Below are 52,809 nucleotides of genomic sequence, written 5' to 3' on the forward strand. Positions count from 1 at the left end.
CCAATCGAGTTCGAGACCGTCTACGCTGACCAGACCCTGGCCCTCGCGGCCTGACTCATCAAAGAAGACGTGTCAACCGTTCCTGGGGCAGTCCCGTGGGACTTGATGTCCATCCAGCAGAACTGACCGTCGACTCGCTTCTGATCGTTGGTGGTCATGGTCGAAACCTCCCGTCAGGCAGGGGGGTTGGCCTGTTTCCGGGTACCGGGCTGGAGATGATGCCTCCCTTGTGCGAACGCTGGATGGGTGTCATCCCTCTATAGGGAGGTCTGGGAGGTCTGGGAGGTGGGGCCAGAGGTCGCTCAGCCGGGCGAACTTCTGATCAGGGAGCCGTTCGAGGGCGTCAAGGACGTGGTGGGGCGCGCCGCCGTCCTCTGCGTACTGGACAAGCTCTTCCCTCGTTGCTGGACCGTAGAAGAACAGGTCAACAACGGATTCGGCCACGTCGAGCCGGGTGGTCATCGAGCTTCCTTCGTCGTGGTCCGATCGAGGTCGAGCGCGCACCACACGACCTTGCCGTCACGTCCCTGGTGAACGCCCCACCCGGTCATGGCGCGTTCGACGAGCAGCAGTCCTCGTCCTCGTGGGTTGCTTGGTACAGACCGTCGGGGCAGCGGGCGCTCAGGCGACCCGTCGCGCACTTCGAGGAGGACCGACTCGTTGCACAACCGGACGGCGAGCCATGCTGGCGGTGCGGCGTGCTCGACGGCGTTGGCAACAAGTTCTGAGGCGGCGAGCACCAGGCGTGCCCGGTCCGAGGCCACGACGTCGAACTGATCGAGCTGTTGGTGAAGCCACTGGCGCGCCGTGGCGGTCTCCCGTAGGGAGAAGCCCACGTCCATGCGCGTGATCCGGTGGGTATGCAGGCCCGAGCGCTGGGCGCAGTCGAGCCTCATGCCTCGGCTGTGTCCAGCACGAGTGGGCGCTCGGTCACCCAGCTCACGGCGCCGGAGACCTCATTCACACGGCGGGTGAGCCTGACGACATCGGCGCTAGCGACCTGATGCCGATAGACCCACGCGCTGTGCCCCCTCGACTGGAAGACCAGTTCCCCACGTTCGGCGACCACCCTCGTGGCGGTGACCTCAAAGGAGCGGTCAGACGTCTGCACGCGAAAGAGTGGCACATAGCCTCCTGGTGTCCGGGGCGGGCGGAATGCCAGCACGAATCTCTACCCTTACGTAAGTGTAAGACTAGCGGTTCGGTCGTGACCGGCCGAGTGTTGCGAGCCTCCTCCGGCGGTGCGGCGGAGTCGGCGCTGACAGTTGTGGTGTGGGCAGCGGTCAGCAGGCGTACTGGTCCACGACGAAAAATCTCACGCAGCGGTAGGGTTTGACGTCGTGTCACTGCCGAGACGTCCCAGGGGGTGCGCCTGCGGTCAGAGCACCTCGAACTCCGTCTTCAACGCTTCGTCATCCGCCGTCATCCAGGAGAAGTCGGTTCAGGTCGCCGAGGCACTGGTTCGTATCGTCGACGACCACCTCGGCGACCGCAACGCCATGCAGGACCTCGAAGCCTCGCTAACCAGGCTGGCCCGCGCCTGGACCGTGCCCCTGCGTGATTTCGTTGACCACTTCGAGCTGGTGCGTGACATGCTCGCCGAAGCTCCACGACTGCCGTCCGTGCTGCTGGAGGCATGGAACACGGCAGGGGCCGCAGCGTGCACAGGCGACTTTGGCGTGGCGTCTGCGTGCGCTGGCCGACGAAGGCTTGCTTGCCTGCGACGACGCGGAGCTCGCCGCCGACCACTTCCTGCTCCTGACCCAGGGAGCAGTCGACGCCCGCAGCGACCGTGGCGCCAACCCCCTAGATGATGCCGAGGCGGCCAGGATCATCACTGCCGGCGTCCGGCATTTCCCGGCCTCGCGCCAATCACTGACGCCACGCGCTCGTCACGGCAGAGCGTGCCCATCCATAACTTCGACGGTAGTCCCTCAAGTCGGGTCGAAGGCCAAGCTCCGGAGCTCGTGAGAAGAGCGGCACATCGGTGTGCGGTCCCCCTGTCCGGCCGGATGGTCAGGGCCGACGAAGGAGGTCGGGGGCTACCGCCCGCCGTCCTAGGGCCCACACGCACCCTTGTGAACCCGGGCTCGTCGCACTCGATCGCGGCGAGGCGCGCTGCGGGGCGCAGGTCGACGTCGTGTTGAACTGGATTAGGGTGATCTTTGCGCGTACTGGCCGTGCGGCCTAGATGGGACGAGCAGTCCCCTGTACAACTTCGGTATGACGCAGGTGGTTGTGACAGAGGTCTCGCCGAACGACGCCAGCCTTCTCTCAAAAGTCGTCGAGTTGGGAAACCGGAACCGCAACACGCTTGGTCTGATGCCCAAGGGTGCATTTCGCGAGTTTGCTCGGCGCGGCTTCCTCCTGGTCGCACACATTGATGCAGAGTTTGTTGGCTATGCGCTCTACGAAGTGGCGCGTCGACGTGTGCGGCTTACGCATCTTTGCGTCGACGATAATAGTCGCTCAAACGGAGTGGCTCGCGAGCTTGTCGACACCCTCAGCCGCAAACATCATGATCTCGCGGGGATCCTGGTTACGTGCCGAAGAGATTTTCCTGCCGATGGTTTATGGCCCGTTCTAGGTTTCCATGCTCGGCACGCGCGCCCCGGGCGCGGCAAAGATCCGACGACTCTGATTCACTGGTGGCGAGATCACGGCCTGCCTGACCTGTTTACGACCTCCGCAAATGACGAGGTCGCCGTCGTGGCGATCGACCACAACGTATTCATCGATCTCGTAATTGAGCCGGATCGTCCGGACGCTGAAGAGTCACGAGCGCTGGAGGCCGACTGGCTAGTCGGGCGCATCCGTCTGGCGGTCACTCGTGAGACGCCGAACGAGATACGAAAGAACCTCGACGCGATTGAACGGTTACGTCACTGGTCGAAACTCGAGTTGTTCACCCAGCTCCAGTACACGCCCGTTGAGCGCGATCGTGCCAAAGCCGCCTGGGATGGGGCTGTTTCTTCGCCCAGGAGGAAAGACGCTGAGGACTGTCGTCATCTGATAAGTGCCGCAGCTGGTGGCGTGAGGATCTTCGTAACGCGCGACGAAGATCTGATATCTCGATATAGGACGCATGCTGCAGATGCCCTCGGGCTTCGAATCTTGCGACCATCGGAATTAATCGTCCAACTCGACGAGGTGGCCGACGCCGCGAAATACAGACCGGTCGACCTTGAAGGAACAGAACTTAGTGTCGGCGTGTACGGCAACGAGGCGCACGGAGAACTGATGAGGTTCCTCGACCACGCGGCCGGAGAGCGAAAGAATGCCTACGCCCGTAGGCTTCGTACCGTCGCTGTCGATCAGATGGCTCATCGCCAGTGGGTTCGTGATGCTGCGGGAAACGCCCTCGCTGCATGGGCCACATACATAACACCTGACGCTCAGTCGCTGGAAGTTCCCTTGTTCCGTATCGACAGGAAAATCCCCGTGTCCGCCACCCTTGCACGGCTGCTTGTCTTGGAGATCAAGCGACAGGCGTTACGGGCCGCGCGGACCGTGGTGTGCGTCACCGACCCATATCTGCCGCCTGGCGTGCGCACAGCGCTTCTCGCAGACGGGTTTCGCCCCGCGGGCGAGACGCAAGAACTGCAGTGTGCGGTCCTGGACGCCAGATCGAAGGACGCGGCAATAAGCCTCGCGGCCACGGATTACCCTATGCGCGAACATGTGAGCGCTGCCTTGAACGCGGCGAGCACCGTGGAGCAGATTGCCTCTCTCGAAAGGTCACTGTGGCCAGCGAAGCTCCTGGACAGCAACCTGGAGACATGGATCGTGCCCATCCGGCCGACGTGGGCTGCTGAGTTGTTGGGTACTGAACAGACCCTGTTGTACCGCCCTGATGTCCTAGGGCTCAGCCGTGAACTGGTCTATTACCATGCGCCCCAGAACAACCCAAGCGTTCCTGCGCGCATCGTCTGGTACGCCAGCGGGGCCGGCAAGCAACGCGTGGGTGCTGTGGTGGCGATCTCCCAGTTGATCGCTGTCGACACAGATGCACCCGAGCGGTTGCACCGCCGCTACCAGCACCTTGGCGTGTACGCCCTACGAGATGTCGAGGCTGTGGCGCACAATGGTCGAGCTTCGGCGCTGCGATTCGTCGATACCGAAGTTCTCCCGCGATTCGTCCCGTACGAGCGGCTCAAGGAGCTTGCTGGACCGAACGGGCTGACGACCTTGCAGGGGCCTGTGAGGATCGGCAGTAGTCTCTTCGGCCAGATCTATCAGGAGGGAACGGGACGTGGTGTCTGAACGACGTGCAGTGCTCCTGAGTATCCGACCGCGGTACGCCGAGGCCATCCTGCGGGGAACGAAGACGGTCGAACTGAGGCGGACCCGAATCAACGTACCTGCGGGTGCGATCCTCGTGATCTACAGCAGCAGCCCGACTCGGGCAGTTCTTGGCACCGCCGTCCTCGATGGAATCGTCGAGGACGCCCCAGGTGCTTTGTGGCCCGAGGTGCGCTCCGTCGCGGGCATCCTGCGTAGGGAGTACAACGAGTACTTCCGCGGCGCACGGACAGCCTTCGCTCTGCACCTCCGCGACGTTGTCCAGTTGTCCGTTCCGGTGCCTCTTCATGACCTACGAACCCGAACGGGTCTGGAGCCTCCGCAGAGTTTTCGGTACGTCACCGCGGAGCAGGTACGAGTCCTCCAGCGTTCTACGCCGTCGGAAGTAGCGACCCAGCAGCTACGGCCGAGAATCGCGGCGGCAGCTCGGTTGGACACACGAACAAGGTCACGTGCACGAGTCCCGTGAAGGGTGGGATCCGAGGTGTCCAGGCCCGCACCATCACGACTTGGGTACCCAGGAGTCAGTTATGGCTGACACGGTTCCTGACACGATTGCCCACCGTGACACGCATGGTGACACGGGTCCTGTGCCTATCAGCGCCTACGCTTGCCGATAATTGACCATCCATGTGAGGCTGGGCCAACAAGGTGCAGAAACGGCGAGATTCCGCCGTTTCTGAAGCTCACCAGGGCGATAGTGATCGCTATGTCAGACTGCTCTGCGGACGTCAAAAAGTTTCGCTTCACCGGGAAGAGGTCGGGGGTTCGAATCCCCCTAGCTCCACCCGGTGAAGGCCGCTGATCCGCTCGAAAGAGCAGGTCAGCGGCCTTCGACGTTCTCGCAGGGCACCTAGAGAAGAAATGGTGCAATGAGGATGACGCCGTTCGTGACAGCGCTCGAACGCCCACGGGTGTCGGTCAGTGCCCCTGGATTTCCTGCCGCAGGCGCGTGCGGTGGTTCCACGCCGTTACCCGTCCGTTACAGTAGGGCCCACAATGATCCTGACACGTCGCTTCCGTTCGCCCCTGGCCGGTTCCCGGCATGGAGCGACGGCCGTGGCCGCAGTCGTCTTCCTTGTGCTGGCTGTCGTGGGCGTGCAACTGGCGTGCACCATGCATCTGAACCAGCACGCGGGCGGCGCCGCACACGCGCACGGGGGACATGGTCACGCCGGTGAGCACTCGAGTGCCGGCGGGGCACTGGCCGTACACGACGTGGCGACGGGGCACGTCGACGTCGTCGAGCCCGAGGCCGGCGGTGCTTCCGGCTGCTCCGAGCACGACACCGTCACGGCGCAGTCCGAACCGCTCCTGCTGCCATCCCCGGTCTTGGCCACGACGCCAGAGTCCCCGGCCATCCGTCTGACGCCCGCTGCCGTGTACCAGGACCATCGGATGGCTTCCGCCTTGTCCGGGGCGGCGGCTCCGTCGCTGCATGCCCTGGGGATCAACCGGACGTAGACCTGCGCACCCGCTGACCTCACCTGAGGCCGGCCGGTTCAGCGTGCCCGCCGAACGGGCTGCGCCAGCGGTACTACTCCGATTTGAAAGGTCCCAGACTTCATGGAGCCCAGCTTCACCCAGAACCGGCCGGTGAGCGGTCGTGGTCGTCATCGGGCGGCGGGCAGCCCCGTGTCATCCGCGGTCGTCCGAACCGGTGCAGAGCACGCCACCACGTTCGCCGGGCGTACCACCGCGGGGGCCGCTGCCGGGGCCGACGTCCAATGGTCCTTGGCCGCTGCCCCCATCGCTCAGGCGACGCGGGCACGGCAAACCAGAGGACGTCATAGAAAGGGCCGGCATGCGGCCTCACCGAACCGTGCACCGTCCCCCGCAATTGGTCGGTGGCCCCTGACGCTTGGTCTCGGGATCGCACTGGTCACCACGACGTCGTTCACGGTCGCCGCTGTCGGCGGTTCCGGGAACGACGAGCGCGCCCAGCCAGGAGGGGCTGACGCCGCGCTGGCGTTCGCCGGTCCGTCATCGGACGCGGCAGTCGCGGTGCCTGATCGGCAGAGCCGTGCATCGCGTAGCCAGGAGCGTTCCTCGCGCGCCGGTGCCAGCGTCACCGTCCCCGGTGGCGCGACGATGCCTGCCGACGAGGTGAGGCCCGTGCAGGTCGACGCCCCGCCAGTCCTGCCTGGTTGTGATGGTGAGGCGACAGGCTCGGAGCTCAACGGTCAGGTACCGGAGAGTGAGCTGTGCGCTCTGTGGGACGGGTACCCGCCGATCCGTGCCGACGCGGCGGTGGCCCTGGCTCGTCTGAACCAGGAGTACACCGAGCGGTTCGGCGAACCGATGTGCCTCACGGACGGCTACCGCAGCTACGCGCAACAGGTCACCGCGAAGGCGCAGAAGCCGACACTGACAGCGACCCCGGGCCGGTCCAATCATGGCTGGGGCCTCGCGGTGGACATCTGCGCCGACAGCTACGCCGGTGAGCGCTGGGACTGGCTCGAGGCACACGCTCCGGAGCACGGGTGGGACAACCCGCAGTGGGCACAGTCCGGCGGCGCCGGACCGTACGAACCGTGGCACTGGGAATTCACAGCGGCCGTCGCGCAGATCGACGACCACCACTGAAGGCGGTCGCTTCCCGAGTGCCACGAGCACATCGTTCGCAGAAGAGGCCACCATCGTCGTTGCCGATCAGGCCCGCCGGTCCGAGGATCTGGACAAGCCTGTCGGCCGCCGGGGCTGGGCTGATTGCGAGTCGTCAGGGGTGTTCTTACCGTGATGACGGAAGCGGCGACGTGGCCCGACGGCAGCGGCGCCTCAGCGGACCCTGAGGAGAGACGCCATGAAGACCGGTGAGATGCTCGAGACCTATCCGAAGTCGATGAACCTTGACCGTGCGTTGCTGGCGAGCGCGATCGAGTCGATCGTCGAGTGCTCCCAGGCGTGTACGGCGTGCGCGGACGCGTGTCTGAGCGAGGAGATGGTCGCCGACCTGCGCAAGTGTGTCCGGACGAACATGGACTGCGCCGATGTCTGTGACGCGACTGCTCGTGTGCTGTCGCGGCACACCGGCTATGACGCGAACATCAGTCGCGCGCTGCTGGAGGCCTGCATCGCCGCGTGCAAGGCGTGCGGGGACGAGTGCGAGCAGCACGCGAGCATGCACGAGCACTGCCGGGTGTGCGGCGAGGCCTGCCGCGCCTGCGATACCGCCTGCCGGGAGCTGCTGAACACCATCAGCTGACCTGCTCACTTTCCCGGGCGCAGGTCGAGCCGGCGCAGCAGCTGGGCGTACGGGCCTGGGCACGGCGGTCACCTGCTGGCTCGACCGGGTTCTCCCCTTTCTGCTGGGCCCGAGCGACGCGAAGGCGAACGCGGCGCTGACAGGGCTCCGCGACACTGCCATGGAGTATCCCGCCGAGTGACGATAGCATCGCCATGTGGCGATTAATCAGAGGTCTCACGACTCGGCGGGACTCGATGTCCCGCTGGACGAAGCCGCGGCGGTCGCACCGGCCGCCGCGCTATACCGGGCGTTGGGCGAGCCGACGCGGCTGCTGATCGTGCAGCACCTGTTCTCCGGGGAGCACCGGGTGCGGGAGCTGACCGAGCACCTCGGCCTCGCGCAGAGCACGGTCAGCGCGCACCTAGCGTGCCTGCGCGAGTGCGGGCTCGTCACCTCCCGTGCCGAGGGCCGGGCCTCGCTGTTCTCGCTGTCCGACCCCGAGCGGCTGGTGTCGCTGTTCGCCATCACCGAGGGACTGCTGGAGGCCACCGGTTCAGCCGTGACGCTGTGCACTCACCTCGGGCCGCAGGAGCGTGCCCGATGAGCCACGACCACGGCGCCATGGGCGCCGAGGACCACCGCGGGCGGCTGGCCGTCGCGTTCGGCATCACCACTGCCATCCTGCTGGCCCAGGCCGTCGGTGCCTGGCTGACCGGCAGCCTGGCCCTGCTGGTCGATACCGCCCACATGCTCACCGACGCCTCAGGCCTGCTGGTGGCACTGATCACCGCCTCGATCATGCTGCGCCCGGCCACTTCACGCCGAACCTGGGGTTACCGACGACTGGAGGTCCTGGCCGCACTCGCACAGGCTGCGCTCCTGCTGGCTGTGGGCGCCTACGTCCTGATCGAAGGCGTGCAACGCCTCGTCAGTCCGCCGGAGATCCCCTCGACCGAGCTGGTGATCTTCGGCGTCATCGGTCTGGTCGGCAACATCGCCTCCATGCTGGTCCTGGCCGGCCAGCGTTCAGCCAACTTCAACCTGCGGGCCGCGTTCCTGGAAGTCCTCAACGATGCACTCGGATCGGTCGGTGTCATTCTCGCGGCCGTCGTGATCGCGACCACCGGCTGGCAGCAGGCCGACTCGATCGCAGGTCTGCTCATCGGCGCGCTGATCGTGCCCCGCGCGATCAAGCTGCTGCGCGAGACGACCTCCGTGCTCCTGGAGACCGCGCCGCCCGGTCTTGACCTCGACCAGGTGCGTGCCCACCTGTTGCGCGCCGACCATGTCCAGGGGGTGCACGACATGCACGCCTCCCTGATTGCGACTGGACTGCCGATCCTCAGTGCACACGTCGTGGTCGACCAGGAATGCTTCAAGGACGGGCACGCCCCGCAGATCCTGGATGGCCTCCAAGAATGCGTCGCCACCCACTTCGACGTCCCTGTCGAGCACTCCACCTTCCAGCTCGAGCCAGCCGGCCACGCCAACCACGAAGCACCCAGCCACGCCTGACAACGCCAGCCACCGGCAGGGGTGGTACCAACCGCTCTTGACCTTCCACCCGGCTCGAGGGTTTACCTTCGGGTCATGAACGGGATACGGATCGGTGAGCTGTCGCGGCGCAGCGGGGTGCCCGCCTCCACACTGCGCTACTACGAGGCCGAAGGGCTCCTGCCCGCCGACCGGGCGGGCAACGGGTACCGGATCTACGGGCCGGACGCGGTAGACCGGTTGGCGTTCATCGCCCAGGCCAAGCACCTGGACCTATCGCTCCCGGCGATCCGCGAGCTCGCCACGGCATGGGAGTCCGAACCGTGCCGGAGCGTGCGGGCGCGGTACCGACCCTTGCTGATGGAGCGATCCAGCCAGGTCACCGAACGTCTGGTCGCGCTGGAGGGGCTCCGAGCCACCCTGGACACGGCGATCGAGCGTCTCGACGCGCTCCCCGACCGTGACGGCCCGTGCGAGACGGCGTGCACGTCCCTTGACCACCCGAGCACCGTCGCCCCAGCCATCGGCAACCGCCAGGCTGTCCATGGCGTGGGTGGCCTGCTCCTGTCGGTTGCCACCGCCCCGATCGCCTGCACCCTGAGTGCTGGCGACCACGTCGAACGCACCGCTGCATGGCGGAACCTGATCGGCGGCGGATCGCACACCGAGATCGACGGTGGGGTGCGGGTGACCTTGCCCACCACTGTCCTGGAACAGGCGGCAGGCCTGGCGGCGGCCGAGCAGGACTGCTGCGGGTTCTACCGTTTTCGCATCGACCTGAACGGCCCCACGTTCGATCTGACTGTCACCGCACCACCGGAGGCGACGGAGATGCTCGCCGATCTCCTGCCAGACCAGCACGGCGAGCAGTATCCGGACCGGCGTCCGGCCCAGACCCCGACGAGCGGTGCGCGGGCCGGCCGGGAGGCGGCACGATGACGGTCCGGTGTTCGATCGCGCTGTCCCTCGGCGCGGCCCATGACAGGCGTGGCCCATGACAGGCGCCCGCCGCAGCGGCGGCGCACAGGTGCCGCAGGTGCCGCAGGTGCCTGCCCAACGGTAGAGGTACCAATAGGTCACTGATCGCTGTATAGTCAGTGCATGCTGACTATTGCTTCGCGGCTCGACGTCATGAACCGGCTGGGCCGGGCGATGGCCGACCCGACCAGGTCCCGGATCCTGCTCAGCCTGATCGACGAACCGGGCTACCCGGCACGGCTGGCTCGTGACCTTGGTCTGACTCGGACGAACGTCTCCAACCACCTGGCCTGTCTGCGTGGCTGCGGCATCGTCGTGGCGACCCCAGAGGGGCGGCAGACCCGGTACGAGATCGCCGACCCGCATTTGACCAGGGCCGTCGGCGTCTTGCTGGAGACCGTGCTCGCCGTTGACGACGGCGTTCCCTGCGTCGACGAGAACTGCGACGTGCCGCTGTGCTGCGGCCCGGGAGCAGCGCAGGGCACGACTCGGGACGCCGATGCGACAGAGGCAGCCCCGCGCATGAGGGAGGGTGCGCGGTGAACGACATCTGCTGCGGCCCCGACCCCGAAGAGACGACCAGGCGCCCGCAAACTCTCCAGGCCCGAGGGACAGAAGACCACGGTGGCCAGCACGACGACGCCGACGACCATGGCGATGAGCACGACCACGGTCACGACGGTGACGAATCCGGGCCGTGGTGGCGCGACCCAGGAATGCTCCTCCCTCTCGGGTCCGGCGTGCTCCTGCTGGTGGGCTACATCCTGGAATGGATCGGCGTCACACCTGCTGCGGCGGTCGTGCTCGCCCTCTCCCTGGCCGCGGGCGCCTGGACCTTCGTCCCGGGCGCGATCAGGCGCCTGATGCGAGGCCGGCTCGGCGTCGGCCTGCTGATGACGATCGCCGCCGTTGGCGCGGTCCTGCTCGGCCACGTGGGGGAAGCGGCCGCCCTGGCGTTCCTGTTCTCCATCGCCGAAGCCCTGGAGGACAGGGCGATGGACCGCGCCCGCAACGGCCTGCGTGCCCTGCTGTCCCTGATCCCCGAGACCGCGACCATCTCCAAGCTCTCCGGCAACATCGAGATACCCGCGGCCCAGATCCAGGAGCTCGACATCCTGATCGTGCGGCCCGGCGAACGCGTCGCGACCGACGGCATCGTCGTGACCGGGGCCAGCAGCATCGACACCTCAGCGATCACCGGCGAATCCATCCCTGTCGAGGTCCGCCCCGGCGACACCGTCCCGGCCGGATCGATCAACGGCACCGGGCCACTGGAGATCGAGGCGACGTCCAACGGGTCCGACAACTCACTGACCACGATCGTCAAGCTCGTCGAACAGGCGAACGCACGCAAGGGCGAACGTGCACGCCTGGCCGACCGCATCGCCCGCCCAGTGGTTCCCGGCGTGCTGATCCTTGCGGCCCTGGTCGTGGTCTTCGGGTTCGTCACTGGGGACCCCGCGCTATGGACCGAGCGGGCCCTGGTCGTTCTCGTGGCCGCCTCGCCCTGCGCCCTGGCCATCGCCGTCCCCGTGACCGTGATCTCTGCGATCGGCGCCGCCAGCAAGTTCGGCGTCGTCATCAAGTCCGGCGAGGCCTTCGAACAGCTCGGCGCCGTGCGGACGGTGGCCCTGGACAAGACCGGCACCCTGACCCGCGGCCGTCCCGAGGTCGTCGCCGTAGAGACCTCCGCAGGGCATGACCGGGACCAGGTGCTGGCCGTCGCGGCCGGGCTCGAGCAGCACAGCACCCACCCCCTGGCCGCGGCGATCCTTGCCGCCGCACCCGAGACCGCACAGCTCACCGAGGTCACCGAGCGCCCCGGCCACGGCATCACCGGACTCCTCGGCGACGACCGAGTCCGGGTGGGCTCACCGCGCTGGGTGGACCCCAGCACGCTGAGCGAGGCGGCGGACACCCTGGAGTCCCAGGGCATGACCGTCGCCGTGGTCGAGATCGGCGGGACCGCCGCGGGGCTGATCGGCATCCGCGACGAGCTCAAGCCCGAGGCCGGCGAAGCCATCCGCGACCTGACCGCGATGGGCTACCGGACGGTCATGCTGACCGGCGACAACCAACGCACCGCCGATGCCCTGGCTACCCAGGCCGGTATCCGGGACGTGCGGGCAGAGCTCCTGCCCGCCGACAAGGCCGCGGCGATCGGGTCGTTCAGCACCCAAGCCACCACCGCGATGATCGGCGACGGCGTCAACGACGCACCCGCCCTCGCCGCGGCCGACGTCGGCATCGCCATGGGCGTGGCCGGATCCGACGCCGCCATCGAATCCGCCTCCGTCGCGTTCACCGGCACCGACCTACGCCTCCTGCCCCAAGCGATGGGCCACGCGCGCCGCGGCCGACGCATCATGACGGGCAACATCGCACTGTCCCTGGCCATCATCATCGTGCTGCTGCCCCTGGCCCTGCTCGGTGTCCTCGGGCTGGCCGGCGTGGTCCTCGTCCACGAGATCGCCGAGGTCGTCGTCATCCTCAACGGCATCCGCGCCGCACATCGACCCACCAAGCAGACCAGCCGGATCGCGACCGCGCAGGCAGCAGCCGACGACGACTCCGACGTCATGGCCGCGGGGCCCTGACACGATCCAGTCCTGTCTCTTTGAGGGTCATCGATATAGACCGCGACCTCGCTCCGGTCGGCAGTGGCCGGGGTAGATTGTGGATCCGATATCGGTTCCGTCACTATCTGCGCGAATGAGGTGGCCGAGTGCGCGAGTTCCAGCGGGGTGCTGTGCGGCTGCACATCCTGCATCACGCCGCCGAGCAGGAGATCCATGGCGCGTGGATGACGACCGAGCTGGCTGGGCACGGTTACGTGATCAGCCCGGGCACGCTCTATCCGACACTGCACCGGCTGGAGGCGGACGGCCTGCTCGCCTCGGAGCAGCGGGTGGTCGAGGGGCGGACTCGCCGGGTGTACTGGGCGACGGAGAAAGGGCGGGAGGCGCTGGCCGAAGACCGGGCCGCGTTGGCAGAACTGGCTCACGAGGTCCTGGGCGATGGAGTGCCAGACAGGCGGGCAAAGTCCTGAGGCCCTGACGCCCGGACTGCGGGCGACCAGGCCCGTCGGCGGGTGGTGCCGCTGAGATCGAGATCGTGCGCTGTCCTCCAAACTCCGATGGCGATATCGTGAGCCGATATTCGATCCGGACAGCAGCTGACGTGGCGGCGGCTTGGCGAGAGGACCATCAGTGAGCCCTGGACTCGAGGACGGAAATTCGGCGCCGGGACTGGCGCGTCGACTGGGGACAGGCAGCGCGGTAGTGGTTGGTCTCGGCTCGATGATCGGGGCGGGGGTGTTTGCAGCCTTCGCCCCGGCCGCCCAGGCGGCCGGGGCTGGCCTGCTGGTCGGTTTGGCGATCGCCGCGGTGGTGGCTTTCTGCAATGCGACGTCCTCGGCTCGGCTTGCGGCCCTGTACCCACAGTCGGGTGGCACGTACGTCTATGGCAAGGAACGGTTGGGGCCGTTCTGGGGCTACCTGGCCGGCTGGGGATTCATCGTCGGCAAGACCGCCTCGTGTGCGGCGATGGCGCTGACCGTCGCCGCGTACATGCTGCCAGGTGCCGAGCGCCCGGTTCGGGCGGCGGTCGCCGTGGTGGTTGTCGTGGCGTTGACGGCGCTGAACTACCGCGGGATCCAGAAGTCGGCGTGGGTAACGCGGGTGATCGTGGTAGTCACCCTGGTCGTGCTGGCGTTCGTGGTCCTCGCCGCGTTCGCTGGTGGCACGGCGCGCGTCGAGCATGTGGTGCCGCTCGGCGACTTCAGTGTGAGCGGGGTCCTGCAGGCGGCGGGGCTGCTGTTCTTCGCCTTTGCCGGCTACGCGCGGATCGCGACTTTGGGGGAGGAGGTCCGGGACCCGGAGCGCACCATTCCCCGCGCGATCCCGATCGCGCTGGGGATCGCGCTGGTCGTCTACGCGGCCGTGGCGGTCGCGGCTCTTGCCGCGCTCGGTCCGGAACGGCTGGCCGCGGCGAGCGACCCTCTCGCCAGTGCCGTGGGGGCGGGTTCGTGGTCCTGGCTGACGCCGGTGGTGCGGGTCGGCGCGACGGTGGCCGCGGTGGGGTCGCTGCTGGCGCTGGTGCTCGGTGTCTCGCGCACCACGTTCGCGATGGCGCGCGACGGGCACCTGCCCGCGACGCTCAGCGCGGTGCACCCCCGGTTCCGGGTGCCGCACCACGCGGAGGTCGCTGTCGGTGTCGTGGTCGCGATCCTGGTCAGTATGGTCGACCTGCGTGGCGCGATCGGCTTCTCCTCCTTCGCGGTGCTGGTCTACTACGCCATCGCAAACGCCTCGGCCTGGACGCTGCGCGCCGACGAGGGCCGCCCACCCCGGGTCGTGCCGATCGTCGGCCTGGCCGGTTGCCTGGTGCTGGCCGTCGCCCTTCCGGTCGGCTCGGTGCTCGCCGGCTCAGCGGTTCTGCTGCTCGGCGTAGGTGTGTGGGTCGTGCGCCGAGTGGTGCGTGACCGTCGCGATCGGCCAGGAGCAGGGCCCGCGTGATGAGCTGACTCAGCCGGCGTCGGCCGCTGGTGTGGCCAGCAGGTCGGCGAGCAGCTGACGACGCTTGATCCCGTGTGCGAGATGGTGGATGAACCGTCGTGCCCGCGGAAGGGCGTTCTCCTCCCCGGCGGTATCGGTGATCCCCTTCAAGGCCGCGAGGATCAGGAGGATGTCGGCGACGCGGAAATCCTCGCCGACGATCCCGCCGTCGCGCAAGCGCTCGGCGAGGGCAGCCAGTGCGGCCACTGCGTGCACACGCAGTTCTTCGTACACGGGGATCGCATGGCGCTGCGAGACGATCGCCTCAGACAGGCCGGGATTCTCCATCTCCATCTCGACGACTGTCTCGAGCGACCTCACGAATCCGCGCCACGGGTCGGGGTCCGCGACGGCATCATCGAGCACGGCGATGCGATGGCGGGCCTGATCCCCGAACATCGCGGTCAGCAGATCATCGCGTGAGGGGAAGTGGCGGTAGAGCGTCGCCGTGCCCACACCTGCGATGCGCGCGATGGTCGCAACCGGCGCGGAGATGCCGTGCTCCCGAAACACGATGCGCGCGGCGTCGATGATGCGCTCGCGGTTGCGCGCGACGTCCTTCCGCACGTTTCGAGCTGCCATCCGGCTCCTTTCCGGGAAGGCCGGACGGGACTTCTTCCCACTTCGAGAGAAACGGGCGGCACCGCCCGTTTCTTACCTTAGCGTCGATCTCGAAGCGAAGGAAAGGGAACCCGAATGAGCCAGCCCATGCGCGCCGCGATGTATGCCCGTTACGGACCACCGGAGGTCTTGTACACGTCGACGGTCCCGCGCCCCCACCCCGACGCAGGCCAGGTGCTGGTGCGCGTCGTCGCCTCGACCGTCAACGGCGGAGAGCTGGCCGGACGTCAGGGGCGGTTGAAGATCGTCACCGGACGGAAGTTCCCCCGGCCGATCGGAATCGACTTCAGCGGCGAGATCACTGCGCTCGGCCAAGGCGTGACCGACTTCGCGGTCGGTGACCGCGTGTGGGGCGCCGTCGACGAACGGGGCGATGTGGGGGCGGCGGCGGAGTACGTGGCCGCCGACGTCGGCAGGATCGCGCACGCACCGTCCGACCTCACCCTCGTCGAGGCGGTGTCGCTTCTCTCCGGGGGAAACACAGCGCTCTCGGCGTTGCGCGACAAGGCTTCCCTCCGACCCGGAGAACGGGTGCTGGTCCGCGGTGCCGCCGGTGGTGTCGGCAGCGTTGCCGTGCAGGTCGCGAAGATGCTCGGAGCCAGCGTCACCGCCTCGACGAGTCCCGCGACGATCGACTACGTCCGGAAGCTCGGGGCTGACCACGTCGTGGACTATCACCTGCCTCCGCGAGAGCTCGGGGAGTTCGACGTGGTGTTCGATACCCGCGGCACACAGCTGCGTGAGTACCGCCGAATCCTCGCGAACGGTGGGCGGATGGTGACCATCGCCTTCGACCTCGAACACCCTGTACGCAGCCTCGGGTACGTCCTGCTCTCCAGCATCCACGGCTCACGTCGCGTCCGATTGTTCTTCGGGCACCCCGAAAGGTCGCTCTTCGAGACCCTGACCGAGGCCGCCGAAGCGGGGAAGCTGCGGCCGGTGGTCGACGCAGTCTTCCCGCTCGAACGGATCGCCGACGCGCACGCGCGGCTGGAAGCCGGAGGGGTGCGCGGCAAGGTGATCGTGCAGGTTGCCAACCCACTTTGACGGCGCGGAAGTCACCTGACCCGCACAGCTGCGAACCCACAGGACGCGGCACCACCCTCACCGCGCGCCCGGTCAGCGCCTGACCGGAACCCTCATCGTCGGACAGCACCCTTACGGAGTACTCACCCATGGCATCTCTCCTCTTCCGTCTTGGTTCCTTCGCCGCACGCCGAGCATGGATCGTGATCCTCGGATGGGTGGCGGTATTCGGGCTTGCCCTCGGGGCCTTCGCCGGCTTCGGCGGCGAGCTGAAGAGCAGCTTCGACATCCCCGGTACCGCGTCCGGTGCGGTCGTCGATGAGCTCGCGGACAAGCTGCCGGATACAGCGGGCGGAACGGGAACCGTCGTCTACCGCACTCGAGACGGAGAAGCGTTCACTGCCGAGCAACGATCGGAGATCTCCGCTCTGGCAGCGAGCGCGGAGCATCTCGACGGGGTAGCGACAGTCGTCGACCCCTTCGAGGTGGCGAAGGAACAGGCCGAGCAGCTCAGCACGCTCCAGGAGAACCGGAGCGATCTGGAGCAATCCGCCGGCGAGGCCGGCCTCGCCGCGACCCTGCTCGAGCTTGCGGACGGCATCGCCGTCGTTTCCGAGGACGAGTCGACGGCGATCGTCAACGTCGCCTTCACCGATTCCCGTCTCGATCTGTCCAGCGAGGTGAAGGACGCGACGCTGGGGCACTTCGAGGGTGAACCCGTGAGCGGCACCTCCGTGGACTTCAGCGCGGAGATCTCGCAGGGAAACCCACAGCTGTTCGGCACGGCGGAGATGATCGGGCTCGGCATCGCCGGTGTGGTGCTGATCATCATGCTCGGGTCGGCCCTCGCGGCCGCTCTCCCGCTCGTCACAGCACTTGTCGGCGTCGGCATCGGCGTCGCCGCATCCCTGTCCTTCTCGGGCATGGTCGACATGGCGGCCGTGACCCCGGTGCTGGGCGTCATGCTGGGGCTGGCCGTCGGCATCGACTACTCCCTCTTCATCGTGCACCGGCACCGCAAGCAGCTGCTCGCCGCCATGCCCGTCCACGAATCGATCGGCGTCGCCGCAGGGACGGCCGGCACGGCCGTCCTCTTCGCCGGGTCGACGGTGATCGTCGCGCTGCTCGCGCTGAACGTCACCGGGATCGGGTTCCTCGGTCTGATGGGGACGGTCGGCGCGGTCTGCGTCGTCATCGCCGTGCTCATCGCACTGACGCTCACCCCGGCCGTTCTCGGCCTGATCGGCGACCGCCTTCTCCGGAAGAGCGCGCGGGCGACCGTCGGAGACCGGCGTCACCGCGAACGAGAGGCGAAGCCGATGCGGACCTCCCGTGCCGTGCTCACCGCCGTGATCTCGGTGGCCGCGCTGCTGACCATCGCGACCCCGGCTCTTTCGATGCGCCTTGGACTGCCCGACAGCTCGAGCGACCCGAAGGAGTCCACCAGCTTTCAGGCGTTCGACGCCGTGGACGAGGCGTTCGGTCCCGGAGCGAACGGTCCGCTCCTCGTCGCTGCTGACGTCCCGGACGGGCTCGGCGACGAGGAGGTGCTCGCCGTCCAGGTGGACATCGCCGAGACTCTTGCGGACCTGGCCGGGGTGGAGGCGGTCGCGCCGATCGCGGCGGCGGACGACAACACGCTCCTCGCCTTCCAGGTGAAGCCGAAAGAAGGACCCAACAGCGCGTCGACCGCGGAGCTCGTCGAGGACATCCGAGCGCTGCCGGCTCTCGACGGCGACATCACCCTCGGGGTCGCCGGCCAGGCGGCGATCAACATCGACATCTCGGAGGCGATCGTCGATGTCCTTCCCCTGTATCTCGGCGTCGTCATCGGGTTGTCGCTGCTGATCATGATCATCGTGTTCCGCTCACTGCTCGTGCCGATCATCGCCACCGGTGGTTTCGTGCTCTCGTTGTTCGCGACGTTCGGCCTCGTCGTCGCCCTCTTCCAGTTCGGCTGGGGGGCAGAGCTCATCGGCGTCCACAGCACGGGACCGATCCTCAGCTTCCTCCCCGTGCTGTTGGTCGGCATCCTGTTCGGGCTCGCGATGGACTATCAGCTCTTCCTCGCGTCCGGGATGCGGGAGGCGTATGTCCATGGCGCGCCGGCGCGGATCGCCGTGACGAAGGGCATCCATGCAGGACGAACGGTGGTGATCGCCGCCGCGCTCATCATGGTGGCCGTCTTCGGCGGATTCATCTTCTCGGAGGCCACCTTGGTCCGATCCATCGGATTCGGTCTCGCCTTCGGCGTGCTCCTGGACGCCTTCGTGGTCAGGCTGCTGCTCATGCCCGCGCTCATGCATCTGCTCGGCAAGAGCGTCTGGTGGCTCCCGCGATGGCTCGACCGCATACTCCCCCACGTCGACATCGAGGGGAGCCGGCTGCGCAGCCATCCGCGCGCGGACGTAGCACCATCTACCCACCGAGCGTTGCCGGTATGACGTTCCCACGGTGCGAGCACCTACCCGTGCCCACCAGCGTCGCACGGGCGTTTCGCACGCTGGGCCCGAGCCCCGTTGCACGAACGCTGGAAGCCGGCCAAGCCGACGTCGTGCCGAAGCTGCTGGCTGGGGTCAGGCCGCTCTTCTCGTTCTCCATGGGTCTCCTGTGCTGTCGGGATACCGGCGTCTCTCAGCATGAGCGTCGCCCCTTGGGCGAGGTCAACCATCCCTGGGGCAGCTTTGGGGAGGGGTCCCGAGCTTTCTCGGGGACCCTTAGCTACAGGCAGACGAAGCAGATGAACGAGGGTTTATGAAAAGGGGATCCCGGTGGACATCGCATGGTGGCACATCGTCCTGGGGATTTTTCTCCTCCTTCTCATACTGAATCCGGTGATGAAGGCAGTGGTTCGCCGACAGGTCCGGAAGGCCGAGCGGTGGCACGAGAGCTTCGACGAGCTCGTCGATGCCGCATCGGACAGTGGCGCCTTGGATCAGCTGATCCGAAGCGGAGCGAACTTGAGCCATCGGACTCGCGGGGGTGATACCCCGCTGCACCGTGCCTATTTCCTTGACCGCCCGGATGCGGTCAGCAACCTCAAGGACGCCGGCGCCCCCGAAGAGCAACCGAACTTCGACGGCCTGCTCCCGCACGAGATGACGGCGGTCGCGCACGCGATGGGGCTCATCGAGGAAGGCGTAGCGCTGATCGCAGACGATGGCCGGTGGCGAGAGCCCCAGGACGGCCAGCGAATCTGGTCGGCACTGCGGAAGACCTCCGGGGCGCATTATCGCGTCGCACTAGATCGTGGTCTGCCGTTCACACCCGATCAGCTCGGACGAAGGCACGCGCTGCTTGCGATCAAGGTCGGGCACTCCGGCTCGGAGACGATCCTGCGGCGCCTGCTCAATGAACCTGGTTCGGTTGATCGGGATATCGCGGTGGACTTCCTCAACTCCGGAAACGGAACGCTTCGTGCCGAGGCAGAGCGGTGGGCACGGGCAAACAGCTACAAGATCATTCAGCACCTTCACGGCGGCCTGGTCACCTGGGGGTCGTCATGACCTCCGTCGGCCGGATGAACAGCCTGTTCGAGGAGGAGATCCGCGGGCACCACAGCATGCGAGACCAGCTGCTCACCGTGGTCTCCGACGACGACCTCTCCTACAAGCTGCCCGGTGCGAATCCCACGCTCGGCCGGCTGCTCATCGACCTGGGAGACAACCAGGGCGTGTACACCCACTCGTTCGAGACCCTCGAGCTCGACTGGGCGCACCGGCAGCTACGGCCGCCGTCACCCGCGACGGTCGTCAACCTCCGTGCGTGGTTCGACGAGCAGGATGCCGCGATGAAGGCCGCCCTGGATGCGTTCACGGTCGACGAGCTGCAGATCGATCGGATCGACCGAGGCGGTGGTTTCATCGCCTCGCCCTTCGTCCAGCACGAGATCTACCGCGAGGCCGTCTACATCTTCTACGGCAAGCTCAGCGTCTATCTGCGCGCCCTGGAGCGCGATGCCGGGCCGAGCTGGACCGCCTGGGTGGGATGAACCAGCTCCATCAACCTCTGCCCCGGGCTCTGCTGCCAGGGTGCGGTATCCAGCCGCGGGACCGGTCCCGAGATCGACCATCAGGTCATGAACCTGAGACTGCACCTCACCCGGATAAAGGGCGACGACTGCGGCTATCTTGTGTCGCAAGGGACCTGCTATCGTGTAGCGCATGATACCGACATCGGACATGGTCCTGACGCAGTTCCGCAAGGGGGTCGTGGAGTACTGCGTCCTGGCTTGCCTGCGCTCGGCGCCGGCCTATGGGCTCGAGCTCGCCGAACGTCTCGGCACCAACAGCTCCCTGCTGACCAGCGAGGGCACGCTCTACCCGCTGCTGTCGCGGCTACGCCAGCAGAGCTGGGTCACCACGACCCAGGTCCCCTCCGCGGTAGGCCCCCCGCGCCGGTACTACGCGATCACCGACGAGGGCCGGGCGGCGCTGGAGACCTTCACCGCCACCTGGTCACGCTTCACGACAGACGTCCGCACCACCCTGGAGTCCTGATGACCACAACGCCCGACTTCCCGCCCGTGATCGAGGCCTACCTCGCCGACCTGGACCGTGCCCTGGCCGTCGCCGACCCACGCGAACGCGCCGAGACCGTGGCGGCGGTGCGCGAGCACGCCGCCGAGTCGCTCGCACGACACGGCAGGGACGACGAGTCGGCTCGCCGCGTGCTCGCCGAGCTGGGCCCCGTGGAGACCATCGCCGCCGAGGTGACCCCCGCCCCGGTGCCCGCCGCCCCGGCGGGAAAGATCGAGGCCAGGGACGTGGTGCTGGCCGTGCTCACCGTCTTCCTCTGGCCGCTGGCCCCGGTCACGCTCGTGTGGTCGATCGTGCGGCTGCGCGCTGGCGTGGGCAGCCGCGTCCTGCAGTGGTTCACCATCGCGCTCAGCGCCATCGTCACCTTCGGTGGCATCGTGCTCCTCCTGCTGCATGCCATGAGCGTTTTCGGGTAGGCCGGTCCGCTCTGACCAAGCGGTTCGGCATGGACTGGCGCGCTGCGGCGTGCGCAAGGGCTTGGTCGAAGCGGACTCCCGGCGAGCGTCCGGCGTTGTCGTCAGGCTGCCGCTCTACGCCGTGAAGAAGTCGGCGAGCGAGCGGCCGATCCGGTCGGGTGCGTTCTCCGTGGGGATGTGGTTCGCATCCGGGATCCGGATGAGGGTGCTGTGCGGCATCTCCGAGGCGAACCGCTCGGCGTACTCCACCCTCTCGTCCTTGTCGTCCACGCCCCAGACGAGGAGCTTGGGCGTGGCGGACTGCCGTAGGGCGGGGACGAGGTCAAGGGTGTAGCGGTTGTCGGCCGCGCCGGCCAGCGCCAGCCACGAGCGGCGGACCCGCGCGTCTGTCCACGGGTCCGCGTAGTCCGCGATCAGCTGCTCGGTGGCGGCGCCCGCCAATGACCTCGTCACGGCCTGCCGGCGTGCGGCCAGTACGTCGTCGGCGGTGCCCGTGTCCCGGAACCGGCCCACGTGGGGCGCCGGCCAGGAGTCGTAGAGAACCGAGTTGACCAAGGCGAACCGGGACATCTCCAGTCGTTCGTGGGCCAGGAGGTGCTGGGCGATGGCGCCGCCGATGTCATGACCGGCCACGGCGACCGGCGTCGAGATCGGTAGCGCGGACGCGAACCGCGTCACCCAGCCGGCGAGGGCCGGGACCGTGGCCGTCTCGAGGGTGAGCTCACCGCCCGAGCGCCCCAGCCCGGGCAGATCGACCGCGATGGGCCGCAGCCCCGCCTCGGCGAGGCGCCCGAGCACCGGAAGCCATACTCGGCTCCAGTACGTACCGTGCAGCAGCAGCACGGCGGGTCCGTCCTGCTCAACGGTCAAGTAGCTGGCCCTGTCGCCGTCGACCTCGACCGACTTCCTCAGGACTGTCGTCTCAGTGGTTTCACGCATGCGAACACTGTCACCGCGGCCGGCGTCCTCCGCCCAGAGTCCAGAAAGACATCCTTAGGTATATTCCTGCCATGAGTCTTCATCGGGTGGTGGCCCTGCTCAACGCACCCCAGTCGCCCTTCGAGCTCGCCTGCGCATCCGAGGTCTTCGGCACGATCCATCAGGACGCGCCCGCGCGCTACGACTTCCGGATCTGTGCCGAGCGCCCGGGCCCAGTGCAGACCACCGTCGGTTACGCGATGGTGGTCGACACGGGGCTCTCGGCCCTGCAGGAGGCGGACACCGTCGTCGTCCCTGGCTGGCAGCCGCACGGCGCACCGGTCCCTTCGGCCGTCACCGAGGCTCTGCAGGCTGCTCACCGACGTGGGGCCAGGGTCGTCGCCATCTGCACGGGGGCGTTCGTCCTCGCTCAGGCCGGACTGCTCGACGGCCGCCGCGCGACCACCCACTGGCGCCACACCGCCCGGCTCGCCGCTGCCTTCCCCGAGGTGCAGGTCGACCAGGACGTGCTCTACGTGGACCACGGCGACGTGGCGACCAGCGCCGGGACCGGCGCGGGCATCGACCTGTGCTTGCAGCTCGTACGATCCGACCACGGTGCGGCATACGCGGCCCAGATCGCCCGGAACATGGTGCTACCGCCTCACCGGGAAGGCAGCCAGCTCCAGTACGCCGCAGCGCCCGTCCCGGTCAGGGTGGACGAGTCGTTGGCGCCGCTGGTGGAGTGGGTCGCCTCGCGGCTCGGCTCCCGGCTGACCGTCGGTCGGCTCGCCGAACGCGCCGGGGTGTCGAGCCGGACCCTCGCCCGGCGGTTCACCGAACAGCTCGGCACCAGTCCCGGACAGTGGCTGCTCAACCAGCGCCTCGACGCAGCGCGGGTCCTGCTGGAGCAGACCGACCTGCCGGTCGAGGCCATCGCTACCCGGGTCGGACTCGTCTCGGCAACCAACTTGCGCCGCCGTTTCCGGGCGCATCTCGGCACGACGCCCGGCACCTACCGACGGACCTTCAGTGATCCACGGTTGGCGCACCAGGACGGAGCCGGCGTCGGAGGCGTCGAGAGAGGTCACGCCGGACCGAGGTGACCGGGTCTTCCGCGACAGGCCTCGGCGGCGGCGGCGGCGTGGAACGAGCGCATCGACCGCTGCTGTGCCCGGTTTCATACACACCGGCGGTGGGATAGCCTCCGTGCCGTGCGCGTGATCTCGCTCCTTCGTTCGGCGGTCGCCGGTCCTCGGCAACGCCCGATGGGCGCGTTGGCGATCCTGACGGTGATCGTCGGCGTCGTCACGATGCACTCGATGAGCGGGTCACCGACCGCGCACATGCACCACGTGCCGCACGAAGCGTCGGTCGCTCCCGCTGAGCGCCCTGCGCCGGAACCGGCCGTGGTGGAACGCGACGCCGCTCAGCACGCCGCACCGCTGGGTCTCGCGAGCCCCGTCGTCGACAGCTCGGCGGCCCCGCCGTCGGACGGCGACACCGCCGGTCAGCCAGGGACAGGCGTCTGCCACGACGGGTGCGGCGGGCACGACCTCGCCACGGCGATGTGCCTCATGATCCTCGTCGCGATCCTGGCCCTCGTCGTGCCCGCACGACGCCTCTTGTGGCGAGCCCCGATCGAATGGTCGATGCCGCTCCTGCTGGCACCCGCCGGCGCCGGCGCCCTCGGCGCTCCTTCCTTGCACGAGCTCTGCATCTCTCGGACGTAGACCCCGGCTCGGCGCCCACCCGCGCCGACCCGACAGCCTGCCGTGCCCCAGCGCGGTCGGGCCAGTAAGTGCTACCCGAGACGAGTTAGAGGAAGATCGATGAAGCGCACCCTTATGTCTGCCATCGCCCTGGCCGGCGCCCTTGCCCTCGCAGGCTGCTCAGGTTCGGAGGAGCCCGCGCAGGGCACCGCGGCCGTGGCAGGCGAGCAGGCGGAGCACAACGACGCGGACGTCATGTTCGCGCAGATGATGATCCCCCACCACGAGCAGGCGATCGAGATGGCTGACGTCGTCCTGGCCAAGCCCGACGTCGAACCCCAGATCACCGAGCTCGCCAACGAGGTCAAGGCGGCACAGGGGCCCGAGATCGAGGTGCTCGCTCAGTGGCTGGACTCCTGGGGCGCCGAGCGCAGCTCGGAGCACTCCGGCCATGCCGGGATGGACGGCATGATGTCGGAGGAGGACATGCAGATGCTGAGCGACGCTGCCGGCCCCGAGGCGAAGCGCCTGTTTCTCGAGCAGATGATCGTGCACCACCAGGGTGCGGTCGAGATGGCCCAGACCGAGATCGAGTCGGGCCAGGACGCGGACGCCATCGAGATGGCACAGGCGATCGTCGACACTCAGCAGACCGAGATCGAGACGATGGAAGCCCTCCTCGCCTCGATGTGACCGATGGGTGGTGCGCCGGCGTGAGCACGGCGCACCATCCCTGCTGTGAAGGAGTGTGCACATGCGCCGAGCTCTCGCCCGCGTGCGGTCCGGCGCCGTGGTGAACCGAGCAGCCGTCGCGGTATGTGCGGCGCTCGTGCTCGCGCTGTGGTGCGCACCGTCCGCCACCGCACACACCAAGCTGGAGTCGTCGGTACCCGCCGCAGGGTCGACGTCGGACAGGCCGGTCGACGAGGTCACGCTGCGGTTCACGCTACCGGTGAGCCCGCTCGGCGACGGGATAGTGATCGACGGTCCGGAAGGCGCCGTCGCGGCCGACGTCGCAGCGGGCGATGACGGCCTCGTCCTGGTGGCGACGCCGTCCGACACGCTGACCGTCGGCGACTACACCGTGACCTGGACCGCGGCCGCCCAGGACGGCCATCCGCTGGAGGGCACCTTCGACTTCACCGTCACCGGCACGGACCCTGGCGAGCACGGCGGAGGTGCCGGGACGCCGTCGGCCGACCCGACGACGACGCCCGGAGAGACCGGCACCGGAGATGCCGACGACGGCGCCACCGGGTCGGACTCCGGCTCGGCGCACGACATGAGCGGGATGGACCACGACATGGGCCACGACCCGTCGGCGATGGACACCCCGGCGAGCAGGGTTGCCGAAGCGATTGCCCGGCTGGGCGGCGCGGCCGCGCTCTGGGGCGGGCTGGTCGCGGCCGGTGGTCTGGCGTTCGTGGCCTTCGTGCTGCGCGGGCGCGACGAGGTGGATGCGCCGGTCGTGCTGCGGCTCGCTCGCTGGGCCGGCGTCGTGATCCTCGGTGGGCTCGTCGTCCGGGTGCTGGCCGGATCGGTGCTCGTCGCCCACGGCGACCTCGCAGCGGCCGTCTCACCCACGGCGATCGCTGACTCGTTCACCGGCACCACGCTCTGGGACGTCGGCCTCCAGGCAGCCGGCGCGGTCGCGCTCGCAGCGGGCGCCCGGCGGACCTTGCGGGGCTCGTGGCTCGCGGTGATCGGCGTCGTCCTGGTGGGAGCCGGGCAGGTTCTTGGCGGCCACAGCAACACCGTGGAGCCGCGTTGGCTCGTCGTGACCGCCGACGTGGCGCACCTCGCGGCCGCGGCAACCTGGGTGGGTGGCGTCGTCTCGACGGGGCTCCTGTTGCGTGCCCGGCGCCGGGACGGGCGGGACCTCGACGCCGCTCTGCTGGGAGCCCGCTTCTCCGTCGTAGCGGCCGTGTCCGTCACAGTGGTCGGCGTGGCCGGGGTGGTGCTGGCGGTCGGCATCCTCGAGCGCCCCGAACAGCTCTGGCAGAGCAGCTGGGGGCTGCTCCTGCTGGCCAAGGTCGGTGTCGTCGGGGTGGTTGGCGCGATCGGTGCGTACAACCACTTCCAGGTCGTGCCGAGGCTCACGGCCCGACGGCGCACCGTGGTACAGCACGCACGACGCTCCCACAGGGCGGGCGGGATGCTACGGCGCAGCGCAGGCCGGGAGACCACGCTGATGGTCGTGATCGTGCTGCTCACGGCCTGGCTGGTCGCCGCATCGGTAGGGGAGTGAGCCGTCAGCCGGCGCGCGTGATGGTGAGCGTCGCGGTGCTTGCGTCGGTGCCGGCGCGGCGCATCCAGGCGGCTTCGCGGATATCGATGAAAGCGCGGATGCAGGTGGCGCAGCCATCCATGTGAGCCTCGACGCCGTGCTGGCGCCAGGTCGGTAGGCGCCTGCCGAGGTAGTCGTGCATGGCGGCACGGGTGGAGCGGCAGGCCGGCCCGGTGACTCGGACGACCGTGCCTGAGGCGGGCGCGCCGTCGGATGCGGAAGGGCCGGGCTGGGCGGAGGGGAGCGCCGCGATGCGGCCCTGGTCCTCGGCGCCAAGCAGGTCGTCGATTCGCAGATCACTCGTCGTCGTCACTGAACGTGCCCCCTGGAAACACTATGTCCGGTCTTGACCGGCTACCAGTAGTTTCCCTGTGGATGAGGATTCATAGAAACGCCGCTGTGATAACACCTCAGGCGGCCGAGATGGCCGTCCTGGTCAGCTGCTCGGAGACCTCCCAGACGCGTACGGCCTCGTCGGCACTGCGCAGCGGGGGGTACATCCGCTGCTCGGCCGGTGCGCCGCTGGTGTTGCCGAACCCGCTGGGGCTGTACAGGACGCCGGGCTTGGCCCGGGGGTCGGTCGCGGCCATGAGCGCGGGCAGCCCCGCGGACTCTACGGTGCCCGCGAGGATGCCGTGGGCCGAGAGCCAGCGGATCATCCTGCGTCCGGCGGTCTCCTGGGCGCGGCCCAGCTCGGGGCGCGCGGCGAGCAGGTTGGTCGGTGCGACGCCGGGGTGGGAGAGGTTGCTGGTGATGCCCCAGCCGTTGGCCGTGCTGCGCCGCTCCAGCTCCAGGCCGAACAGGCCGAACGCGATCTTTGACTGGCGGTAGGCGCGCATCCCGTCGTAGCTGCGTTCCCAGTTGAGGTCGTCCCAGTTGATGGTGCCGCTGCGCGCGGCGACGCTGACCTGTGAGGTCACCCGGGCACCGCCGGCGCGGAGGAGCGGCATCAGGTGCGCGACGAGAGCGAAGTGGCCCAGGTGGTTGGTGCCGAGCTGGAGCTCGAACCCGTCGGCCGTGGTCTGGTGGTCGGGCGGAGTCATGACCCCTGCGTTGTTGATCAGGAGGTGGATGGGATCGCCCTCCTCGCGCAGCGTGTCGCCCAGGGCGGCGACGGAGGCGAGGGAGGACAGCTCGAGGCCGCGCAGCGAGACGTTCGCGCCGGGAACGGCTCGCTTGATCCTGCTGATCGCGGCTTCGCCCTTGGCCGGGTTGCGTACGGGCATGATGACCTCCGCACCCGCGGCGGCCAGGCGACCGGCGATGCCGAGGCCCATGCCGTCGCTGGCGCCGGTGACCAGCGCGCGCTTTCCGGACAGGTCGGGGAGGGTGATGTCGATCGGTGTACGTGGCATCGTTCTGCTCCTTGCGTGCGTCAGGGTTTCGGCCTGAGCCGGGTGCTCAGCCATGGCACCGATCCTTGACGGACGCCGGAGACCTATCCAGGACCTCCCGATCCCAGGCTCGCCAGGTCAGGGCTGCGATCCACAAGAGGGGATCACCAGGCCGTGGTTAGCTCCTTCCGCACGGGATAGAAACGAGGCAGTACTGAAGGAAGGGGAGCGTCATGATCGACCGCACCGGGCTGGCCGGCTTTCTGCGCAACCGGCGGGAGGCGCTGCAACCGGAGGACGTCGGCATGCCCCGCGGGCAACGCCGGAGGACCAGCGGGCTACGGCGCGAGGAGGTCGCGACCCTCTGCAACATGTCGGCCGACTACTACGCCCGCCTGGAGCGCGAGCGCGGGCCCCAGCCGTCGCAGCAGATGCTCGCCTCGATCGCGCAGGGGCTGCACCTGTCGATCGACGAACGTGACCATCTGTTTCGTCTGGCCGGCCACAACCCGCCACCGCGGGGAACGTCCAGCGAGCACATCAGCCCCGGGCTGCTGCGCATCCTGGACCGGCTGGAGGACACGCCCGCTGAGATCGTCACCGAGCTCGGTGAGACGCTGCGGCAGACGCCGATGGGGGTCGCGCTCACCGGCGACACGACCCGGTACACGGGACCGGCCCGGAGCATGGGCTACCGGTGGTTCACCGACACGGCCGCACGGGACCTCTACGCTCCGGAGGAGCATTCGTTCCTGACCAGGATGTACGCGGCAGGACTGCGTGGGCTGGTCACCCTCCGGGGTCCGGAGTCCCGGGCCGCATACCTGGCCGGTCTGCTGCTGGACAGCAGCGAGGAGTTCCGGCGCGTCTGGGACGACCACGAGATCGGGATCCACCCGCACGAGGTCAAGCACTTCGTCCACCCAGAGGTAGGGGCCCTGGAGCTCAACTGCCAGCGGCTGACCGACCCGGGCCAGGCCCACTCGCTGATGGTCTACACCGCCGTGCCCGGCTCGGAGAGCTACGAGAAGCTGCAGGTCCTGTCCGTCATCGGCGCCCAGGCACTGCGTTGAACCCACCGACGACAAACCACGATGAGAACCATGCCCGCGTCGCTGGAGACCCATCGCGGGCCGTGCACGGACCACTCACGGGCAGCAGCGGGGAGATGTTCAGCCCTTCCGGTCATAGGCCTCCTGCGACGCGGACACGTCACTGAGGTGTTCCATCGACCACTTCTGGAGTGCCCGGAGCGGATCCAGCAATGTCCGGCCGGCGTCGGTGAGTGCGTACTCCACGCGTACCGGAACCTCGGGGTAGACCGTGCGGCGCACGAGTCCGTCCCGTTCCAGGCCCCGGAGGGTCTGGGTCAGCATCTTCTGCGAGATGCCCTCGATGCGGCGCCGAAGCTCTGAGAAGCGGGCATCGCTCTCACCCAGGACCCCGATGATCAGGACGGTCCACCGGTCGCCGATGCGGTCGAGGATACGGCGGGACGGACAGTCGGCGTCGTAGGGGTTGCCGTGGAGCACCTGGCCAGTCGATGTGGTTACCACAAGGTGCCTTCTTCCCTGGAGAGAGTTGCTCACTTACGGTAACCGAGGTGCGTCCAGGGCCGATACCGCCGTGGAGACCTCGAACGAAAGGCACCCCATGTCTCGCATCACCGTCATCGGCGGCACCGGCTACGCCGGATCGGCAATCGTCGCGGAGGCTGTCGCACGCGGCCACGAGGTCACCGTCCTCAGTCGCTCGCTTCCCGCCGAGCGCGTCGCGGGCGTGAGCTACGTCCAGGGCGACGCGTCCGACGAGACCGTGCTGTCGTCGCTCATCACTGGCGCGGACGTCGTGGTGGGCGCGCTCGCTCCGCGTGGTGCGCTCGCGGCCTCCTTCCGCGGCGTCTACCGCAACATCGCGCGTCTCGCCGACGCCGAGGCGGTTCCACTGTTCGTCGTCGGTGGCTTCTCGTCGCTGCGTCCGGCAGCCGGGAGCCCGCGATTCGTGGCGGACCTCAGCCACGCTCCCGCCGAGTTCCACGCCGAGCTCATCACCGTGTCGGCACTCGTCAGCGACGACCTGCCCAGCGCCCCGGAGACGCTCGACTGGGTGTTCGTGAGCCCGGCAGGAAAGTTCGGCTCGTTCGCGCCGGGTGAGCGGCTGGGCCGGTACCGGGTAGGCGACGAGGTCGCCGTCGAGCCCGAGGGCGGCGGGGCAATCTCCGGCGCGGACTACGCGCTCGGGTTCCTCGACCTCGTCGAACAGGGGAACCACCACCGGGCGCACGTCAACCTGGCGTACTGAGGGCTGCCGGTATGTGCCGGTAGAGGGCGGGAGGGCGGCGGGGTGTTGCCCGGCACCGTGTCCGTTCCGTTACTCTTGGCCACGCTATGAACCTGACCCGTGCCGCTCGCTCGCAGCTCGCCGATCCTCGGCGAGAGCCGGCGAGCCTCCTGGCGATCATGTTCGTCGTGCTCGCCGTCCTGGGCGTGCAGGTCCTGTGCGGTATCCACCCGCACGAGGCCGGTCACCACAGCGCACACCTTGATGGAGCGGCCGGGCACCAGGTGGCCCCTGCCGTGGTAGAGACCCAGGCCCAGGTCACAGAGCCGGGTCACGGGCAGCACGGCGGGCACCATGGCGGGGACGGGGACCACTGCTCGGAAGACCGCACGGCAACCGTTCGGTACGAACGGACGCTCTCGCCCTTCCCTGACCTGGCCGGAGTCCCGCACCTCGCCCAGCAATGGCTCGTGCCCGACCTGGCGCACGACGCCCCTCGGGTTCCGTCAGGCGTGGCCGTAGCGGCAGCGCCGTCGCTGCACGCCCTGGGGATCTCCCGGACGTAGACACCCCGTCCCGTCGGCACCGTCCCATAGCGCTGCCGACCGATTTCAGCGCGCCCCGAAGCGAGGCGCGCGCGTGGTTCTACTCCGATCCGAAAGGTCCCAGCTCTCATGGAGCCCAGCTTCAACCTCACCCCGGCCGCGCGCGGCCGTGGTCGTCATCGGGCGGCACACCGCCCAGTCCTGGCCGGCGCCGCCCGGGCCGCCACCGAGCAGGCCACTGCCTTCGCCGGCCGCACCGCCGTGGTCGCCGCGGCCGGTTCCGGCGTGCTGCTGTCGCTGGTCGCCGCACCGGCCCACGCGGCGCCGGTGTCCTCGGCGGTCAACACCTCGCTGGCCGGCACGCCCGTCAACGGCATGCTCGACGCGACCGAGCTCAATGCCCTCACCGACCAGGCCCGCCAAGCGGTCGCGGCAGCCCCCGTGGTCACCGTCGCACCCGACGCGGAGCTGAAGGTCGAGACGGCCGCCGTGTCGGTCGTCTCGGCCGAGGAGAACGACGAGTACCAGGCGGAGCTCGCCGCCGAGGCAGCGGCCGAGGCCGCCGCGGAGGCCGCCGCCGAGGCCGCCGCGGCCGCCGAGGCCGCTGCCGTGGACATCCCCGCCTCGGCGGCGGGTTCCGCCGTCGTGTCGATCGGGATGCGGTACCTGGGTGTGCCGTACCTGTGGGGTGGCTCGACCCCGTCGGGGTTCGACTGCTCGGGGTTCACCTCCTACGTCTTCGCGCAGGTCGGCATTGACCTGCCCCGCACCTCCTCGGAGCAGCGATACGCCGGGACCGAGGTGCCCTGGTCCCAGGCCCAGGCCGGCGACCTGCTCTGGTCGCCCGGCCACATCTCGATCTACGCCGGTGACGGCATGCAGATCGAGGCACCTGTCCCGGGCAAGTCCGTCCGGTACACCGAGGTCTGGCAGTCAAACCCGGTCGTCCTGCGGGTCGGCTGACGCCCTGGCGTGAGGGGCGGGTTCGTGCCCGCCCCTCACGTCCGACCGCCGACGAAGCAGGCGGCACGGCTCGTGCTATGTTCGGCGTCCGCCGTGCAGTGCCGCGTACCGAGGAGGTGAGACCGATCAACACACAGTCAGGTCGGAGCTCCCTCCCGCGCATGGCGTAGGGAGCGCCCGCAGAAGGCTCTCGAAAGGCTTGATCGCTATGCGTTTCAGCTCCCCGACGTCGTCCGACGGCGTCCGCGAACAGATCTTCCAGCTCGGCGACGTCCCCGGCGTGCTGTGGACGCCTCAGGACGCGACCGGTCCCCGTCCCCTGGTCCTGCTGGGGCACGGTGGTGGCCAGCACAAGAAAGCACCTGGCGTCGTCTTCCAGGCACACCACTTCGTCACCGAGCTCGGCTTTGCCGCCGTCGCCGTCGACGTGCCCAACCACGGCGACCGGACCGACGAGCAGTACGACCGCATCGTCGAGGAGAACCGGGCTCGCGTGGCGGCGGGCGAGGAGCTCTCGTCCGTGATCGCCGGCTTCCAGGAGCTGGCCGCGCGTCAGACCGTGCCCGAGTGGCGCGCGGTCCTCGACGCCCTCCAGGACCTCGACCACGTCGGCACCGGCCCCGTGGGCTACTGGGGCATCTCGCTGGGCTGTGGCCTCGGCGTGCCGTTCGTCGCGGCGGAACCGCGGGTCACGGCAGCGGTGCTGGGCCTCGGCGGTGCTTTTGGAACCGCGGCCGACCTCGCACGGAGGATCACCGTGCCGGTGGAGTTCCTCGTCCAGTGGGATGACGAACGAGTCCCGCGCGACCGGTCCTTGGCCCTGTTCGATGCGCTGGGATCGGCGGAGAAGACCCTGCACGCCAACCCGGGCAAGCACGCGGACCGGCTGCCGCTCCACGAGCTGGACAGCACCACCCGGTTCTTCGCCCGGCACCTGGTCCACGCGGGCTGAGCTGCCCACCACGAGCAGTGCCGGGTGCCATGGCCCAGACCATGACACCCGGCACTGCGGTCGGAGTCGACGATGCCGCTGTCGCGAGTCAGCTCTTGACGAGCTTCGCGAAGACGATCACGTTGTCGAGATGGCGTCCGGCGTCCTTGTCGAAGGTGCCGCCGCAGGTGATGACCCGAAGCTCGGGGCCGTCGGTCGCGCCGTAGACGTCGATGCGAGGGAAGTCGTCCTTCGGACTGCTCTTGACCTCGGTCACCTCGAAGGTCGCGGTGCTGCCGTCGGCCCGGTCGACCTCGATCCGGTCGCCCTTGCGGGTGTTGCCGAGCTCGAAGAAGACCGAGGGGGCGTAGCCGGTGCCGGTGACGTGCCCCTCGAGGACGGCTGGGCCGACCTCACCGGGCGTGGGTGATCCGTCGTACCAGGCGACCTCGTTGTAGCGCTCCCCTGAGGGGACCTGAAGCTTCCCCTCCTCGTCGAGGCCGAGTCCGTGGACCGGCGACTCGACATCGATGCCCGGGAGGCGTACCGCGACGGGCGGCGAGGCGGGCAGCGGCTCCACCTCCGGTGACGAGGTCGAGCTCCCCGCGGTCGGCTTCGACCCCGCAGTCGAGGGAGCCGACGTCGACGCCTCCGCGGGGTCATTCTCCGGAGCGGTGCTCGACGCGGGCGGTGCCTGCGCCGTGCTGCTCGCCGCCGGTGGTGCCGGCGGCGACTCCACCTGCTGGGTGGCGGCCCACGTGACAGCGCCGCCACCGACGACGATCAGGGCGGCGCACGCCGCCACCACCACTGTGTGGCGGCGGCGACGTGCGCTGTGCTGCCCGAATCCCATGTGCGTCAGTTGGTGGCGCGGCGACGGGCGGCGAAGAGGCCGATACCGCCGAGACCCAGCGCCAGGGCGCCGAAGGTGAGCGCGACCGGGTACTCGATGCCCGACGTGTCGGCCCCACCGGTCTCGACGCCACCGTGCGGCATGCTCATCTGCGCAGCGTTGAGCTCACCGCAGGCGGCCGGGTCGGTCGCCTCGGACGGCAGCTCGGGGTCGAGGTCCGACTTCGTGTCGCCGTCGTACTTGCCGGAGCCGTCGTGGTCGACACCGTGGACGACGACCACACCTTCACCGTTGGCGATCTGCTTGGCCATCTCCTCGGAGACCTCGATGGTCCGCGAGTACGTGTAGCTGGCCCCGGCGGGGAAGTTCGGGACGTCGAGCGCAGCGTCCGCACCGGTCTTGCCCGGCTCCTTCGTCAGCGACACCGCGACGGCGCCGTACTGGTCGGCCGCGTCGCTGGTCTGCAGGGCACCCTCGAAGCCGCTGCCCTCCTGGTCGTTGGCCGGGCAGACGCCCTGCCCGCCGAGGTGGATGTGCTGGGCGTGGGGCGCGCCGTCGAGCAGGCCCTTGGTCTCGAGGCTGATCTCGACGTTGGTGCCGTCGACCTTGGCCCACGCGGTGCCGGAGGCACCCGAGTCGTTGAGCTGGCTGAGCTCGGCGGTGAGCTCACCGCCGTGGTCGTCGGCGCTGGCAGGCCCGGCTGCCAGGGGCAGGCCGACGAGGGCGACGCTGGCCGCGATGGCCGCGAGTCGTGTCTTACGCATGAGGAATCCTCCTGTGTACCGGCGACGAGGTGCCGCCTGTTGTTGGGCATCGAGGGTTCGGAGCGGTGGGCCGGTCCGGATGGGGCCGGAGGCAGAAAAATGTGAGGCAACTTCCTTAGGCCTGGTCAGGCGCTTGAATCTGATGTGGCTCCGGCGTCGCGATCGGGCGTTAGGCTGCTTTCGACCCGAGCCCGGCCGCCGCTCGTCCTGAGATGACGGTGCCGGACCACCACGACCTGGAGCGCAGCCGGATGGACACCCGCGACGACCACGCGACGCGTGCGCGTGTCCTGCGCGGTGGGCTCGCGGGGACGTCGGCGACACTCGTCGCACTGGCCTCGCACCTCGCCGGCGGTGGGCAGCTGCCCGGCCCGCTGGGGATCGTCGTCCCGTTGGCACTGTCGCTCCCGGTCTGCATGGCCTGGTCCGGGCGGCAGCTGTCGTTGCCGAGGCTGTCCGCCTCCGTGGTGGCGAGCCAGCTGTTCTTCCACGTGCTGTTCATGCTGGGCACGCCAACGGACGCCGCTTCGCCGTCCGCCGGACTGTCGGCCCACGCGGGGCACGAGGCGATGCGACTGGCGACCGACCCGGTCGTCCGGGAGGCCGGGCACGCGTCCGGCATGGCGCACGACGGCGCCACGATGTGGATCTGGCATGCCGTGGCTGCGGTGGTCACCATCACCGTCCTGTACCGCGGCGAGCTGATGCTGCTGCGCCTGCGTGAGCTCGCCGAGCGCACGGCCGCCTGGCTGCTGCGCGGGTGGGTCCCCCTTGCGGCGCCGGGCCCTTTCGTCGTTCCCCGGCTCCCGCGGGTGCTCGCCGAGACCTTCCGCCCGCTGCACCCGAGCACGCGGCTCACCCCCGTGTCCCGGAGAGGACCTCCCGCACCGCACGCGGTCTGAGCCCTGCATCACCGGCACCTCACGTGCCGGTGTGCTGTTCCGTGCTCGCCCAGCAGGGCGAGCGGGACCCGTGTGTCCCCCGTGTGCGCTGACGCCGTTCCCGGCGTCGGAGGAGAGGTTTGCCATGCCCCGATCCCGTCCGTTCCTGGCCGGGCTGGCGGTGGCTGTCGTCGCGGTGCTCGCGACCGCAGCCCCCGCGTCCGCCCACGACAAGCTGCTGTCCAGCGATCCAGCGCCCGATCAGGCGCTGCACGAGGCGCCGTCCACGGTGGAGCTGACGTTCTCCGCCGATGTCCTGGACATGGGTGCCGCCATCGTGGTGGCGGACGCCGACGGCACCGACTGGGTGTCCGAGCCGCCGACGATCGACGGGCCGACGGTGACGGCGGTCCTCGACGAGGGGATGCCGGACGCCGGCTACGAGATCCGCTGGCGGGTCGTCTCGTCCGACGGGCATCCCATCTCGGGGGTCGTGCCGTTCACCGTCGGTGACGGTGCGTCCGAGGACGGTGCGCCCGACGCCGGTCCTGCCGGCGTCGTCGGCGAAGGCGCAGCGCCCGATGCGGCAAGCACGCCGGACACCGGCACCGATACACGCAGCAGTACACAGGCTCAGACCGCACAGGAGGACGAAGGGCCCCTCCGGGCCGTCCTCGTCGGTGCGGGTGGCGCCGCCGTCGCGGTGGCGCTGCTCGTGCTCGTCCAGCTTCTTCGCCGCCGCGGATCCGCGAGCGGTACCGGCTCGAGCGGGATCGACCCGTACGAGCCGGACGAACAGTGAAAGGCACTCCTATGTCTGCTTGGCTGACCACCTCTCGCCGCACGACCACGACCGGGCTCGGCCTGCTGCTTGCCGCAGCGTCCCTGACCCTGGCGGGCTGCGCCGCCGAGAGCCCGACGGCCGACGCCGCCCCCGGCGAAGGCACCGACCAGAGCGTGGCCATCTCCGACGGCTGGGTGAAGGCCGCCGACTCCGGGATGTCCGCGGCGTTCGGTGAGCTCACGAACTCCGGCTCCGACGATGTCACCGTCGTCTCCGCCACCACAGAGGCCTCGTCGATGCTCGAGCTCCACGAGACCGTGGCGAACGAGTCCGGCGAGATGATCATGCGGGAGATCGAGGGCGGATTCGTCATCCCCGCCGGCGACACGCTCAGCCTGGAGCCCGGCGGCAACCACATCATGCTGATGGACCTCAGCGACCCGCTGGAGGCGGGCGAGGAGGTCACCTTCACGCTCACGTTCGCCGACGACTCGACCTACGAGTTCACGGCACCCGTCAAGGACTACTCCGGGGCCAACGAGAACTACGAGGGCGGCGAGCCCGAGATGGACATGGGCTCCGACAGCACGGGCACGGACGGCTGATGCGCGCGCCCGACAAGGGCGCGCGGTCCGGCCGTGGCGAGACGTCCGGGCCGACCCGGCGACAGCTCCTCCTCGGAGGCGCTGTCGCCGGCGTCGGCGCGGCCGCCGCCATCGGCGCCGACCACGCCCTGAGTTCCACGACCTCGTCAGCGGGCGAGGCGTCCGTACCCCTGAACGGCCAGGAGGCGGTGCCGTTCCACGGCACGCACCAGGCGGGTATCGACACCGATGCCCAGGCCAACGGGCTGTTCGTCGCGCTCGACCTGCTCGACGGGACCGACCGCGCCGACCTGGCGCGGATGATGCGGATCCTCTCCGACGACGCCGCCCGCCTCACGCAGGGCACCCCGGCGCTGGCGGACTCCGAACCGGAGCTGGCCCTGTCCCCGGCCAGGCTGACCGTCACGTTCGGGTTCGGGCCCGCGTTCGTCGCCCGCGCGCAGGGCCAGGCACCGGCCTGGCTGAAGGCGTTGCCGTCGTTCGCGGTCGACCGGCTGCTGCCCGAGCTCTGCGACGGGGACCTGCTGCTCCAGATCGCGGCGGACGACCCGCTGACCGTCGCGCACGCGGCGCGCATGCTGCTCAAGGACACCCGCAGCTTCGCGTCGGTGCGCTGGAGCCAGCAGGGCTTCCGGCGCGCGCACGGCACGGTCAAGCCGGGCACCACCATGCGCAACCTGTTCGGTCAGGTGGACGGCACGTCCAACCCGAGCCCTGGCTCCACGGACTTCGACCAGGTCGTGTGGAACGCCGAGGGGTGGCTGGCGGGTGGGACGAGCGTCGTCGTGCGTCGCATCGGCATGGACCTGGACAAGTGGGACCGGCTCGACCGCGGCGGCCGCGAGCAGTCCGTGGGGCGATATCTGTCCGACGGCGCGCCCCTGACCGGCACGGAAGAGCACGACGAACCCGACTTCGCGGCCACCACACCGATCGGGTTCCCGGTGATCCCCGAGTTCTCGCACATGCGCCGGGCGCGCAGCGAGAACGAGGCGGAGCGGATCTTCCGGCGTGCCTACAACTACGACGATCGGCCCACGGGGGAGGGCATCTCCAGGTCCGGGCTGATCTTCGTGTCGTTCCAGGCAGACGTGGAGCGCCAGTTCGTCCCCATCCAGCGGCGCCTGGACCAGCTCGATCTCCTCAACGAGTGGACCGTCCCGGTCGGCTCGGCAGTCTTCGCCGTCCCTCCCGGGTGCGCCGAGGGCGGATTCGTGGGTGACACGCTGCTCACCTGAGAACGGTCGGCGGAACGAACTCTGGGCTCCTCGGGCGGTCCCATGGGTGATGCCTGAAGCGAGGGCGCGGCGGTCAGCCCTTCTTGCGGCGACGCGGCGCCGCCGAACGCGGGGGTGCCGAGCGCATGTGGTCGCGGACCTGGCCCAGCACGTCGGCCAGGACCGCGACGTCCCGTTGGGCCAAGGGTTCGAGCAGCAGCTCGTGGACCACGGCGATATGGCCGGGGAAGACCTTCGTGAGGAGGTCCCTGCCCTGCTCGGTGATCGTGACCGTGGTGCTGCGCTCGTCGTCGGGGGACGGTGCGCGGGTGACGAGTCCGCGTTGTTCTAGCGACTGGGCCTGGTAGGTGAGGCCGCTGCGGCTGTAGACGACGCCGTCGGCCAGGTCGGTCATGCGGTAGCTGCCGTCGGGCGAGTCGCCCAGGCGGGCCAGGAGCTGGAACTGGACATAGCTGAGGTCGCCCGCCTCCCGTAGCTGCTGCTCGACCGTGTGCCGCAGGAGGCTGCTGACCTCGATGAGCGCGAAGTACGCACCGAGCTCGGTGGGGTCGAGGGTATTCGGGTGATCGGTCATGGCAGCAGCCTACCGAGTGCTGCAAACTCAAAGCACTTGTTACGAACTCGAAGCGGTGCTACTGTCCTCCCAGTTGCTTCGAATCCGAAGCACCAACGGAGAGAAGGCAGTCATGAAGGCAGTACGGTTCCACGAGTTCGGTACCCCCGAGGTCCTCCGCTACGAGGACGCCGACCAGCCCGTCGCCGGTCAGGGCCAGGCGCTCGTCCGGGTGGCCGGCTCCGCGGTCAGCCCGGCCGACAACGGCATCCGGAGCGGCAGCCTGCCGTTCCCGGTGACGCTGCCGCACGTGCCCGGTTATGACGTCTCGGGCACCATCGAGGCCATCGGCGAGGGCGTGACCGGCCTCCAGGTCGGCGACGCGGTCGTCGGGTTCATCCCCATGGGCGAGGACGGCTCCGCGGCGGAGTACGTGGTCGCCCCCGCTGACGTGCTCGTCAAGGCGCCGACCAGCATCGACCTCGCCGACGCGGCCGCGCTGCCCTCCGTGGCGCTCACCGCCTGGCAGGGGCTCTTCGACCTGGGCGGGCTCAAGGACGGTCAGCGCGTGCTGATCGTCGGCGCGGGCGGGGCGGTGGGCGGGTACGCCATCCAGCTCGCCAAGCGAGCCGGTGCCTACGTCATCGCCACCGCGAGCCCGCGCAGCCGGGACGGCGTCACGGCTGCGGGTGCCGACGAGGTCATCGACCACACGACGTCGTCCGTCCTCGGCTCGGTGACCGGGCAGGTCGACGTCCTGCTCAACCTGGCACCCATCAGCCCCACCGAGTTCGCGGCCCTGGTCGCCCTGGTCCGCGACGGCGGCGTCGTCGTGGCGACGACCGCGTGGATGACCACGCCCGGCGACGACGAGCGCGGAGTGCGGACCGCGGCGGTCTTCGTCCGCGCCGACGCCGGCCAGCTCACCGAGCTGGTCGCCCTGGTCGACAGCGGCGAGCTCACCGTCGACGTCGCCCAGCGCGTCCCGCTGAGCGACCTCCCCGCGATCCACACGCAGGCGGCCGCCGGCGAGCTCCGCGGCAAGGTCGTAGCCGTCCCCGACGCCCGCTGATCCTCCTTCGAGCCGCACCAGAAAGAAGTAGCGACATGTCTTTCAGTCTCGATCCTGAGTTCGCCGCGGCGCTCGCCCCAATCCTCACGCGTGAGCGCGGCGGCCCGAACATCGAGGTCGGTCAGCTCGACGCGTTCCGCGACGAGGACACCGCCTACGCCACGACACTGAGCCGCGCCGGCGTCGAGGTTGAGTTCCACCTGCGCCCGGGCGTCCCCCACGAGTTCGACGCCATCGCCCCCGACTCCGATGTGGCACACCGCGCGGTCGCCGACCGCGTCCGCGTACTCAAGTCTCTCTGAACGGAACCAAGATGACCTCTGCACAGCAGACCCCCATCGCTATCATCGGCGCCACCGGTCAGCAGGGCCGCAGCGTGATCGACGCCCTGCGCGACGCCGGCGTCCCGGTCCGCGCACTCGTTCGGGACCCCGGCTCCGCCGCGGCCCGCGCGCTGCACGCGGCCGGCGCCGAGGTGGTGCGGGCGGACCAGGAGGACGACCGGTCGCTCGCCGAAGGGCTCGCCGACGTCGCCACCCTCTTCTACATGACGACGTTCGAGGGCCCCGACGGTACGGCGGGCGAGGTGCGTCGCGGGCACGCCGTCGCCGACGCCGCCGCCCGGGCGAACGTCTCCCACGTCGTCTACTCCTCGGTGGGCGGCGCCGAGCGTGAGACGGGCATACCCCACTTCGAGAGCAAGTTCGAGGTGGAGGAGCGGCTGCGCGCCCTCGTGCCGGCCACGATCCTGCGACCGACCTTTTTCATGGAGAACCTGACCGCACAGCTCGCGCCCGGCGAAAACGGCGAGATCGTGATCCGGATGCCGATGCCGGGCGACGTGCCGGTGCAGATGATCGCCGTACGGGACATCGGCCGCGCGGCCGCCCGGCTCCTGCTCGAGCCGGGCGCGATCGACGGCGACGCGATCGAGGTCGCTGGTGACGAGCTCACGCTCGACCGCGTCGCGGCCCAGGCCGGCGAGATCCTCGGGGTGCCGGCGCGGTTCGAGACCATCCCGCCCGAGTACCTCGGCGACGACGAGGACCTCAAGGCCATGTTCCGCTGGTTCGCCGAGGGTTCCGCGTACCAGGCTGACCTGCCGCGCTCACGCTCGCTGATCGCGGACGCCAGCGACCTCCGGTCATGGCTGGGCACGCAGCGCCGGCAGGAGCCGGCCGAGCGAGGAGCGCTGCGTTGACCGACCACGGGCACCCGCTGCGGTTCGAGGCGTTCATCACTCCCGCGGCGGCGAGAACGGAGCGCATCCACGTCTCTGGAGCCCTTCGGGCGGAGGGGTCCCCGCCGGGTCCAGGTGCGCGGTCGTGCCGGCGTCGTCCAGCGACGCCCTGAGGTCGTCGACGACCGCGTACAGCCCGGCGGAGAACCCTGCGGCGTCGGACTTGACCCAGCGGCGGAAGGCCAGGCCAAGGACCACGGAACCGACCTGTGCGACCAGCGCTGCCGTGCCGGGCCCGGTGCCACGCTGCCGGAGAGCCTCGTCGATCGCGGCGGCGACAGCGGCGGACTTGGATCGTTCGCGTTCCTGAAGCTCGGCGCTCGTATCGATCACCGCCCGGCGTCGGGCGGCGTTGGCGTGGTCCACGTGCTCGGCGACCTGTGCGCCGACCTGGTGGAGCGCGTCGAGGACCGCCGCGAGCGGTGCGGCCGCAGGGTCCGCGGCGAGCACGGCCTCGCGCACGATCTCGGGCAGCCGTTCCGCGCTGGGGAACAGCACCTCGCGCTTGTCCGCGAAGTAGCGGAAGTAGGAACGGCGGGTCAGGCCGGCGCGCTCGGCGATGTCCGCGACCGTCACGTTGTCGTAGCCGCGTTCCAGGTACAGGTCGAGCGCGGCCTCGGTCAGGCGCTCCTGCGCTCCGGGATCCCATCTCGCCATGCCTCCGAGCCTAGCACCGATGACACTCTGTGCCGTCAGTGCTAGCCTGAGTGATGACACACGGTGTCATCAACTGTGCCCGGCGCTCGCCGGGCCGAGAACAGGAGATCTGTCATGGAACCAAGCAATCGGTCCGACGAGGTGTGGGTGCTCGGCGCGACGGGACGGACCGGCAGGGCGGTGGCGACCCGGCTGATGCGGGACGGGGTGCCGCCCGTGCTGGTGGGGCGCAGCCGGGAACGGCTCCGACAGGTCGGTGCGACGCTCGGGCTGGGCGAGGACGCGAAGGTGGTCGTCGCCGACACGGCCGAGAAGATCGCGGCCGAGATCGCCCGGGAGCGGCCCGCCGTGGTGGTCAACACCATCGGCGACTACGCACGGACGGCGCTGCCCATCGTCCGCGCCTGCCTGCCGGGTGGCCACTACGTCGACTTCGCCTCCGACCTGGACGCGATGACGCAGCTCGCCGAGCTCCATCAGGACGCGATCAGCGCGGGGAGCACCCTGGTCACCGGCGCGGGATTCGGCGTGCTGGGCACCGAGGCCGTCGTGGCGAGGCTGTGCGCGGGCCGCCCGGCTCCGGCCAGGGTGCGCGTGGACGCGCTCGCGTCGGTCGCCATGGAGGAGGGCCGGCTGGGAACGGCCCTGGCCGCCAGCATGGTCGACGTCATCGCGACGGGCGGACGCCGCTACGAGGGCGGCCGGCTCGTGCGCAGCAGGCTCGGAGCCGACACCTACCGCCTCACCCTGCCCGACGGCGAGGCCGTCACGAGCGTCGGCGGCCCCAGCGGAGAGCTCTACGGGGCGCGAGCCGCGAGCGGCGCACCGTCAGTGATCGCCACCTCGACGCTCGTCCCGGCATCACCCGTGGTGCGGGCGCTGCTGCCGGCGCTCGGAGCGCTGTTGTCCGTGCCCGCCCTGCGACGCCTGATCGTCGACCGGCTCGGCCGGATGGCGGTCAAGGCCGCACCGCGACCCCGCGAGCACACCTGGGGCCACGCGGTCGTCACCTGGTCCGACGGCACCGAGCGGGAAGGCTGGCTGCGGGCCGGCGAGGCGATGGACTTCACCGCCGCCGTCGCCGCTGGGGTCGCGGCACGCCTCGTCCGCGGTGAGGGCAAGCCCGGTACGTACACGCCAGGGGTCGCGTTCGGGCCCGACCTGGCCGTGGAGGCAGGCGGCACCTTCGTCTGACCGCGCGGGTGCGACGGTCAGGCGGTCCCGGTCAGGTCGAGCAGCTGCGCGTGCAGGTCCAGCAGGCTCGTCGCCCGCAGGTCGAACGTGTCGCCAGGGCCGGCCGGATCGCCGTCGGCGCGGGGCACGTACGCCGTCCGCATCCCCGCCGCGGCCGCCGCCCGCAGGTCCCATGCGTGCGCGGCCACCATGAACGGCACGCCCGAGGCGGCCGGGGCGCTGGCCATCGCCACCTCGTACACCTCGGGGCCGGGCTTGTAGGTACCCGCGTCCTGCGCCGACAGCAGCTGGTGCCAGCGCAGCCCCGCGTGGGCGCTCAGTCCGGCAAGGACCCGGCGGCTCGCGTTCGACAGGCCGAGCACCGTGCAGTCGGCCGCGAGCAGCTCCAGCCCCGCGACGGTGTCCGGCCAGGGTTCCAGCCACTCCGACGCGTCGGTGAGCCGCTCGACGTCGTCGAAGGACAGGAGGCGCTCGCGGACCAGCAGGCTCAAGGCCTCCAGGTCCAGCTCGTGGCTGGGCACGAACGCGCGCCGCCCCTCGACGATCGCGCGCTCCTGCTCGGCGACGTGCCGCAGCCATCGGCGGGCCACCTCCGCCGCCGCGCCGCTGTCGACTCCGGTCCGTGCGGACACGCGTCGCTCCATGCTCCCGGTCTGGTCGACCAGCGTGCCCAGGACGTCGAAGACAACGGTTGGCCGGACCGTCCCCGTGGTCGCAGGTTCCATGTCCTCACCGTAGACGAACGCGGCGGTGGTCGGACGGGGCCGCGGTTGCCAGTGCGGGCGTGCTGCCTACCGTGGAAGGCAGCCCCGGAACCAGGAGGAGACATGGCTGACAGCTCGGAGAGCAGGACCACTACCGACCACGACGAGATCCGCCGCTGGGTCGAGCAGAACGATGGGACCCCGGCGAGCGTCCGAGGCACGGAGCAAGGCGGCGAGGCCGGTGTGCTGCGCATCGACTTTCCCGGCGGCGCAGGCGAGGACCAGCTCGAGCCGATCGACTGGGACGACTGGTTCCAGAAGTTCGACGACGAGGGCCTGGCGTTTCTCTACCAGGCGGCGCGCTCGGGCGGTGGCGACAGCACCTTCTTCAAGCTGGTGCGGAGGTGAGCCTGCCGCGCAACGGTCCGGCCGGGCGGACGTCGGCTACCGACCGCTGCGCAGGCCGCGGAGCGTGTACTCGAGGCGCCGGCGGTAGCCGTCCCGGGGCTGCTGGGCGCAGGAGCGGGCGATGATCCCGCGCTCCCAGATGAGGAGGTAGACGTCCTCGGCGGTGATGTCGTCCCGGATCACGCCGGTCGCCTGGGCGTCGCCGAGCAGGTTTCCCGCGACCTCGTTCGCGTGCTCGCACAGCGCGGCCACCGGCTCGGAGCCGGGCAGGGAGCGCAGCAGGACGTCGTTGGCGGCGGGCTCGTCGTACTGGAGCAGCCAGATCTGCCGCAGGTAGCTCTCGAACCGTTCGACCGGGTCCTCGATGGCGCTCACCGCTGTGATGATGCCCATGATGCGCTCGGCGACCAGCTCCTCGACCACCGCGTCGATCAGCCCTTGCCGGCCCCCGAAGCGGTGATAGATGGTGCCCTTGCTGACACCCGCCGCGCGCGCGACCTCGTCGAGCGGGCTGTTGAGCCCGTGCGCGCGGAACACGTCGAGGGCAGCCAGGCGGATGCCCTCGACGTTGCGCCGCGCATCGGCGCGCAGCCGCGGGGGGTCCGCCGTCATCGGCCGGCGCCTGCCGATGTGCTGTCGGCAGCGGCGGGCGAGCCGACGGTCTCGGTCCAGCTCGTGTCGAGGGCCTGCAGGAACGCCTCGACCGGCTGCGCGCCTGAGACGGCGTACTTGCCGGCGAACACGAAGAAGGGCACGCCCTGGATGCCGTACTGCCGGGCCTGCTCGATGTCCGCCTCGACGGCGTCGGCGAACTGCCCGCTCGTCAGGGCGGCGAGCGCGGCGTCGCGGTCCAGGCCGACGTCGGCGGCCAGGTCGCCCAGGACCTGGTGGTCCGCCACGTTGAGCCCTTCGGTGAAGTACGCCTGGAACAGCCGCTGGACCATCTCGTGCTGCTTGCCCTGCGTCGCCGCGAAGTGGCTGAGCTGGTGCGCGGTGCGGGTTCCGACGGCTCGGGCCTGCTCGAGGCGGTAGTCCAGCCCGATCTGCCGCGCACGCTCGGTGACCTGGTCGTTCATCGCCTGCGCCTGCTCACGCGGGAGGCCGTGCTTGGCCGACAGCAGGTCGGTCGGGCTGACCGGTGCGTCGTCGTCGGACAGCTGCGGCATCAGGAGGAAGCTGTGGTACCGGACATCGACGCCGGAGGCGTGCGGAAACTTCTCCAGCGCCTGCGCCAGCAGCGTGTCGCCCATGTAGCAGAACGGGCACATCACGTCGCTCCACACGTCGACCACCAGCCGGTCCGTCGCCTGGTCGAACGCCTCGCCGGCCATCAGGAGCACACTCCGTCCACGTCGCAGACGCCGAACGACTCGCCGGTGGCCAGCAGCTCGAACGGTGAGGGGGCGGCAGGGCCGCCGTCGACGGCCTCCGGTGTCTTCTCTGCGGGGACGTCGACCACCGGGGCCGACTCCGCGATCGCATTACTTGACGTCATGGTCAAGAACCCTAGGCTGATCTTGACCCCGACGTCAAGATCGTCAGTCGAGGATCGCGTACGCCTCGACCTCGACCAGCACGTCGGGCTCGAACAGGTAGTCGACGCCGATGGCGGAGAGCGGCGGCAGCGGCTGCGGGAGCGCCAGCTCCTCGGTCACGCTCGTGATGCCGGCCATGAAGTCGTCGATCTTCTCGGGGCTCCAGTGGGTGACGAAGAACCGGAGGCGGACGACGTCGGAGAAGGTCGCGCCGGCCCCCGCGAGCCCGCGGGCCGTGTTGCGCAGTGCCTGCGCCACCTGGCCGGCGAGGTCGTCCGTCGCGATGTGGTTCGCCTCGCCGTCGCGGGCGATCTGGCCCGCTACGTGCACGTGGCGGCTGCCGGTGCCGATCGAGACGTGGTGGTAGGGAACCGGCTGGAACATGCCTTCGGGAGTGAGCAGCTGCACGGTCATGGGAGGTCCTTTCGCTGATGGGCCAAGCAGGTATCCCATGTGTACTTGGTGTCCGAAGGGAACTTCAACGAGACTAGGTTTCATGCCGGATACCACCGAACCTGCCGAGCGCATCCAGATCTCCGTCCACCATCGAGAGCTGCTCGACCAGGTCCTGGACAAGTGGTCGCTGCAGGTGCTCGACGAGCTGTGCGAGCAGCCCCTGCGGTTCAACGAGCTGCGCCGGGCGATCCCCGTGGTGACGCAGAAGTCGTTGACGGCGACCTTGCGGCGCCTCGAGCGCAACGGGATGGTCGACCGCGTCGTGGTGAGCTCACGGCCGATCGCCGTCGAGTACCGCATCGCGTCGCTCGGCCGGTCGATCCAGGAGCTCATCGACGCGCTGTTCCACTGGAGCACCGAGCACATGTCCGACGTCGAGCGCGCACGCGAGCGGTTCGACGACGGGGACTGAGCGGCCGGAGCGCCGTCGGCTCAGACGTTCCGGGCCGCGATGGAGAGCAGCGATTCCAGCTGTCGCAGCGGCGCCCCACCCGGGGAGCGGATGGCGCGCAGCTCGCGGACGAAGCGCAGACTCTTGACGGGGACGCGGACCAGCCGCCCTGCCGTCAGGTCGTCCCGGACCGCCAGGATGCTGAGCACGGCCGGTGCCGCACCGGAGGCGACGGCCGTGCGGACGGCAGCGGTCGTCGGCAGCTCGGCCAGCGGGTCCGGGATCTCGTGCCCGGCGTCGGCCAGGATCTGTTCCGCGCTGAGCCGGGTGCCGGAGCCCTTCTCGCGCGTGACGAGCGGCGTGCGCGCGAGCTCGGCGGCGCTCACGCCGCGGCGTCGGGCCCAGGCGTGCTGTGGTGCGACGACGACGACCAGCTCGTCCTTGGCGACGGTGGTGGTGAGGAGGCCGGGAATCTCCGTCGGCGTCTCGACGAAGCCGAGCTGGTGGCTGCGGTCGGTGACCAGCTCGATCGCGTGCGTGCTGTTCGTGGCGGTCACGGAGACGGCGTGCTCGGCCTGGTCCCGGCCCCTGAGCGTCATGAGCCAGCGGGGGAGCAGGTACTCGGCGACCGTGAGGCTCGCGGCGATGGCCAGCGGCTTGGCCTGTCCCGCCAGGCGCAGCGCGGCGACGCCGGCGTCGAACCGGTCGGCGGCCTCCACGGTCTCGGCGGCCCACTGTGCCGCCATGGTGCCGTCGAGCGTGAGCGAGCTGCCGCGTGGCCCCCGGACCAGGAGGGTGACCCCCAGCTGCCGCTCGAGCCGGCGCATCCGGGTCGAGGCCGCCTGCTGGGTGATCCCGAGCGTTCGGCTGGCCGCGGTGATCGACCCGACCTCCGCGATCGCCGAGAGGAGCCGGAGCGCCGGCAGGTCGACCCCGCTCCCAGCTACAACGTGAGGTTGTGGTTCCACAATGAGATGGAGGATACCGGGAGGGTAGCCCCGTGGGGAGACTGAGGCGTATGGCCCGCTTCAGCATCGCCCACGTGACCCCGAACTGGTTCGCCTCCGTGATGGGGACCGGGATAGTCGCCACCTCCGCAGTGACACTGCCGGTGCAGCTCCCGGGCCTGCGTCAGGGTGCGCTCGGCGTCTGGCTGCTCGCGTCGGCGATGCTCGTCTTCCTCCTGACCGCCACGGTGCTGCACTGGGTGCGCCACCCCGTGGCCGCGCGCGCACATCACTCCGACCCGGTGATGGCGCACTTCTACGGAGCGCCGCCGATGGCGCTGCTCACCGTGGGTGCCGGGACGCTCCTCGTCGGGCGCGACGTGGTGGGGCTCGACGTCGCCGTCGCCATCGACACGGTGCTCTGGTCGGTGGGGACGGTCGGCGGGCTGGTCAGTGCGGTCGCGGTGCCGTACCTCGCGTTCACGCGCCACCAGAACCCGGCCGACGCCGCGTTCGCCGGATGGCTCATGCCGGTCGTCCCGCCCATGGTGTCCGCGGCCACGGGGGCGCTCCTGCTGCCGTACCTCTCACCAGGGCAGGCCCGCGAGACGATGCTCCTGGCGTGCTACGCGATGTTCGGGCTGAGCCTGATCGCGTCGGTGGTGATTCTTCCCCAGCTCTGGAGCCGGCTGATGCACCATCAGGTGGGCGCGAGCAGGATGGTCCCCACCCTGTGGATAACGCTCGGCCCGCTCGGGCAGTCGGTCACCGCCGCGAACCTGCTGGCGGCCAACGCCGCCGGCACGCTCGGGGCGAGCTTCGACCGCGGGCTGATGTACTTCGCCATCGTCTTCGGGGTCTCTGTGCTGGGCTTCGCCCTGATGTGGGCCGCCATCGCCACCGCGATCACCGTGCGTGCCGCCGTCCGGGGACTGCCGTTCTCGTTGACCTGGTGGTCGTTCACGTTCCCCGTCGGGACCTGTGTCACCGCGACCGCCGGGCTGGCCGTCCACACGGGGCTGACGGCGCTGGTGGTGCTGTCCGTGCTGCTCTTCGTGGGCCTGGTGGCGGCGTGGGTGACCGTCGCCGTCCGGACCGCGTGGGACAGTCTCGCTGGGCAGCGGGCCGTGCCGCAGGTGTCGGCGGCCGCGGCGACGGTGGAGGCGCCGGGCGCTGAGCCGACGGCGGTGCCGGTGCCGGCCGAGGCGCTCGGTGCGGTGCGCACCATGACCACCGTGGGTTGAGTGTCCGTGCGGACTGCTGCTCGGCCGCCGGTGGCGGCCGGTGGCGGCGGTCAGCGGTGCACGGCGCCGACCCCGGCCGCGGGAGCCCAGGACAGCGCACGCAGGCAGCCCGACCGGATGTCGTCGAGGTGCGCGGCGAGCTTCGCCGGGGCGTCGCGGTTGAGGCCCTGCCGCACCGCCGTCAGGCCGGGTCCCAGGCGGAGGTGCAGGCCCCAGGTCAGGTGCGCGGTGGCGAACCCGAGGGCCGCGGCGGGGCCGAGGTCGGTACCGGCAAGGTCCCTGACCGCCCGTCCGTAGGCCTCCAGCAGGGCGGGCTCGTCCAGCTCACCGTTGCCGCCGAAGGCGCGGTAGAGCGAGACGAAGGTGCCCAGGTCGAAGCCCACCGGGCCGACGCCCACGTGCTCCCAGTCGATGAGGGCGAGCGCACCGTACGGGTCCAGGCCTGCGTTGCGAGGTGTGAGGTCACCGTGCACCAGCGTCATGGGCAGCTCCGCGGCACGTGCGCCCAGGTCCTCGGCCGCGTCCAGGCAGGCGTGCAGGCTGCGCACCTGCTCGGGGCTGAACAGCGCCCGGAGCCGCGTGTCGTCGGCCAGCGCATCGAGGTTGTCGTGGCCTGCCGGAACGTGATGGGCATAGGCGGCGTAGCCCGCCAGCTCCAGCCAGGGAGCGTCGAGCAGGCCGGGCCGCACGGATCCCGGGACGTACAGCAGCGCGGCGCGCCGGGCCGCGATCGTGGCGGAGTCAGGCGTCCAGCTCTGCTGCAGGACGGCGCCGATGTCGCGCATGACGAGCCAGGTGAGGTCGTGGTGCCTGAACACCGTCGCGGCCGGTGGCGTCGTCAGCCCGCTGGGGAGCAGGTCGGAGATGCCACTGGCGTAGAAGTGCGCCTCGCGGCGGTCCAGCAGGCGGTCGCGCGAGTCCAGCAGCGTCTGGCGACCCCAGCCGAGGATCTTGACGATCCACGGCGAGGCGGGGGCGTGCGGCGGCGCGACGCTGACCCGGAGGACCGCCGCCTGTCCGAGACCGGTCGACAGGTCCCGCACGGAGAGCACCCGCGCACCGGCGCCCCATGGGCCGTCGTGCGAGGCCAGTGCGGCCTCGACCGTGTCGGCGTCGGGCAGGACACGCTCAGTCATCAGGTTCCTCACGGCAACGGTGCTGTGGAGTCTCGGACGAGGGACATCCGACCACGACCGCGAGAACAATGAAATTCCGTTCTTGATGCGGATGTCGAGAACCTGGCCTCCGCTCCGTCCCCGGAGTAAGAGTGGCTACGAGAAGCCGCCCCCCGACAGGAGTGATGACGATGGAACCGCACGAGGTCAGCGAGATCCTGAACCGGCCGCTCAGCCAGGACCTGCTCAGCCGGGACCTGACGCGCCTCGCCTACGTGGCCAAGGACGGCACGCCCCGCAACGTACCGATCGCGTTCGTGTGGAACGGGACGCAGATCGTCATGTGCACCACGAAGAACGCTCCCAAGCTCCCGGCACTGCGGCAGAACCCGATGGTCGCCCTGACCGTGGACACCGAGGCGCACCCGCCCAAGATCCTGCTCGTCCGCGGTCGTGCGGAGCTGGACCCCGTCGACGGCATACCGGACGAGTATCTCGAGGCGAACACGACCTACGAGATGACGGCCGAGCAGCGGGTCGAGTGGGAGGCGGAGGTGCGTTCGCTCTACACCGACGGCATGGTGCGGATCGTCGTGACGCCGACGTGGGCCAAGCTGATCGACTTCGAGACGACCCTGCCGAGCGCGGTCGACGAGCTGGTGCGGCGGCGGGCGGAGCGGCAGGGGGCCTGAGCGGCGTGCCGCCCGCTGTCCGCCGTCCTGGCCGCCCGGCCGCTGCTCGTCAGGCCTTGCTGTGGACGGTGACGACGTAGCCGTCGGGGTCGCGGAACGAGAACGTCGTGCCGAACGGGCCGTCGAACGGCTCCTGCACGATCGGCACCGGCAGGTCGCGGAGCTTCTGATGGAGCCCCGCCGTGTCGTCGTCGTGGAACCACACGCCGATGCCGGCGCCGAGCTGCACGCCGGTGTCGAGGTCGACGCCGGGGAGCGGCGTGCGCACGGCGAACGTGGCACCGGGGGAGGCGAACACCACGGCCTCGGGGTTCGGTGCGGGTACCCGCCGCAGGCCGATGACGTTCTCGTAGAACGCCGCGGAGGCCTCCAGGTCGCGCACCTGGAAAGAGACGAAGTCGGGTCCGGTAGTCATAGGAGAGCTCCTTCATGATGGGAAGTGTCAATAGCCTGACACTGGACGGGAGGATGTGTCAAACTATTGACATGACGGATGATGGTCAGGTCGCACTGCCGGAGGAGCTCGGGGTCCTGATCAAGGAGACCCAGGCCGTGCTGCACCAGCGCATGGACGAGGTGCTGCGGCCCCTCGGGCTCAACGTGGCGCAGTACGCCTGCCTCCGCGCGCTGCACGACAGCCCGGGGATCACCAGCTCCGAGCTGGCCCGGCGGGCGTTCGTGTCCCGGCAGTCCATGAACGTGCTGCTGCAGGGGCTCGTGCAGCGAGGGCTGGTGGAACGCTCCGACCAGCCTGGGCCGCGCCGGGAACTCGCGGCGTCGCTCACCGAGCCGGCCACCGCGCTCCTCGACGAGGCGCAGGGACTCGTCTCGGGGATCGTGCGCCGCATGACGGAGGCGTTCGACGGCCAGCGGCTGCTCCGGCTGCGGGACGACCTCGCCGACTGCCGGGACGCGCTCGCGGCCGGGGGCAGCTGAGCTAGGGGCCCGGGCGCTGGACTTCGTACGGGTCGATGGCGCACCACGAGCCGCAGGCTCTGAGTCGGTCGGGCCGGTGCTCGGCGGCGAGCCGCACGTTGAACGTGGTCCGGCGCACCGAACCGAAGGGAACAAGTCCACCGGTTGCCGCATCAACACGAAGGTTGCGGCTCGGCGCCTCCCCTGACGTTCAACGTGCGGCTCGGTGCCCCCCCACGACGTTCGACTTGCGGTTGGGTGGCCCGCCGAGACCAACGTGCGGCTCGGCGCAGGTCCTGAGAACCGGCGGACTCGTACCTTGCGGCTCGGCACCGAGCCGAGCCCGAACCGACGGAAACGGCGACCCGGCATAGCCTGGAGCCGAACCCGACGGAAGGAAGCACCATGTCCCGTGTTCTGATCATCGGTGGCCACGGCAAGATCGCGCTCCGGCTCGCCCCTCTGCTCGTCGAGCGAGGCGACGTCGTCACGAGCGTCATCCGTAATCCGGACCACCAGGACGAGGTAGCGGCCACGGGGGCGATCCCGCTGATCGCCGACGTCGAGCACCTCGACACCGACGGGCTCGTGACGGTCGTGGAAGGGCAGGACGCGGTGGTCTGGTCGGCCGGCGCGGGGGGCGGGAGCCCGGAGCGGACATACGCCGTCGACCGGGACGCCGCCATCCGCACGATGGACGCCGCGCGGACGGCGGGCGTGGCGCGCTACGTCATGGTGTCGTATCTCGGCGCCCAGCCCGACCACGGTGTACCGGAGGACAACTCGTTCTTCGCCTACGCGGAGGCGAAGGCCGCGGCCGACGAGCACCTGCGTGCCTCAGCGCTGGACTTCACGATCCTGCAGCCGGGACCGCTGACGATGGACGACCCGACCGGACTGATCGAGGTGGTCAATCCTGGCGACGGCCGCGTCTCGCGGGCCGACGTCGCGGCGGTGGCCGCAGCGGTCCTGGCCGACGACAGCACCGTTGGCCGCACCATCCCGTTCGGCAACGGCCGGACGCCGATCGCGCAGGCGGTCGCCACGGCCCAGGCCTGATCCGTCGGCAGGGCGGGAGCGCTCACTCGGACTGAGCAGTTGCCGGCCAGGCGCGTTGCCTCCGTGAGGTTCCACCTACGATCGGCAGATGCCTCAGCTGATCGTCACCGCACTCGTCGCTCTCACGCTGACCGCCTGCCAGGGCGGCCCGAGTGCCGGGGCGGAGGAACAGGACGCAGGTCAGGACGCCGCGTCGGTCGCCGTCGCCGACCTGACGCTCCCGCCCGTCAGCGGGCACTTCGACTACCAGCTCGGCGCCGCCTACGAGCTCGCCGACGGGCTCGACGTCGTCGTGCGGGACGCGACCGCGACCCCAGCCGCCGGGGCCTACAACATCTGTTACGTCAACGGGTTCCAGACCCAGCCGGGCGAGGCGGACCTCTGGCTCGGCGCCAACGAGGACCTGCTGCTGCACGACGCGGCGGGGAACCTCGTCATCGACCCGGAGTGGCCGGACGAGTACGTGCTGGACCCGTCCACTCCGGCGAAGCGCGACCGCATCCTCGACGTGCTCGGCCCGGTCGTCACCGGGTGCGCGAACGCGGGCTTCGACGCGGTCGAGATCGACAACCTCGACACCTGGACCCGGTTCACCGACCCGAGCACCGGCCTGATCGAGCAGGACGACGCGCTGGCGCTCGCGAGCGCCTACATCGACCTCGCGCACGCGTCGGGTCTCGCGATCGGGCAGAAGAACGCGGCCGAGGTCACGTCGACGGCGCGTGGGCTCGGGTTCGACTTCGCGGTCACCGAGGAGTGCGCCGCGTACAGCGAGTGCGCGGCCTACACGGGGGTCTACGGCGAGCACGTGCTCCAGATCGAGTACACCGACAACCTGCCGGCGAGCTTCGACGTCGTCTGCGACAGCACGGACCGTGCGCCGCTGACGATCCTCCGCGACCGGAACCTGGTGGCTCCCAGCGATCCGGCGTACGCCTACGAGCAGTGCGCGTAGCGCCGGCCCACGGCGTCGGACCGGTCTGATGGCGTCCCGGCAGACCGGGACGCTGCTCGAGCGGTGAGAAGAGGGCCTGCGGCCCTGACTCGGTGTACCCGGTACGGCGGGTCAGGGCCGCAGGCCCACGGCGAGTCGGTGAGGTGGTCGGACCAAGTCCGGTTCCAGCAGATGTGGGAGTGTCTCTGCGACCGTGTCCTGCCGACAGAAAGTCCCCGTATGAAGATCGTCGACGCGAAGGTCGTCGTCACCTCGCCCGGCCGTAACTTCGTCACGCTCCAGATCACCACCGACGACGGTGTGACCGGGCTCGGCGACGCCACTCTCAACGGCCGCGAGCTCGCCGTCGTCAGCTACCTGCGGGACCACGTGGCCCCGCTGCTGATCGGGCGCGACCCGCACCGGATCGAGGACGCCTGGCAGTACCTGTACCGGGGCGCCTACTGGCGGCGCGGCCCC

The 52,809-nt window shown here is 69.7% G+C and carries 63 protein-coding genes (1 of these 63 only partly in view); 44 read left to right on the top strand and 19 right to left on the bottom strand.

Going from position 1 to position 52,809, the window contains the following annotated elements; translation table 11 throughout:
- Positions 1–249 precede the first annotated feature (249 nt).
- Entirely contained in the window at positions 250–462 is a 213-nt protein-coding gene (locus AB0F40_RS09905; protein WP_357466190.1) for a DUF2795 domain-containing protein, read from the bottom strand.
- The gene (locus tag AB0F40_RS09910) at positions 459–896 is read right to left on the bottom strand and encodes an ATP-binding protein (RefSeq protein ID WP_357466192.1); all 438 of its coding nucleotides are present in this window, start codon (positions 894–896) and stop codon (positions 459–461) included. The genes AB0F40_RS09905 and AB0F40_RS09910 overlap by 4 nt, the downstream gene beginning before the upstream one ends.
- A gap of 691 nt (positions 897–1,587) precedes the next feature.
- Between AB0F40_RS09910 and AB0F40_RS09915 the strand changes: the two genes are divergently transcribed.
- From AB0F40_RS09915 to AB0F40_RS09975, 13 genes are all read left to right on the top strand, one after another.
- Positions 1,588–1,971: a TetR/AcrR family transcriptional regulator C-terminal domain-containing protein gene (locus tag AB0F40_RS09915; protein WP_357466356.1), complete on the top strand. Its 384-nt coding sequence runs from the start codon at positions 1,588–1,590 to the stop codon at positions 1,969–1,971.
- Positions 1,972–2,223: 252 nt separating this feature from the next.
- Positions 2,224–4,263 carry a GNAT family N-acetyltransferase gene (locus tag AB0F40_RS09920; RefSeq protein WP_357466194.1) on the top strand — a complete coding sequence of 680 codons (2,040 nt, stop codon included), beginning with the start codon at positions 2,224–2,226 and terminating at the stop codon, positions 4,261–4,263.
- A 10-nt stretch (positions 4,264–4,273) separates the two neighbouring features.
- Complete coding sequence (locus AB0F40_RS09925; RefSeq protein WP_357466358.1) at positions 4,274–4,771, top strand: ASCH domain-containing protein; 498 nt, start codon at positions 4,274–4,276, stop codon at positions 4,769–4,771.
- A gap of 590 nt (positions 4,772–5,361) precedes the next feature.
- Complete coding sequence (locus AB0F40_RS09930) at positions 5,362–5,766, top strand: hypothetical protein (protein ID WP_357466196.1); 405 nt, start codon at positions 5,362–5,364, stop codon at positions 5,764–5,766.
- Between the two features lie 651 nt (positions 5,767–6,417).
- Positions 6,418–6,888 carry a M15 family metallopeptidase gene (locus AB0F40_RS09935; protein WP_357466198.1) on the top strand — a complete coding sequence of 157 codons (471 nt, stop codon included), beginning with the start codon at positions 6,418–6,420 and terminating at the stop codon, positions 6,886–6,888.
- Between the two features lie 217 nt (positions 6,889–7,105).
- On the top strand, positions 7,106–7,507 hold the full coding sequence (locus tag AB0F40_RS09940; protein WP_357466200.1) for a four-helix bundle copper-binding protein: 402 nt from the start codon (positions 7,106–7,108) through the stop codon (positions 7,505–7,507).
- A 202-nt stretch (positions 7,508–7,709) separates the two neighbouring features.
- Entirely contained in the window at positions 7,710–8,093 is a 384-nt protein-coding gene (locus AB0F40_RS09945) for a metalloregulator ArsR/SmtB family transcription factor (RefSeq protein WP_357466360.1), read from the top strand.
- Complete coding sequence (locus tag AB0F40_RS09950; RefSeq protein WP_357466202.1) at positions 8,090–9,004, top strand: cation diffusion facilitator family transporter; 915 nt, start codon at positions 8,090–8,092, stop codon at positions 9,002–9,004. Before AB0F40_RS09945 ends, AB0F40_RS09950 begins: the two co-directional genes overlap by 4 nt.
- A 75-nt stretch (positions 9,005–9,079) precedes the next feature.
- A complete protein-coding gene (locus tag AB0F40_RS09955; protein ID WP_357466204.1) occupies positions 9,080–9,922 on the top strand; it encodes a MerR family transcriptional regulator in 843 nt (280 codons plus the stop codon).
- Between the two features lie 162 nt (positions 9,923–10,084).
- Positions 10,085–10,504 carry a metalloregulator ArsR/SmtB family transcription factor gene (locus AB0F40_RS09960; RefSeq protein WP_357466206.1) on the top strand — a complete coding sequence of 140 codons (420 nt, stop codon included), beginning with the start codon at positions 10,085–10,087 and terminating at the stop codon, positions 10,502–10,504.
- A gap of 173 nt (positions 10,505–10,677) precedes the next feature.
- On the top strand, positions 10,678–12,558 hold the full coding sequence (locus AB0F40_RS09965) for a cation-translocating P-type ATPase (protein ID WP_357466362.1): 1,881 nt from the start codon (positions 10,678–10,680) through the stop codon (positions 12,556–12,558).
- 128 nt (positions 12,559–12,686) lie between these two features.
- The gene (locus AB0F40_RS09970; RefSeq protein WP_357466208.1) at positions 12,687–13,010 is read left to right on the top strand and encodes a PadR family transcriptional regulator; all 324 of its coding nucleotides are present in this window, start codon (positions 12,687–12,689) and stop codon (positions 13,008–13,010) included.
- Between the two features lie 199 nt (positions 13,011–13,209).
- Entirely contained in the window at positions 13,210–14,478 is a 1,269-nt protein-coding gene (locus AB0F40_RS09975) for an APC family permease (RefSeq protein WP_357466364.1), read from the top strand.
- Positions 14,479–14,487: 9 nt separating this feature from the next.
- Here the strand turns inward: AB0F40_RS09975 and AB0F40_RS09980 are convergent, their stop codons facing one another.
- A complete protein-coding gene (locus AB0F40_RS09980) occupies positions 14,488–15,099 on the bottom strand; it encodes a helix-turn-helix domain-containing protein (protein ID WP_357466210.1) in 612 nt (203 codons plus the stop codon).
- A gap of 114 nt (positions 15,100–15,213) precedes the next feature.
- Between AB0F40_RS09980 and AB0F40_RS09985 the strand changes: the two genes are divergently transcribed.
- From AB0F40_RS09985 to AB0F40_RS10010, 6 genes are all read left to right on the top strand, one after another.
- Complete coding sequence (locus AB0F40_RS09985) at positions 15,214–16,185, top strand: NAD(P)-dependent alcohol dehydrogenase (protein WP_357466212.1); 972 nt, start codon at positions 15,214–15,216, stop codon at positions 16,183–16,185.
- A 128-nt stretch (positions 16,186–16,313) separates the two neighbouring features.
- The gene (locus AB0F40_RS09990) at positions 16,314–18,608 is read left to right on the top strand and encodes an MMPL family transporter (protein WP_357466214.1); all 2,295 of its coding nucleotides are present in this window, start codon (positions 16,314–16,316) and stop codon (positions 18,606–18,608) included.
- Positions 18,609–18,935: 327 nt separating this feature from the next.
- Positions 18,936–19,670, top strand: a complete 735-nt coding sequence (locus tag AB0F40_RS09995; protein WP_357466216.1) for a hypothetical protein — start codon at positions 18,936–18,938, stop codon at positions 19,668–19,670.
- A complete protein-coding gene (locus tag AB0F40_RS10000; RefSeq protein ID WP_357466218.1) occupies positions 19,667–20,155 on the top strand; it encodes a hypothetical protein in 489 nt (162 codons plus the stop codon). Before AB0F40_RS09995 ends, AB0F40_RS10000 begins: the two co-directional genes overlap by 4 nt.
- Before the next feature lie 172 nt (positions 20,156–20,327).
- Entirely contained in the window at positions 20,328–20,663 is a 336-nt protein-coding gene (locus AB0F40_RS10005; protein WP_357466220.1) for a PadR family transcriptional regulator, read from the top strand.
- Positions 20,663–21,118 carry a hypothetical protein gene (locus AB0F40_RS10010; protein WP_357466222.1) on the top strand — a complete coding sequence of 152 codons (456 nt, stop codon included), beginning with the start codon at positions 20,663–20,665 and terminating at the stop codon, positions 21,116–21,118. The genes AB0F40_RS10005 and AB0F40_RS10010 overlap by 1 nt, the downstream gene beginning before the upstream one ends.
- Positions 21,119–21,232: 114 nt before the next feature.
- Here AB0F40_RS10010 and AB0F40_RS10015 read toward each other — a convergent pair whose 3' ends face one another.
- Entirely contained in the window at positions 21,233–22,057 is an 825-nt protein-coding gene (locus AB0F40_RS10015; protein ID WP_357466224.1) for an alpha/beta hydrolase, read from the bottom strand.
- A 71-nt stretch (positions 22,058–22,128) separates the two neighbouring features.
- Here AB0F40_RS10015 and AB0F40_RS10020 point away from each other — a divergent pair, with 71 nt between their 5' ends.
- From AB0F40_RS10020 to AB0F40_RS10035, 4 genes are all read left to right on the top strand, one after another.
- Complete coding sequence (locus AB0F40_RS10020; protein WP_357466226.1) at positions 22,129–23,142, top strand: helix-turn-helix domain-containing protein; 1,014 nt, start codon at positions 22,129–22,131, stop codon at positions 23,140–23,142.
- 108 nt (positions 23,143–23,250) lie between these two features.
- Positions 23,251–23,769 (top strand): hypothetical protein, encoded by a 519-nt coding sequence (locus AB0F40_RS10025; RefSeq protein ID WP_357466228.1) that lies wholly within the window; start codon positions 23,251–23,253, stop codon positions 23,767–23,769.
- A 99-nt stretch (positions 23,770–23,868) separates the two neighbouring features.
- Positions 23,869–24,441, top strand: a complete 573-nt coding sequence (locus AB0F40_RS10030) for a DUF305 domain-containing protein (protein ID WP_357466230.1) — start codon at positions 23,869–23,871, stop codon at positions 24,439–24,441.
- Positions 24,442–24,502: 61 nt separating this feature from the next.
- On the top strand, positions 24,503–25,996 hold the full coding sequence (locus AB0F40_RS10035; RefSeq protein WP_357466232.1) for a CopD family protein: 1,494 nt from the start codon (positions 24,503–24,505) through the stop codon (positions 25,994–25,996).
- 4 nt (positions 25,997–26,000) lie between these two features.
- Here AB0F40_RS10035 and AB0F40_RS10040 read toward each other — a convergent pair whose 3' ends face one another.
- A complete protein-coding gene (locus tag AB0F40_RS10040) occupies positions 26,001–26,348 on the bottom strand; it encodes a zf-HC2 domain-containing protein (RefSeq protein WP_357466234.1) in 348 nt (115 codons plus the stop codon).
- A gap of 97 nt (positions 26,349–26,445) precedes the next feature.
- Positions 26,446–27,390, bottom strand: a complete 945-nt coding sequence (locus AB0F40_RS10045; protein WP_357466236.1) for an SDR family oxidoreductase — start codon at positions 27,388–27,390, stop codon at positions 26,446–26,448.
- A 212-nt stretch (positions 27,391–27,602) separates the two neighbouring features.
- On the opposite strand from AB0F40_RS10045, the gene AB0F40_RS10050 reads away from it, so the two are divergent.
- Entirely contained in the window at positions 27,603–28,442 is an 840-nt protein-coding gene (locus AB0F40_RS10050; RefSeq protein WP_357466238.1) for a helix-turn-helix transcriptional regulator, read from the top strand.
- Between the two features lie 99 nt (positions 28,443–28,541).
- On the opposite strand, the gene AB0F40_RS10055 is transcribed toward AB0F40_RS10050, so the two are convergent.
- On the bottom strand, positions 28,542–28,925 hold the full coding sequence (locus AB0F40_RS10055) for a helix-turn-helix domain-containing protein (protein WP_357466366.1): 384 nt from the start codon (positions 28,923–28,925) through the stop codon (positions 28,542–28,544).
- Between the two features lie 97 nt (positions 28,926–29,022).
- Here AB0F40_RS10055 and AB0F40_RS10060 point away from each other — a divergent pair, with 97 nt between their 5' ends.
- From AB0F40_RS10060 to AB0F40_RS10075, 4 genes are all read left to right on the top strand, one after another.
- Positions 29,023–29,670: an NAD(P)H-binding protein gene (locus AB0F40_RS10060; RefSeq protein WP_357466240.1), complete on the top strand. Its 648-nt coding sequence runs from the start codon at positions 29,023–29,025 to the stop codon at positions 29,668–29,670.
- Between the two features lie 86 nt (positions 29,671–29,756).
- A complete protein-coding gene (locus AB0F40_RS10065; RefSeq protein ID WP_357466242.1) occupies positions 29,757–30,215 on the top strand; it encodes a hypothetical protein in 459 nt (152 codons plus the stop codon).
- A 108-nt stretch (positions 30,216–30,323) separates the two neighbouring features.
- Entirely contained in the window at positions 30,324–31,157 is an 834-nt protein-coding gene (locus AB0F40_RS10070) for a C40 family peptidase (RefSeq protein ID WP_357466244.1), read from the top strand.
- Between the two features lie 208 nt (positions 31,158–31,365).
- Complete coding sequence (locus tag AB0F40_RS10075) at positions 31,366–32,109, top strand: alpha/beta hydrolase (RefSeq protein ID WP_357466246.1); 744 nt, start codon at positions 31,366–31,368, stop codon at positions 32,107–32,109.
- 88 nt (positions 32,110–32,197) lie between these two features.
- Here the strand turns inward: AB0F40_RS10075 and AB0F40_RS10080 are convergent, their stop codons facing one another.
- Both AB0F40_RS10080 and AB0F40_RS10085 read right to left on the bottom strand, forming a co-directional pair.
- Complete coding sequence (locus tag AB0F40_RS10080) at positions 32,198–32,941, bottom strand: class F sortase (RefSeq protein WP_357466248.1); 744 nt, start codon at positions 32,939–32,941, stop codon at positions 32,198–32,200.
- 5 nt (positions 32,942–32,946) lie between these two features.
- Positions 32,947–33,705, bottom strand: a complete 759-nt coding sequence (locus AB0F40_RS10085; protein ID WP_357466250.1) for a CHRD domain-containing protein — start codon at positions 33,703–33,705, stop codon at positions 32,947–32,949.
- Positions 33,706–33,917: 212 nt separating this feature from the next.
- Between AB0F40_RS10085 and AB0F40_RS10090 the strand changes: the two genes are divergently transcribed.
- From AB0F40_RS10090 to AB0F40_RS10105, 4 genes are all read left to right on the top strand, one after another.
- Positions 33,918–34,607, top strand: coding sequence for a hypothetical protein (locus tag AB0F40_RS10090; protein WP_357466252.1), 690 nt, complete (start codon positions 33,918–33,920; stop codon positions 34,605–34,607).
- A gap of 124 nt (positions 34,608–34,731) precedes the next feature.
- Positions 34,732–35,388 carry a copper resistance CopC family protein gene (locus AB0F40_RS10095; RefSeq protein ID WP_357466254.1) on the top strand — a complete coding sequence of 219 codons (657 nt, stop codon included), beginning with the start codon at positions 34,732–34,734 and terminating at the stop codon, positions 35,386–35,388.
- An 11-nt stretch (positions 35,389–35,399) separates the two neighbouring features.
- Positions 35,400–35,975, top strand: coding sequence for a copper chaperone PCu(A)C (locus tag AB0F40_RS10100; RefSeq protein WP_357466256.1), 576 nt, complete (start codon positions 35,400–35,402; stop codon positions 35,973–35,975).
- Positions 35,975–37,213 (top strand): Dyp-type peroxidase, encoded by a 1,239-nt coding sequence (locus tag AB0F40_RS10105; RefSeq protein WP_357466258.1) that lies wholly within the window; start codon positions 35,975–35,977, stop codon positions 37,211–37,213. Before AB0F40_RS10100 ends, AB0F40_RS10105 begins: the two co-directional genes overlap by 1 nt.
- Before the next feature lie 73 nt (positions 37,214–37,286).
- On the opposite strand, the gene AB0F40_RS10110 is transcribed toward AB0F40_RS10105, so the two are convergent.
- Complete coding sequence (locus tag AB0F40_RS10110; protein ID WP_357466260.1) at positions 37,287–37,787, bottom strand: MarR family transcriptional regulator; 501 nt, start codon at positions 37,785–37,787, stop codon at positions 37,287–37,289.
- Positions 37,788–37,899: 112 nt separating this feature from the next.
- Here AB0F40_RS10110 and AB0F40_RS10115 point away from each other — a divergent pair, with 112 nt between their 5' ends.
- Genes AB0F40_RS10115 through AB0F40_RS10125 form a run of 3 tightly spaced genes read left to right on the top strand, consistent with a single transcriptional unit; the run spans position 37,900 to position 40,039 of the window.
- Positions 37,900–38,838 (top strand): NADP-dependent oxidoreductase, encoded by a 939-nt coding sequence (locus AB0F40_RS10115; RefSeq protein ID WP_357466262.1) that lies wholly within the window; start codon positions 37,900–37,902, stop codon positions 38,836–38,838.
- A 35-nt stretch (positions 38,839–38,873) separates the two neighbouring features.
- Positions 38,874–39,140, top strand: coding sequence for an alpha/beta hydrolase fold domain-containing protein (locus AB0F40_RS10120; protein WP_357466264.1), 267 nt, complete (start codon positions 38,874–38,876; stop codon positions 39,138–39,140).
- Positions 39,141–39,151: 11 nt separating this feature from the next.
- Positions 39,152–40,039, top strand: coding sequence for an NmrA/HSCARG family protein (locus AB0F40_RS10125; RefSeq protein WP_357466266.1), 888 nt, complete (start codon positions 39,152–39,154; stop codon positions 40,037–40,039).
- A gap of 36 nt (positions 40,040–40,075) precedes the next feature.
- On the opposite strand, the gene AB0F40_RS10130 is transcribed toward AB0F40_RS10125, so the two are convergent.
- A complete protein-coding gene (locus AB0F40_RS10130; protein WP_357466268.1) occupies positions 40,076–40,735 on the bottom strand; it encodes a helix-turn-helix domain-containing protein in 660 nt (219 codons plus the stop codon).
- Positions 40,736–40,849: 114 nt separating this feature from the next.
- Here AB0F40_RS10130 and AB0F40_RS10135 point away from each other — a divergent pair, with 114 nt between their 5' ends.
- Positions 40,850–41,929, top strand: coding sequence for a hypothetical protein (locus AB0F40_RS10135; protein WP_357466270.1), 1,080 nt, complete (start codon positions 40,850–40,852; stop codon positions 41,927–41,929).
- Positions 41,930–41,946: 17 nt separating this feature from the next.
- On the opposite strand, the gene AB0F40_RS10140 is transcribed toward AB0F40_RS10135, so the two are convergent.
- Positions 41,947–42,654: a haloacid dehalogenase type II gene (locus AB0F40_RS10140; protein WP_357466272.1), complete on the bottom strand. Its 708-nt coding sequence runs from the start codon at positions 42,652–42,654 to the stop codon at positions 41,947–41,949.
- Between the two features lie 102 nt (positions 42,655–42,756).
- Between AB0F40_RS10140 and AB0F40_RS10145 the strand changes: the two genes are divergently transcribed.
- Positions 42,757–43,041, top strand: a complete 285-nt coding sequence (locus AB0F40_RS10145) for a hypothetical protein (RefSeq protein WP_357466274.1) — start codon at positions 42,757–42,759, stop codon at positions 43,039–43,041.
- A gap of 36 nt (positions 43,042–43,077) precedes the next feature.
- Here AB0F40_RS10145 and AB0F40_RS10150 read toward each other — a convergent pair whose 3' ends face one another.
- From AB0F40_RS10150 to AB0F40_RS10165, 4 genes are read right to left on the bottom strand one after another with little or no spacing between them, the layout of a single operon-like run.
- A complete protein-coding gene (locus AB0F40_RS10150; RefSeq protein ID WP_357466276.1) occupies positions 43,078–43,653 on the bottom strand; it encodes a TetR/AcrR family transcriptional regulator in 576 nt (191 codons plus the stop codon).
- On the bottom strand, positions 43,650–44,372 hold the full coding sequence (locus AB0F40_RS10155; protein ID WP_357466278.1) for a DsbA family oxidoreductase: 723 nt from the start codon (positions 44,370–44,372) through the stop codon (positions 43,650–43,652). Before AB0F40_RS10155 ends, AB0F40_RS10150 begins: the two co-directional genes overlap by 4 nt.
- Entirely contained in the window at positions 44,372–44,536 is a 165-nt protein-coding gene (locus AB0F40_RS10160; RefSeq protein ID WP_357466280.1) for a hypothetical protein, read from the bottom strand. Before AB0F40_RS10160 ends, AB0F40_RS10155 begins: the two co-directional genes overlap by 1 nt.
- Positions 44,537–44,579: 43 nt before the next feature.
- On the bottom strand, positions 44,580–44,990 hold the full coding sequence (locus AB0F40_RS10165) for a Rid family hydrolase (RefSeq protein WP_357466282.1): 411 nt from the start codon (positions 44,988–44,990) through the stop codon (positions 44,580–44,582).
- Positions 44,991–45,072: 82 nt separating this feature from the next.
- Here AB0F40_RS10165 and AB0F40_RS10170 point away from each other — a divergent pair, with 82 nt between their 5' ends.
- The gene (locus tag AB0F40_RS10170; RefSeq protein WP_357466284.1) at positions 45,073–45,444 is read left to right on the top strand and encodes a helix-turn-helix domain-containing protein; all 372 of its coding nucleotides are present in this window, start codon (positions 45,073–45,075) and stop codon (positions 45,442–45,444) included.
- Positions 45,445–45,464: 20 nt separating this feature from the next.
- On the opposite strand, the gene AB0F40_RS10175 is transcribed toward AB0F40_RS10170, so the two are convergent.
- The gene (locus AB0F40_RS10175; protein WP_357466286.1) at positions 45,465–46,391 is read right to left on the bottom strand and encodes a LysR family transcriptional regulator; all 927 of its coding nucleotides are present in this window, start codon (positions 46,389–46,391) and stop codon (positions 45,465–45,467) included.
- 50 nt (positions 46,392–46,441) lie between these two features.
- Here AB0F40_RS10175 and AB0F40_RS10180 point away from each other — a divergent pair, with 50 nt between their 5' ends.
- Entirely contained in the window at positions 46,442–47,614 is a 1,173-nt protein-coding gene (locus tag AB0F40_RS10180; protein WP_357466288.1) for a TDT family transporter, read from the top strand.
- A gap of 50 nt (positions 47,615–47,664) precedes the next feature.
- Here AB0F40_RS10180 and AB0F40_RS10185 read toward each other — a convergent pair whose 3' ends face one another.
- On the bottom strand, positions 47,665–48,750 hold the full coding sequence (locus AB0F40_RS10185; RefSeq protein ID WP_357466290.1) for a phosphotransferase: 1,086 nt from the start codon (positions 48,748–48,750) through the stop codon (positions 47,665–47,667).
- A 170-nt stretch (positions 48,751–48,920) separates the two neighbouring features.
- Between AB0F40_RS10185 and AB0F40_RS10190 the strand changes: the two genes are divergently transcribed.
- Positions 48,921–49,421: a pyridoxamine 5'-phosphate oxidase family protein gene (locus AB0F40_RS10190; RefSeq protein ID WP_357466292.1), complete on the top strand. Its 501-nt coding sequence runs from the start codon at positions 48,921–48,923 to the stop codon at positions 49,419–49,421.
- Between the two features lie 49 nt (positions 49,422–49,470).
- Here the strand turns inward: AB0F40_RS10190 and AB0F40_RS10195 are convergent, their stop codons facing one another.
- A complete protein-coding gene (locus tag AB0F40_RS10195) occupies positions 49,471–49,836 on the bottom strand; it encodes a VOC family protein (protein WP_357466294.1) in 366 nt (121 codons plus the stop codon).
- Positions 49,837–49,907: 71 nt separating this feature from the next.
- Between AB0F40_RS10195 and AB0F40_RS10200 the strand changes: the two genes are divergently transcribed.
- The 4 genes from AB0F40_RS10200 to manD all read left to right on the top strand — a co-directional run.
- Complete coding sequence (locus tag AB0F40_RS10200; protein WP_357466296.1) at positions 49,908–50,357, top strand: MarR family transcriptional regulator; 450 nt, start codon at positions 49,908–49,910, stop codon at positions 50,355–50,357.
- Between the two features lie 384 nt (positions 50,358–50,741).
- The gene (locus AB0F40_RS10205; protein WP_357466298.1) at positions 50,742–51,395 is read left to right on the top strand and encodes an NAD(P)H-binding protein; all 654 of its coding nucleotides are present in this window, start codon (positions 50,742–50,744) and stop codon (positions 51,393–51,395) included.
- Positions 51,396–51,483: 88 nt separating this feature from the next.
- Positions 51,484–52,350, top strand: coding sequence for an endo alpha-1,4 polygalactosaminidase (locus tag AB0F40_RS10210; protein WP_357466300.1), 867 nt, complete (start codon positions 51,484–51,486; stop codon positions 52,348–52,350).
- Between the two features lie 219 nt (positions 52,351–52,569).
- A protein-coding gene (gene manD, locus AB0F40_RS10215; protein ID WP_357466302.1) for a D-mannonate dehydratase ManD crosses the window boundary here: on the top strand, positions 52,570–52,809 show its beginning. The gene runs 975 nt beyond the window's last position; the window shows 240 of its 1,215 coding nt (coding positions 1–240); its start codon is at positions 52,570–52,572; its stop codon lies off the right edge, out of view.

The sequence above is a fragment of the Promicromonospora sp. NPDC023987 genome, assembly GCF_040639055.1.
GTDB lineage: Bacteria > Actinomycetota > Actinomycetes > Actinomycetales > Cellulomonadaceae > Promicromonospora.

What these genes read in the sequence shown, in the direction of transcription:
- AB0F40_RS10020 (WP_357466226.1), top strand. Translation starts at nt 22,129, where the DNA reads ATGAGTCTTCATCGGGTGGTGGCCCTGCTCAACGCACCCCAGTCGCCC.
- AB0F40_RS10080 (WP_357466248.1), bottom strand. Translation starts at nt 32,941, where the DNA reads ATGGGATTCGGGCAGCACAGCGCACGTCGCCGCCGCCACACAGTGGTG.
- AB0F40_RS09920 (WP_357466194.1), top strand. Translation starts at nt 2,224, where the DNA reads ATGACGCAGGTGGTTGTGACAGAGGTCTCGCCGAACGACGCCAGCCTT.
- AB0F40_RS09940 (WP_357466200.1), top strand. Translation starts at nt 7,106, where the DNA reads ATGAAGACCGGTGAGATGCTCGAGACCTATCCGAAGTCGATGAACCTT.
- AB0F40_RS10135 (WP_357466270.1), top strand. Translation starts at nt 40,850, where the DNA reads ATGGAACCAAGCAATCGGTCCGACGAGGTGTGGGTGCTCGGCGCGACG.
- AB0F40_RS09985 (WP_357466212.1), top strand. Translation starts at nt 15,214, where the DNA reads ATGAGCCAGCCCATGCGCGCCGCGATGTATGCCCGTTACGGACCACCG.
- AB0F40_RS10065 (WP_357466242.1), top strand. Translation starts at nt 29,757, where the DNA reads ATGAACCTGACCCGTGCCGCTCGCTCGCAGCTCGCCGATCCTCGGCGA.
- AB0F40_RS10170 (WP_357466284.1), top strand. Translation starts at nt 45,073, where the DNA reads ATGCCGGATACCACCGAACCTGCCGAGCGCATCCAGATCTCCGTCCAC.
- AB0F40_RS10125 (WP_357466266.1), top strand. Translation starts at nt 39,152, where the DNA reads ATGACCTCTGCACAGCAGACCCCCATCGCTATCATCGGCGCCACCGGT.
- AB0F40_RS10000 (WP_357466218.1), top strand. Translation starts at nt 19,667, where the DNA reads ATGACCTCCGTCGGCCGGATGAACAGCCTGTTCGAGGAGGAGATCCGC.
- AB0F40_RS09990 (WP_357466214.1), top strand. Translation starts at nt 16,314, where the DNA reads ATGGCATCTCTCCTCTTCCGTCTTGGTTCCTTCGCCGCACGCCGAGCA.
- AB0F40_RS10105 (WP_357466258.1), top strand. Translation starts at nt 35,975, where the DNA reads ATGCGCGCGCCCGACAAGGGCGCGCGGTCCGGCCGTGGCGAGACGTCC.
- AB0F40_RS09960 (WP_357466206.1), top strand. Translation starts at nt 10,085, where the DNA reads ATGCTGACTATTGCTTCGCGGCTCGACGTCATGAACCGGCTGGGCCGG.
- AB0F40_RS10030 (WP_357466230.1), top strand. Translation starts at nt 23,869, where the DNA reads ATGAAGCGCACCCTTATGTCTGCCATCGCCCTGGCCGGCGCCCTTGCC.
- AB0F40_RS10090 (WP_357466252.1), top strand. Translation starts at nt 33,918, where the DNA reads ATGACGGTGCCGGACCACCACGACCTGGAGCGCAGCCGGATGGACACC.
- AB0F40_RS09955 (WP_357466204.1), top strand. Translation starts at nt 9,080, where the DNA reads ATGAACGGGATACGGATCGGTGAGCTGTCGCGGCGCAGCGGGGTGCCC.
- AB0F40_RS10165 (WP_357466282.1), bottom strand. Translation starts at nt 44,990, where the DNA reads ATGACCGTGCAGCTGCTCACTCCCGAAGGCATGTTCCAGCCGGTTCCC.
- AB0F40_RS10005 (WP_357466220.1), top strand. Translation starts at nt 20,328, where the DNA reads ATGATACCGACATCGGACATGGTCCTGACGCAGTTCCGCAAGGGGGTC.
- AB0F40_RS10195 (WP_357466294.1), bottom strand. Translation starts at nt 49,836, where the DNA reads ATGACTACCGGACCCGACTTCGTCTCTTTCCAGGTGCGCGACCTGGAG.
- AB0F40_RS10095 (WP_357466254.1), top strand. Translation starts at nt 34,732, where the DNA reads ATGCCCCGATCCCGTCCGTTCCTGGCCGGGCTGGCGGTGGCTGTCGTC.
- AB0F40_RS10060 (WP_357466240.1), top strand. Translation starts at nt 29,023, where the DNA reads ATGTCTCGCATCACCGTCATCGGCGGCACCGGCTACGCCGGATCGGCA.
- AB0F40_RS10185 (WP_357466290.1), bottom strand. Translation starts at nt 48,750, where the DNA reads ATGACTGAGCGTGTCCTGCCCGACGCCGACACGGTCGAGGCCGCACTG.
- AB0F40_RS10205 (WP_357466298.1), top strand. Translation starts at nt 50,742, where the DNA reads ATGTCCCGTGTTCTGATCATCGGTGGCCACGGCAAGATCGCGCTCCGG.
- AB0F40_RS09965 (WP_357466362.1), top strand. Translation starts at nt 10,678, where the DNA reads ATGCTCCTCCCTCTCGGGTCCGGCGTGCTCCTGCTGGTGGGCTACATC.
- AB0F40_RS10035 (WP_357466232.1), top strand. Translation starts at nt 24,503, where the DNA reads ATGCGCCGAGCTCTCGCCCGCGTGCGGTCCGGCGCCGTGGTGAACCGA.
- AB0F40_RS09910 (WP_357466192.1), bottom strand. Translation starts at nt 896, where the DNA reads ATGAGGCTCGACTGCGCCCAGCGCTCGGGCCTGCATACCCACCGGATC.
- AB0F40_RS10015 (WP_357466224.1), bottom strand. Translation starts at nt 22,057, where the DNA reads ATGCGTGAAACCACTGAGACGACAGTCCTGAGGAAGTCGGTCGAGGTC.
- AB0F40_RS10075 (WP_357466246.1), top strand. Translation starts at nt 31,366, where the DNA reads ATGCGTTTCAGCTCCCCGACGTCGTCCGACGGCGTCCGCGAACAGATC.
- AB0F40_RS10120 (WP_357466264.1), top strand. Translation starts at nt 38,874, where the DNA reads ATGTCTTTCAGTCTCGATCCTGAGTTCGCCGCGGCGCTCGCCCCAATC.
- AB0F40_RS10070 (WP_357466244.1), top strand. Translation starts at nt 30,324, where the DNA reads ATGGAGCCCAGCTTCAACCTCACCCCGGCCGCGCGCGGCCGTGGTCGT.
- AB0F40_RS09950 (WP_357466202.1), top strand. Translation starts at nt 8,090, where the DNA reads ATGAGCCACGACCACGGCGCCATGGGCGCCGAGGACCACCGCGGGCGG.
- AB0F40_RS09905 (WP_357466190.1), bottom strand. Translation starts at nt 462, where the DNA reads ATGACCACCCGGCTCGACGTGGCCGAATCCGTTGTTGACCTGTTCTTC.
- AB0F40_RS10130 (WP_357466268.1), bottom strand. Translation starts at nt 40,735, where the DNA reads ATGGCGAGATGGGATCCCGGAGCGCAGGAGCGCCTGACCGAGGCCGCG.
- AB0F40_RS10085 (WP_357466250.1), bottom strand. Translation starts at nt 33,705, where the DNA reads ATGCGTAAGACACGACTCGCGGCCATCGCGGCCAGCGTCGCCCTCGTC.
- AB0F40_RS09980 (WP_357466210.1), bottom strand. Translation starts at nt 15,099, where the DNA reads ATGGCAGCTCGAAACGTGCGGAAGGACGTCGCGCGCAACCGCGAGCGC.
- AB0F40_RS10050 (WP_357466238.1), top strand. Translation starts at nt 27,603, where the DNA reads ATGATCGACCGCACCGGGCTGGCCGGCTTTCTGCGCAACCGGCGGGAG.
- AB0F40_RS10110 (WP_357466260.1), bottom strand. Translation starts at nt 37,787, where the DNA reads ATGACCGATCACCCGAATACCCTCGACCCCACCGAGCTCGGTGCGTAC.
- AB0F40_RS10190 (WP_357466292.1), top strand. Translation starts at nt 48,921, where the DNA reads ATGGAACCGCACGAGGTCAGCGAGATCCTGAACCGGCCGCTCAGCCAG.
- AB0F40_RS10150 (WP_357466276.1), bottom strand. Translation starts at nt 43,653, where the DNA reads ATGACGGCGGACCCCCCGCGGCTGCGCGCCGATGCGCGGCGCAACGTC.
- AB0F40_RS10210 (WP_357466300.1), top strand. Translation starts at nt 51,484, where the DNA reads ATGCCTCAGCTGATCGTCACCGCACTCGTCGCTCTCACGCTGACCGCC.
- AB0F40_RS10200 (WP_357466296.1), top strand. Translation starts at nt 49,908, where the DNA reads ATGACGGATGATGGTCAGGTCGCACTGCCGGAGGAGCTCGGGGTCCTG.
- AB0F40_RS10010 (WP_357466222.1), top strand. Translation starts at nt 20,663, where the DNA reads ATGACCACAACGCCCGACTTCCCGCCCGTGATCGAGGCCTACCTCGCC.
- AB0F40_RS10045 (WP_357466236.1), bottom strand. Translation starts at nt 27,390, where the DNA reads ATGCCACGTACACCGATCGACATCACCCTCCCCGACCTGTCCGGAAAG.
- AB0F40_RS10145 (WP_357466274.1), top strand. Translation starts at nt 42,757, where the DNA reads ATGGCTGACAGCTCGGAGAGCAGGACCACTACCGACCACGACGAGATC.
- AB0F40_RS10100 (WP_357466256.1), top strand. Translation starts at nt 35,400, where the DNA reads ATGTCTGCTTGGCTGACCACCTCTCGCCGCACGACCACGACCGGGCTC.
- AB0F40_RS10160 (WP_357466280.1), bottom strand. Translation starts at nt 44,536, where the DNA reads ATGACGTCAAGTAATGCGATCGCGGAGTCGGCCCCGGTGGTCGACGTC.
- AB0F40_RS10140 (WP_357466272.1), bottom strand. Translation starts at nt 42,654, where the DNA reads ATGGAACCTGCGACCACGGGGACGGTCCGGCCAACCGTTGTCTTCGAC.
- AB0F40_RS10155 (WP_357466278.1), bottom strand. Translation starts at nt 44,372, where the DNA reads ATGGCCGGCGAGGCGTTCGACCAGGCGACGGACCGGCTGGTGGTCGAC.
- AB0F40_RS10115 (WP_357466262.1), top strand. Translation starts at nt 37,900, where the DNA reads ATGAAGGCAGTACGGTTCCACGAGTTCGGTACCCCCGAGGTCCTCCGC.
- AB0F40_RS10180 (WP_357466288.1), top strand. Translation starts at nt 46,442, where the DNA reads ATGGCCCGCTTCAGCATCGCCCACGTGACCCCGAACTGGTTCGCCTCC.